The 46,106-nt window shown below is 28.6% G+C and carries 34 protein-coding genes, 1 tRNA gene and 1 rRNA gene; 23 read left to right on the top strand and 13 right to left on the bottom strand.

Going from position 1 to position 46,106, the window contains the following annotated elements; all coding sequences use genetic code 4:
• From rrf to mip, 11 genes are all read left to right on the top strand, one after another.
• Positions 1 to 97: ribosomal RNA gene (rrf, locus tag ACX1M8_RS02120) — 5S ribosomal RNA — on the top strand; the annotation flags it as partial.
• 119 nt (positions 98 to 216) lie between these two features.
• The gene (locus ACX1M8_RS02115) at positions 217 to 522 is read left to right on the top strand and encodes a thioredoxin family protein (protein ID WP_458807128.1); all 306 of its coding nucleotides are present in this window, start codon (positions 217 to 219) and stop codon (positions 520 to 522) included.
• A gap of 168 nt (positions 523 to 690) precedes the next feature.
• Complete coding sequence (locus ACX1M8_RS02110) at positions 691 to 4,476, top strand: putative immunoglobulin-blocking virulence protein (RefSeq protein WP_458836707.1); 3,786 nt, start codon at positions 691 to 693, stop codon at positions 4,474 to 4,476.
• Between the two features lie 8 nt (positions 4,477 to 4,484).
• Positions 4,485 to 5,933 carry an MSC_0624 family F1-like ATPase-associated membrane protein gene (locus ACX1M8_RS02105; RefSeq protein ID WP_458836706.1) on the top strand — a complete coding sequence of 483 codons (1,449 nt, stop codon included), beginning with the start codon at positions 4,485 to 4,487 and terminating at the stop codon, positions 5,931 to 5,933.
• Positions 5,911 to 6,459 carry an MSC_0623 family F1-like ATPase-associated protein gene (locus ACX1M8_RS02100; RefSeq protein WP_458807131.1) on the top strand — a complete coding sequence of 183 codons (549 nt, stop codon included), beginning with the start codon at positions 5,911 to 5,913 and terminating at the stop codon, positions 6,457 to 6,459. Before ACX1M8_RS02105 ends, ACX1M8_RS02100 begins: the two co-directional genes overlap by 23 nt.
• A complete protein-coding gene (locus ACX1M8_RS02095) occupies positions 6,440 to 7,360 on the top strand; it encodes an MSC_0622 family F1-like ATPase gamma subunit (RefSeq protein WP_458797768.1) in 921 nt (306 codons plus the stop codon). The genes ACX1M8_RS02100 and ACX1M8_RS02095 overlap by 20 nt, the downstream gene beginning before the upstream one ends.
• Positions 7,353 to 7,823 (top strand): MSC_0621 family F1-like ATPase epsilon subunit, encoded by a 471-nt coding sequence (locus ACX1M8_RS02090; protein WP_458836705.1) that lies wholly within the window; start codon positions 7,353 to 7,355, stop codon positions 7,821 to 7,823. Before ACX1M8_RS02095 ends, ACX1M8_RS02090 begins: the two co-directional genes overlap by 8 nt.
• The gene (locus tag ACX1M8_RS02085) at positions 7,811 to 9,913 is read left to right on the top strand and encodes an MSC_0620 family F1-like ATPase-associated subunit (RefSeq protein WP_458836704.1); all 2,103 of its coding nucleotides are present in this window, start codon (positions 7,811 to 7,813) and stop codon (positions 9,911 to 9,913) included. The genes ACX1M8_RS02090 and ACX1M8_RS02085 overlap by 13 nt, the downstream gene beginning before the upstream one ends.
• Positions 9,913 to 11,439: an MSC_0619 family F1-like ATPase alpha subunit gene (locus ACX1M8_RS02080; RefSeq protein ID WP_458807134.1), complete on the top strand. Its 1,527-nt coding sequence runs from the start codon at positions 9,913 to 9,915 to the stop codon at positions 11,437 to 11,439. Before ACX1M8_RS02085 ends, ACX1M8_RS02080 begins: the two co-directional genes overlap by 1 nt.
• Positions 11,439 to 12,806, top strand: coding sequence for an MSC_0618 family F1-like ATPase beta subunit (locus ACX1M8_RS02075; protein ID WP_458797773.1), 1,368 nt, complete (start codon positions 11,439 to 11,441; stop codon positions 12,804 to 12,806). The genes ACX1M8_RS02080 and ACX1M8_RS02075 overlap by 1 nt, the downstream gene beginning before the upstream one ends.
• Positions 12,796 to 14,991: an Ig-specific serine endopeptidase MIP gene (gene mip, locus ACX1M8_RS02070; RefSeq protein WP_458836703.1), complete on the top strand. Its 2,196-nt coding sequence runs from the start codon at positions 12,796 to 12,798 to the stop codon at positions 14,989 to 14,991. Before ACX1M8_RS02075 ends, mip begins: the two co-directional genes overlap by 11 nt.
• A gap of 552 nt (positions 14,992 to 15,543) precedes the next feature.
• Here mip and ACX1M8_RS02065 read toward each other — a convergent pair.
• The 3 genes from ACX1M8_RS02065 to ffh all read right to left on the bottom strand — a co-directional run bounded on the left by ACX1M8_RS02065 (position 15,544) and on the right by ffh (position 17,884).
• Positions 15,544 to 15,619 (bottom strand) — tRNA-Thr (locus ACX1M8_RS02065).
• A 48-nt stretch (positions 15,620 to 15,667) separates the two neighbouring features.
• Positions 15,668 to 16,513 carry an exonuclease domain-containing protein gene (locus ACX1M8_RS02060; protein WP_458834999.1) on the bottom strand — a complete coding sequence of 282 codons (846 nt, stop codon included), beginning with the start codon at positions 16,511 to 16,513 and terminating at the stop codon, positions 15,668 to 15,670.
• 12 nt (positions 16,514 to 16,525) lie between these two features.
• Positions 16,526 to 17,884: a signal recognition particle protein gene (gene ffh / locus ACX1M8_RS02055; RefSeq protein ID WP_458836702.1), complete on the bottom strand. Its 1,359-nt coding sequence runs from the start codon at positions 17,882 to 17,884 to the stop codon at positions 16,526 to 16,528.
• A gap of 65 nt (positions 17,885 to 17,949) precedes the next feature.
• Between ffh and ACX1M8_RS02050 the strand changes: the two genes are divergently transcribed.
• Both ACX1M8_RS02050 and ACX1M8_RS02045 read left to right on the top strand, forming a co-directional pair.
• Positions 17,950 to 18,888: an RluA family pseudouridine synthase gene (locus tag ACX1M8_RS02050; RefSeq protein ID WP_458836701.1), complete on the top strand. Its 939-nt coding sequence runs from the start codon at positions 17,950 to 17,952 to the stop codon at positions 18,886 to 18,888.
• Complete coding sequence (locus ACX1M8_RS02045; protein WP_458836700.1) at positions 18,881 to 19,921, top strand: hypothetical protein; 1,041 nt, start codon at positions 18,881 to 18,883, stop codon at positions 19,919 to 19,921. Before ACX1M8_RS02050 ends, ACX1M8_RS02045 begins: the two co-directional genes overlap by 8 nt.
• 80 nt (positions 19,922 to 20,001) lie before the next feature.
• Here the strand turns inward: ACX1M8_RS02045 and ACX1M8_RS02040 are convergent, their stop codons facing one another.
• Positions 20,002 to 22,476, bottom strand: a complete 2,475-nt coding sequence (locus ACX1M8_RS02040; RefSeq protein WP_458836699.1) for a coiled-coil domain-containing protein — start codon at positions 22,474 to 22,476, stop codon at positions 20,002 to 20,004.
• A 292-nt stretch (positions 22,477 to 22,768) separates the two neighbouring features.
• Here ACX1M8_RS02040 and ACX1M8_RS02035 point away from each other — a divergent pair, with 292 nt between their 5' ends.
• A complete protein-coding gene (locus ACX1M8_RS02035) occupies positions 22,769 to 23,500 on the top strand; it encodes a YgjP-like metallopeptidase domain-containing protein (RefSeq protein WP_458835502.1) in 732 nt (243 codons plus the stop codon).
• A 304-nt stretch (positions 23,501 to 23,804) separates the two neighbouring features.
• Here ACX1M8_RS02035 and ACX1M8_RS02030 read toward each other — a convergent pair whose 3' ends face one another.
• Positions 23,805 to 26,186 (bottom strand): phosphoketolase family protein, encoded by a 2,382-nt coding sequence (locus tag ACX1M8_RS02030; protein WP_458834847.1) that lies wholly within the window; start codon positions 26,184 to 26,186, stop codon positions 23,805 to 23,807.
• A gap of 343 nt (positions 26,187 to 26,529) precedes the next feature.
• On the opposite strand from ACX1M8_RS02030, the gene ACX1M8_RS02025 reads away from it, so the two are divergent.
• Positions 26,530 to 27,366 (top strand): HAD hydrolase family protein, encoded by an 837-nt coding sequence (locus tag ACX1M8_RS02025; protein ID WP_458807219.1) that lies wholly within the window; start codon positions 26,530 to 26,532, stop codon positions 27,364 to 27,366.
• Between the two features lie 223 nt (positions 27,367 to 27,589).
• The gene (locus ACX1M8_RS02020) at positions 27,590 to 28,009 is read left to right on the top strand and encodes a Dps family protein (RefSeq protein WP_458797781.1); all 420 of its coding nucleotides are present in this window, start codon (positions 27,590 to 27,592) and stop codon (positions 28,007 to 28,009) included.
• A 68-nt stretch (positions 28,010 to 28,077) separates the two neighbouring features.
• Here the strand turns inward: ACX1M8_RS02020 and ACX1M8_RS02015 are convergent, their stop codons facing one another.
• From ACX1M8_RS02015 to ACX1M8_RS02000, 4 genes are all read right to left on the bottom strand, one after another.
• Positions 28,078 to 28,602, bottom strand: a complete 525-nt coding sequence (locus ACX1M8_RS02015) for a hypothetical protein (RefSeq protein ID WP_458836698.1) — start codon at positions 28,600 to 28,602, stop codon at positions 28,078 to 28,080.
• Positions 28,603 to 28,787: 185 nt separating this feature from the next.
• Positions 28,788 to 29,480, bottom strand: coding sequence for a hypothetical protein (locus ACX1M8_RS02010; RefSeq protein ID WP_458836697.1), 693 nt, complete (start codon positions 29,478 to 29,480; stop codon positions 28,788 to 28,790).
• 141 nt (positions 29,481 to 29,621) lie between these two features.
• Entirely contained in the window at positions 29,622 to 30,281 is a 660-nt protein-coding gene (locus ACX1M8_RS02005; protein WP_458616467.1) for a DUF402 domain-containing protein, read from the bottom strand.
• Positions 30,282 to 30,323: 42 nt separating this feature from the next.
• Positions 30,324 to 32,519 (bottom strand): MYPU_1760 family metalloprotease, encoded by a 2,196-nt coding sequence (locus ACX1M8_RS02000; RefSeq protein WP_458836696.1) that lies wholly within the window; start codon positions 32,517 to 32,519, stop codon positions 30,324 to 30,326.
• 180 nt (positions 32,520 to 32,699) lie between these two features.
• Here ACX1M8_RS02000 and ACX1M8_RS01995 point away from each other — a divergent pair, with 180 nt between their 5' ends.
• Positions 32,700 to 32,915 carry an MAG6790 family protein gene (locus ACX1M8_RS01995; protein WP_458616464.1) on the top strand — a complete coding sequence of 72 codons (216 nt, stop codon included), beginning with the start codon at positions 32,700 to 32,702 and terminating at the stop codon, positions 32,913 to 32,915.
• Positions 32,916 to 33,051: 136 nt separating this feature from the next.
• Here the strand turns inward: ACX1M8_RS01995 and ACX1M8_RS01990 are convergent, their stop codons facing one another.
• Positions 33,052 to 34,959 (bottom strand): M13-type metalloendopeptidase, encoded by a 1,908-nt coding sequence (locus ACX1M8_RS01990; RefSeq protein WP_458836695.1) that lies wholly within the window; start codon positions 34,957 to 34,959, stop codon positions 33,052 to 33,054.
• Between the two features lie 1,470 nt (positions 34,960 to 36,429).
• On the opposite strand from ACX1M8_RS01990, the gene ACX1M8_RS01985 reads away from it, so the two are divergent.
• Both ACX1M8_RS01985 and eno read left to right on the top strand, forming a co-directional pair.
• A complete protein-coding gene (locus ACX1M8_RS01985) occupies positions 36,430 to 36,897 on the top strand; it encodes a hypothetical protein (RefSeq protein ID WP_458836694.1) in 468 nt (155 codons plus the stop codon).
• A 945-nt stretch (positions 36,898 to 37,842) separates the two neighbouring features.
• The gene (gene eno, locus ACX1M8_RS01980) at positions 37,843 to 39,204 is read left to right on the top strand and encodes a phosphopyruvate hydratase (protein WP_458616458.1); all 1,362 of its coding nucleotides are present in this window, start codon (positions 37,843 to 37,845) and stop codon (positions 39,202 to 39,204) included.
• Positions 39,205 to 39,326: 122 nt separating this feature from the next.
• Here the strand turns inward: eno and plsY are convergent, their stop codons facing one another.
• Positions 39,327 to 40,178 (bottom strand): glycerol-3-phosphate 1-O-acyltransferase PlsY, encoded by an 852-nt coding sequence (gene plsY, locus ACX1M8_RS01975; RefSeq protein WP_458834839.1) that lies wholly within the window; start codon positions 40,176 to 40,178, stop codon positions 39,327 to 39,329.
• A 63-nt stretch (positions 40,179 to 40,241) separates the two neighbouring features.
• On the opposite strand from plsY, the gene def reads away from it, so the two are divergent.
• Genes def through ACX1M8_RS01955 form a run of 4 tightly spaced genes read left to right on the top strand, consistent with a single transcriptional unit; the run spans position 40,242 to position 43,551 of the window.
• A complete protein-coding gene (def, locus tag ACX1M8_RS01970; protein WP_458616456.1) occupies positions 40,242 to 40,799 on the top strand; it encodes a peptide deformylase in 558 nt (185 codons plus the stop codon).
• Positions 40,799 to 42,085: a hypothetical protein gene (locus ACX1M8_RS01965; RefSeq protein WP_458836693.1), complete on the top strand. Its 1,287-nt coding sequence runs from the start codon at positions 40,799 to 40,801 to the stop codon at positions 42,083 to 42,085. Before def ends, ACX1M8_RS01965 begins: the two co-directional genes overlap by 1 nt.
• A 12-nt stretch (positions 42,086 to 42,097) precedes the next feature.
• On the top strand, positions 42,098 to 42,991 hold the full coding sequence (locus ACX1M8_RS01960) for an MSC_0882 family membrane protein (protein WP_458836692.1): 894 nt from the start codon (positions 42,098 to 42,100) through the stop codon (positions 42,989 to 42,991).
• Positions 42,991 to 43,551: a DJ-1/PfpI family protein gene (locus tag ACX1M8_RS01955; RefSeq protein WP_458836691.1), complete on the top strand. Its 561-nt coding sequence runs from the start codon at positions 42,991 to 42,993 to the stop codon at positions 43,549 to 43,551. Before ACX1M8_RS01960 ends, ACX1M8_RS01955 begins: the two co-directional genes overlap by 1 nt.
• A gap of 69 nt (positions 43,552 to 43,620) precedes the next feature.
• On the opposite strand, the gene ACX1M8_RS01950 is transcribed toward ACX1M8_RS01955, so the two are convergent.
• Positions 43,621 to 44,427, bottom strand: a complete 807-nt coding sequence (locus tag ACX1M8_RS01950) for a PQ-loop domain-containing transporter (protein WP_458836690.1) — start codon at positions 44,425 to 44,427, stop codon at positions 43,621 to 43,623.
• Positions 44,428 to 44,836: 409 nt separating this feature from the next.
• A complete protein-coding gene (locus ACX1M8_RS01945; RefSeq protein WP_458836689.1) occupies positions 44,837 to 45,823 on the bottom strand; it encodes a hypothetical protein in 987 nt (328 codons plus the stop codon).
• Positions 45,824 to 46,106: the final 283 nt, after the last annotated feature.

Here is a 46,106-nt window from a genome sequence, read left to right as displayed (position 1 = left end):
TATAGCAGAGGGGATCACCTGATACCATTCCGAACTCAGTAGTTAAGCCCTCTAGTGCCGACGATAGCAGAGATGTGAAAATAGGGAACCGCTGTTTTTTTATTCATTTTTTTAATTCTAAATACTAAAAAGTTACTTTTTAAGCCAAAAAATAGCTAAAAATTAACTTTTTAGTTTTTTTAATCTGTTGTATAATAATTACATAAAGGAGTACATATGTTACATGAATCAAATAAAAATCAAGTTAATGAAGTTCTAAACTCAAAACCTACATTAGTTTTAGAAGTATTTTATGCTTCTTGATGTGGACCATGTAAAATGTTTAAAAGTGTATTAGAAGAACTTACACAAAAAGATAATGTTGAAGTTTACAGAATTAATATCGATGAAAACAGAGACTATGCTTATGAAGCAAATGTTGCTTCAATCCCATATACACGTGTTTACAGAGATGGTGTATTAACACAAACTTTCCTAGGTTACAAACCTTACGGTGAGTTAAAAGAGATTTTAGGACTATAATTTCGGTAGCAATAGCTACCTTTTTTATACTCTTTAGTTCTATTTTTTAGGTTTATAAATTGTTACAATTACAATTACTTTTTTTTTTTTTTACAGAGTAATTTCTACTTAAAATATATAATATTAATATTAATTAATATTATAAGGAAATCAGATAGGCGACATATCATGATTAAAGCAAAAAGAAGAAAAATATTACAAGCTGGATTAATCTTAGGTGGTGGAGTAGTTTTAACTGCTTCAGCTTTTGCTATTACTCAAGGAATCATTAATAAACGTGGTAAAGAATATCAATATCACAATTCTGAAATTAGTAAACCTAATCTAACTAATGTAACTATTAAATTTGTTCCTTCTCAAGTAGCAGGAACTGATGCTAATACTGAAGGTGCTAAAAAGGATGAAAGCGATAAAAGTCAAGTTAAAACAACACTTGCTTTTACTAATTCAAAAACTAATGAAGTAATTAAGAAGATTGTTTTAATTACAACTTCTAATCAAGAGCTTCAACTTCAAATTCAAAACTTGATTCCTAATGGATATAACTTTGATCCACAAAAATATGGTCAAGGAAGTGACATCACTGCTGAATTAGGTAAGGAAAATGTTATTTATGTGGTTCCTGAAGTTAAATCACAAAAAGAAACAACTTTTGTCTTTTATACACAAGGTGAAGATGGAAGTCAAGAAAATGTTGGCGAAGTTATTAAACCTAATGATGAAATAACTTCAGATTTTGATTTGAATAGTATTCTTCCACAAGGTTATGAATTTATTTCAAGTCAAACACATTATTATATTATTGGTTACACTAACAGATATAACGTTAAGAAAATAGAAGTAAATGTAACATTCCACCTTAAATTTATGGATGGAGAAAAACAAATAGGTGATCTAGTACCTGTTAAAGCTCATAAAGGTGATGTTGTTAACATTATGCGCTATATTCCTGAAGGATATCAACTTGCTCCTAATGTTGAGCAAACTGTTACAGCTGATGATCAAACCTTCCAAATTAATGTAAGTGAAATTCCTAGAAAAGTAGTTACTACACTTAACTTTGTCGAAAACGTTAATGGTACAAATGATTTAATCAGTCAAGAAAAAGTAACTACAGATCAATTCGCCACAATTAATTATGCTGATTACCTTCCTAAAAATTATCAACTGGCTGCAGGCCAAGATAATTTAAAAATTATCTTAGGAGAAGTCAATACTATTAAAGTAGAAAGAATTAGAAAGATAATTACTACTACTATTAAATTTATTGATGCTAAATCCTGACTACCAATTGATGTAGATCCTTTAACTCTTCAAACTTATGATGATGAAAATATTGCTTTTGATAATGCTTGGATTCCAGAAGGATATAAATTAGTAAATCCTGAAGTTCAAATTACAGCAGGTCAAATTAATAATATTTCTGTAGAAAAAGTTATCCACAAGGTACGAGCTACAGTTGACTATAAATGAAATGGAAGAACAGTTTCAACCATTACCATTGATGGAGAAGAAGGTCAATCTGTAGATTTATCTTCAGACAAATATCTACCTGCTGGATTCCAACTAGCTAAAGATGGAAAGCAACAAGTTATCGTACAACTTGCAAATCAAACTTATGTAATAAATGTTATTAAGAAAACTGTAGTAACAACCTTTAAATTTGTCCTTAATAAAGTTCAAATAGGTAAAGTAATTAGTATTACTACTACACCTGATGAAACAATTTCAATTGAGCAACTTAAGCCATATGTTCCTGAAGGATATCAAATTGTTGCAAAGCCTTCTTATGGATTTAAATTAGGTGAAGAAAACACTATTGAAGTAAGCAAAATTATCAAGAAAATTACTACTACAATTGTTTTCAAGGAAAATGGAAATATCATAGGGCAACCACATACTTTTGAAACTATCGAAGGGCAACCTACACCTATTGATTGAAAACAATATCTTCCTAAAGGATATCATGTTGTATCAGAACCTATTATTATCAAAGGTAAAAGCAATGATATTCAAATAGCTAAAGATAAAATTCAATACACTTATAAACTTATCTTCAAGGAAGGCGAAAAAATCATTTCTCAAGTTGATGGAACATACTTTGAAGATAATGTTCCAAAAGTATCTTCATTCCTACCACAAGGATATAAACTTCTTAATCCACAAGAAAATAATGTAATTCCACAAAATGGTACAAAGGTATATCAAATTGTTCCACTTATTCCACCTAAACCACCAGTTGTTACTAAACCAGAATTAACACCTGAAGAAAAGAAACAAGTAAATGAAATCGTTGATCAAAGACAAGGTAAACCTGTTGATATCAATAATTTAGAAATACCTGATAAACCTGAAGATCTTCCTGAAGTTCCAAAAGGTAAAGTTCCTGCTGAAGTAGCTGCTCAATCAGCTAAAAACCTTAAAGATTACAGCAAACTTATTTCTTCAAATAAGGATTTAACAGCTAATGATTTAAAAGATATCTTTAGAGAAACATACGAAAAGAATCCTGATCTACTTGAAGTATTTGCTCAATACCTTAATGGTCAAATTTCTATGCCAGGTATGCCACCAATACCTAAAGATCAAATCAGACAAATAGTTAAAGCACAACTTGATGCTGCTCAAAGAATTATGCAACAAGAATTAGCTGCCGGAAGAGTACCTGTTTTTGAAGTTACTGGTAATACATTTGGTTATGATGTAACAATTAAATTCGACTATATGGATGATAAATATAATCCTGTAGTTCAAAGTATGATTAAAAACAATAAAGATAGAGTGCTTGCTAATGGTGGTAAATACAATAGACAACCAAATGCTATTTTAGATGGTGAATACATTGGATGAGATAAATATGATGTTTCTTCACAAGTAAGTGGTATTGTACCTGCAAAAGATCGGGATAAAGTTACATTTGATCCTAAGACAGGACAAAAAATTAAGAGCGATGATGGTCTTAGAGTTTATGAATATATTCCTAACGGTAAAGATGCAGTTGCTAATGATAAACCAAAACAAAAGATGCTTACTGTAGATGCTTCAAATAAACTTGGATATGAAAAATTCCTAAAAATTCTTAACGATAATAGAGATATTACAATGGTTAAGATAGATAGAATAGGCGCTAGTGATAAAAACGAATCTCTTAGAGATTTACTTTCAAGACTACCTGATAGCGTTAAAGTTGTTAACTTATTCTTCTATAGTAAAGACACAACTGCAATAGCTGGACTTGAAAACAAAAGACTTGACGAAGTAGGAATTTACACAGTAATGCCTAATATCGATAAACGTTCAGATAAAACAACTTGAGGAATAGATCCTGTTGGATTGAAGAACACTAAATATGCTTCATTCGAAGGTGGAACTATTGAATCTTGAGAATCAACAGCTCCTGGAAAAAGAGCTGCTTCAATCTACTTCAATACTATTAGACCTGCTAAACATGCAAGTTTTAAAGATATTCAAGATGGATTCAAAATTGCTTTAGATACTAAAGCCAACTGAAAAATATTTAATGGTATTCATGGAGCTGGTGGATGACCTGTAAATATTGATTTATCACTTAACAAAAACATTAAATCATTAAAAGATTTACCATTAAATCAAAGAGTATTCAAATCTCTTACACTTCATGCAGATAGTGATACATTCACCTTGCCTATAGGAGAAATCGTTTCGGGACAATTTGGTGCACTTGTTGTTGGTGGTCCTGAAAGATCTAAAATGTTTTTCGATAATCCAAACACACACATTTTACATTTAACAGGTACAGCTAGTGATATTGGTCAAAATTATGGATTACATTTATACGGATTGCTTGAAGCAGGTTCAAACTCTTTAGACACAATTGTCGTAGATAATTTAGAAGCAGAGCAACTAATCAAAAACTCTCAAGCATGAGGCAAATTTGGTTCTAAATTTAAACTTATAGTAAAGGATGCTAATTAGAGGTAATTATGAAAAATAAACTTAAACAGAACACAATATTCTTTTGATCCAACCTATTTAGTTACTTACTAATGGGCGCATTTCTATTAGTTATCCTATTTTCTTTATCATCAGTTTTAGGATGAAATCCCTCAAACACAGGTTTAAAAGAATCTAGTCCATTTCTTCCTATAGAAAAATTCTTAGATATCTCGCAGCCTAGCTATCAGGGCCGGAACTTTGTAATCATTTATAACTTTATAGTCTTACTTATTCCTCTAATTCTCGCACCTTATTGATTAGCAAGAAATGCAAGCAAACAGCCAATAAGCTATTTAAAATATTTACCTTGAACTATATGTTATATAGCTATTACAATCTCTTCATTTGCTTTATTGTACTTTAGACCTATAACAGAAGATACTAATATCACTATATTATTGCTACATTCAATTCCATTTATTATATTAATGCTCTTGAATCTAGCATACGATATCTACTATGCTTTCTACTGTAAAAAAGTCTACACAGGTATTCAAAAGTACATTATTAACTTAGTAATTTCTTCAGTAGCTAAAATAGCTATTCTAATTGCAGGAATTACACTTCTAGCTAATTTCTTAATTGGAAATACAGCTGAAACCTTATTTACAAATAAAAACAATCTGCGTGAAGGATTTAGAGTTCTATTCTATAATCAAAGCTCTTTTGGTGTATTAGTAATTATAAGCATAATAATTGCTTTCTTATTATACTGAACACCTAAAATAGCTAATTTATATGTTTTAGAACATAACTTAAGTCAAATCAAAACACTAGCTAAACAAACATTAAAATTTAATGTCTATGTCCTAATGTTATTTACATCTTGAATGTTTATAAATATCTTTATTATAAACATCAATGATGGGCCTTTAATGGATAGAAAACCTGCTCATATTTTATGAGCTACAACTTTAGTGGTATCACTTGGATTACTAACTCCTATTTATTTCCTCTTAAAATGAAAACCACTTGCACAATTGAATAAAACTACAAAAGGTTTTATTCTAATTATCATTTCAATTATTTATCTTGCTACATTATTAGTAATAAGAATGCTTAATGCAGATAAATTTAACAACTATATGGTTGTTTGAATCATAGTAATTTCATACTTTGGATTATTACTCACTTATAAACTTGCAGGTAATAATCTTTCATATATAACACGTTATACCTTATCAATAATTTTGGCTTCCTTAAGTATTGCTGTCTTCTTCGGTGTGCTAGGCACATTGCTAAATCAAGGAAATAACAATTTAACAGCCTCAATTCCATTTAAATTTACTTTAGTTGATATATTTATTATCATCCCGATTATAGCTTGCTTATTGCAAGTTATAATCCAACTAATTATTTGAGCTAAAGCAACTTATGTTGTTTACAAATACAACAAGAAACAAGGAGTAGAAAATGAAACTAAACTTGCTAAGTAATTTCAAAAATTCTAGAACACAAAAAATTCTTCTTAGACAGCAAGAAACATATCTAAAAGAAATTTATGCTACATATAATGAACTTAAAGCTTCAGAAAACTTTATCCCTTATCAAGTTTTCACTAATCAATTCTTGATTTTAAATAACATCAAAAAACAAGATTCATTATGAGAAGAACTTGTAAACGAACGCGATGAATATGTTAAACATAAAAATCAAATTGCTTATCGTGATTTCTATATTTCTTGAAGTATAAATCCTCGCTTTAGCTCAAATGTTTTAGTACCTATTATTTCTAAAACATTTGATTCAAACACACAGGCTTTATCTTGAAATACAGCTGAAAGCTCTGAAATAGAAGATATCTTAACTAAATATAATGATTACTTAGATTACTACCTTGTTGAGCAAGATGCTAGTGTCGAACTTATTCCTGGTATTATTATTAAATACAACTATGATTTAAAGGATTACAACTTATATTTCGATCCAGAATTGATAAAAGATGCATATCAAGAAGATTAAACAAAAAGCTGAATCACTAGATAAAATACTCACAATCGTTGAATCTCAAAAGAATATTAATTTGATTAATATTTTGAGATTATCACAACAAATTGGGATGTATTTCCAAAGAGCTAATCAATCTAAAGCATATATTGATTATCTCGCTAGTCAGTATTCAATAACTAATCCTTTAATTCAACCAGAAAATAATCATTACTTATCATTCTTAAACAAACTTATCCACAAGACAAATATTAATACTTACAAAACTATTTGAGTTTACATCACTGAAGAAGAAAAATACGAAACTAACTCATATCGTAAGTATGAAGACTTTTTACTAAGTAACATAGCTAAAAACGATTCATTTATAGCTATCGGACCTAGAGCAATTAAATTTGCTAAAGAAAACAATTTAGACATCATCTTTAATGCAGATAAAAACGAAGTTGCCTATCTTACTGATGTTTTACCTGATTTCCTAGAAGCTTATCTAGAAACTAATGAATTTTGCAAAATCAAATTTGTGCTTAACTCTTCTAAAACAAAACAACTTAGTTTAAATGTTATTCCTATTAGTGAATTAAATTTTGACTTAGACCTATATCGTAAAGAAGCTACATCATATTCACTAGAAGGTTTACATATTTATCCTGATATCAACTCATTTGTTAAGTCACAACTTAATTCATATCTCACTTATATGACTTTAGCCTTACTAAGTGAATCTAGCTTAATATACGAAAAGTACTCACTAGTAGCTATAAATCAAAAAATCAATGATCTTGAGAAAAAACAAAAACGTCTTGCACTAGAAGTTTTAAGAGCAAAACGTGAATTAGAAGTTGAACAAATCTCTATTCTTTCTAAGAAAAAAGATTTATTACATGAAGAATCTAATGGAGGTGATCATGAGTAAGATTAAATGCTCTTTTATCTCTGAAAATTCTTTACAAACTAAAGTGTATATTTCAGTTTTAGAACTCAACTTAAACTTACAAGATTATTGAACCACACTTAAGCCTAATTCTGTTGGTTCCTATACCAAAGCCTTTTTCAGAACTAAGGACATGGATGGTAAAGAAAAATACTATATCTTAAATAATGTTTTTATCAGCTATATAAACGAAGAAATCGTTATTACTTATAGAGGCCAATTTAGACAATATAATCAAATTAAAAATCCTAACGATTTCATTAAAGAAAATGAAATTAAACTTAAAGAACTTAGCGCACAAGCTGATTACTATAAAAGTTGTCAAGAACTTTCTGTAGACACTTTTAATAAAGTAATGATTTATAAATTACAAAATGAAATTTTTATTACTAAAGCAATTACTTTATTTAATCTAAATCCAGAGGAGAAGAAATGAGAAAACTAAAATGACTTATTCTAGGTTCAATTAGTGCTTCAGCTCTACCTCTTGCAATATTATCAGCTTCGCCTACTACAGAAAATAATTCAAATGATGTTCAAGGTAAAAACTTATCACCAGATTTTGATGAGTTTAGCAACCTTGAAAAAGAATTTGAAAAAGAACAATTAACAAAAATTATTGATCAAGCAATCAGTGATTATCATAATCAAGGTAATACATTACTTTCTAATACTGAAACTACAGATGCAAAAGACATTCTAAAAGGAATGTATCTTAAAAAAGTAGCTGTATTTCTAGAAGAAAATAAAGAAGCTATTTTAAAAGATCCTAGAGCTAATGGTTTCTTTGTGTTTTATCCACAAATAATTGCTAACTCTAAATCATTTAAAAGTATGGTAATGACTTTTGATGATCAAAGTTATCAACAAGTACTTATTAATTCATCTCAAGATTCAACTAATCCATATTTAAATCTTCCATTAGTTCCATCTCAAGTTTCTGATGTTAACGAGTACTCAAATGAAATTCTTACAAATACATTAACTAAAGAACAATTCAATTCAAAGCTTGATCAATACTTCAAGAGACTATCAGGTGAATTTGATGATATCTTTATAAATAATGATGATATCCCAACTTTTGCAGATACTCAAATTGATTATACTTCACAAGGGGATTTCAACTTATCCACACCTAAAAACTTTGATTCATGAAACGACTATATCAAATCAAAATATAGTTCTCGTTTCTTAACATTTGATTTAAGTCAAAACTCAAAAGAAGATGAAAATAAAGATAAACCACCTTCTCCAATCATCCCACCCCTTCCTCAAATCGAGGATCCTGCAGTTAAATCAAATGAAATAATGCATATTCCTTCACTTTCACCATATGTGACTGCAAATGCATTTGAAGAGTTCAATGCACTTACAACTCTTGAGAAGAAACAAGCATTTTTAACTAAATTTAACAAGAATGTTGAAAAGAACTCAGATATTTATTTCTACTTTAACAACAATATCAACACTAGATATAAATACAGTGTTACAGAATTGAAATTAGATTCTAATAGTAACTTTGTTGCTGATGTTAAGCTTCAAGATCAAGTTGATAAAAACAACATCCGTACCTATAGTTATGATGTTAAAAAATTAGATAACAAACAAATAACATTAGCTACTCAAGCAGCTAATGGATTAATTAGAAACATATTTACACAGCTATATACAGCTTTAGGTGTTAACTCTCAAATAGATTATCAACAACTTGTGGATCAAGAATTAGCTAATGTGCTATTCAATATGATTTCACAAGCTATGAAGAATAGTTATCAACCTGAATACACACAAGATTTAAATGCTCTTATTCAAGCTAAAGCATCTAATGTTACAACAATTAATGTTGAAGATAACTTAAAAACTTCTTTTGGTTCAGATATTAACTACTTTGTACTTTCATCTCTAAAGAACACAGTTATCAACAACACTTACTACTTTGCTTTACTGCCTGAAGCATACTTTAATACCTACAACTTACTTGTTGAAGGTATTAAAAACAAATTTGATTTAATTAAAGCTAATATTCAAGTATTAAACGAATACTATAAAGTTGATTACTTCGATATAAGCTGAATTAATCAAGGTTTAGATGTGCTTAATGATGATATTTCTTTCTTAAAAGGTCTTGCTATTAATAATTCATTCAACCTTTATTCACAATACATTGAATATACAGACTTAACTAATAGAATTAATAAAACCTTTAGAGACTTATACATAGTGCTGCACACTAAACCATTAAGCAACTCAAGTGAAGATAAAAAAGATATTAAGCAATTGCTAGATTCACTTTATGCAATGCCTCAAATACCTTACACACAACCAGCAGCTAACAAAAATCTACTTTATACTCTTGGAGCAATCTTCCTTACATTTGCAATCATTTTAATGTTAATAGGAGCTACACTTGGAGCTACTCACAAGAGATTTAAAATTAAGAATACTAAAGCAAAAACAATTTTAATGGGTTCTCTTGCTTCAATCTTCTTAATCATCGGAATCGTGCTATTATGCATCGGAATTGGAGGTCTATAATGACAAATAATAATCCTAAAATAACAGGTATATTTGACTATGTCGTAGAGATATCAGGTAAATATCCTTACTTCCAGAATCAAGTATTTACACTAACAAGTAATCCTGAAGTTAAATTAATCTTAATCTCAGCTACAGAAAGCAAAGCTTATTGCTTAGCAGAAGGAAAAATAGGCGATTTCTTAATAGGTGAAAGTGTTACACCTCACTCTGAAGAAAACTATATCCAAACTTCATTAGATTATTTTGGAAAAATCATCTCAATAGATGGAAAAATCCTATACCCTAGTGCTAAAAGTAATTCAGAATACCTAAAATATCAATCTTTAGCATTTAGTAAACCTAATTCACTTCTATCATATCAACCTTTAGTTGAACAACTTCAAACAGGTTATATGTCTATAGATCTGCTTATCCCTGTAGGAAAGGGACAAAGAGAATTAATTATAGGTGATAGAAAGACCGGAAAAACACATTTAACCTTAAATACAATCATTAATCAAAAAGGTCAAAATGTTAAATGTATTTATGTAGGTATAGGTAAACAACAATCTGATATAGCTTCAGTTTATAAAACTCTTAATGATAATGGTGCAATGGATTACACAATTATCATTAATGCACCTGCAGATCAACCTTATGCACAATATTTAGCACCTTATGTAGCTATGGCACACGCTGAAAACTTAGCTAATGAATATGATGTTTTAATAGTTTTTGATGATTTAACTTCTCATGCAAATATTTATCGTGAAATAGCGCTTCTTACAAATAAACCTGTAGGAAAAGAAGCTTTCCCTGGAGATATGTTCTTTGCTCACGCTAGATTACTTGAACGTAGTGGTAAATTTGTAGGTAAAAAATCTATTACAGCACTACCTATTTTACAAAGTGTTGAAAACGATATTACCTCACTTGTAGCTTCAAACGATATCTCAATTACTGATGGTCAAATAGTAATGAATACTGATTTATTTGCTCAAGGTAAATTACCTGCTATCGATATAGATCTTTCAGTTTCTCGTATTGGTGGAGCTGTACAAAAACCTTATATTGCTAAAGTTGCTGGTAAAATTGCGAAAATTTATAAAGCATACAAAAGACAAATTAAACTTGCATCACTTAAATATGATTTAAATGATGAAACTAGTGCATTACTTACAAATGGTTCTTTAGTTGAACAAATGTTTACACAAAAAGGAATTTCAGTATACAAAGGTACAACTATGTTCCTTACAGCTAAACTTATTTCTTGAGGTATTTTAAAAGATGTAACTAACATACCTTTAGCTTTAAAATACATCGAAGAATTATGTAAGCAAAACTCTATAGCAAACGATATCTTAAACCGTATGATTAATAATCAACCTTATGATGATACAATGGCTAAAGAATTCTTCGCATTTGCTTTAGCTCAATATGCAAGCTATAAAAATCTTGATTGAAAATTCAATATCCAACAAAAATTTATGGATATTGATACAAAAACACTTAAAAATATCGATGATGAATTAGGAGATAAATAATGGTTATAGGTAAAATTACAAAAATTTGAACTGATGTAGTTGAGCTTTCTTTTCCTAAGGAACAACTACCTAAAATAAACAATATTCTTGTATCAGCAAGTGGTAAAAATCACTTACTAGTTAAGAAAATTGTAAACGAAAACATTGTTTATGCTGTTATCATTGATTCTAATGAAATAATTGCAATCAATCAAGAATACACAGATACACAAAGTACTTTCCAAGTTCCTGTTGGTTCTAGTGCTAAAAACAACATTTTTGATGTAATGGGTAATTCTCTAAATAACCCTAATATTAAGCTAAAAACTGTTGAAATGGACTCAACAATCATTACTAATAATGACTTTAATTTTGAACCCCAAATCTTAGAAACAGGTATTAAAGCTATTGACTTCTTCATTCCTATTCTTAAAGGTTCTAAAATTGGTATTTTTGGTGGAGCTGGAGTTGGAAAAACAGTTCTTATGAAAGAAATTATCTTCAACCTTTCAAAAAGAGAACAAAACACTTCTTCTATTTTTATAGGGGCTGGTGAACGTTCTAGAGAAGGGGTTGAATTATATGATGATCTCACAAAGTCAGATTTAATGAAAAACTCTATGATGTTTATTTCTAAAATGAACGAGAGTGCTGGTGCTAGAATGAGTATTGTTCCTGTAGGGATTACAGCAGCTGAATACTTAAGAGATCACGAAAAAGAAAATGTTCTTCTTTTCATCGACAACATTTTCCGTTTCCTTCAAGCAGGAAATGAAATCGCAGCTTCTCTTGATAAAAAGCCTTCCTTAGGAGGATATCAAGCAACATTAAATACCGAAATTTCTTCAGTTGAAAATAGACTATTTTCAAATGAAAATGGTTCAATTACTTCATTCCAAACAGTATTCTTACCTATGGATGATTTATCAGATCCTTCAGCATTAGCTGTCTTTAATCACTTAAATGGTTCACTTGTACTTTCACGTGATGTAGTAGCTAAAAATATTTATCCTGCTTTCGATCCACTTGAATCTTCATCAGCAACAGTTGATATCAAGATAATAGGACAAAAGCACTATGATGCTATTATGGAAGTTAAAAAGATACTTCAAAGATACAAAGAACTTGAAGATGTTATCCTCATTTTAGGTATTGATGAATTAGATGATGATTCTAAAATCATTGTTAAGAAAGCTTTACAACTTCAAAACTTCTTCTCTCAATACTTCCATACCACAGAACACTTTACACAAATGCCCGGTGTATATGTTCCACTAGCTAAAACAATTGAATCAGTCGAAAGAATTATCAATGGAGAATTTCTAGATGTAAACCCTGAAAAATTCTCATTTATTGCTACTGTGGATGATATAAAATATGAAAATTAAGACAATAAAAAACACACTTTTACTACTAGGAGCAAGTGCTTTAAGTTTACTTTCAGTATCTTGTTTCCATTCTTATCCAGTGCGTCCTAGTGAACCACCTAAGGATCCTAATGATAAACCACCAGTAACCAATAATCCTAACCAAGGAGAAGAAAAACCAAAAGACCCTAATGAAGGTGGAGTTCCTATTGAACCACCTTCAGGTGGAAATCCTTTTGAACCTAATACTTCTATTCCTGACCCTACTAAACCAGCTGATGCAGATAGCGACATCTATAAACAAGCTTCATTATTAAAGAAATATTATATGGATGAAGCTGCCTATATAAATGCATTAATTAGATACTTATACACAAATGGTGAAACTGAAGCTTATAACGAAATCTATGAAACATATAACAGAAATCATGTTGATAAATTCAATCTTAATGCTGATAAGCTAAAACTTCCTGCATTCTTAGATTCATATGTTAAAAACTTTTCAGTTACAGATGATAACAATAATTTAGTACTTAATCCGTTAAAAATATTACAAAGAAGAAAATATTGAGCCGATAAAGATGGAGATCGTGGTACAGCAAGATATATACCTAACGAGCTATATAGAAAGATTTTAGGTGAAACTTATTCTATTATAGTTACTAGAAGTAATAAATACCTTAAACAAGCTAATTTAATTGATGGTAGAACTTCTCAAGGAACAGCATGAATTCTTGACTATGCAACTAATGATCAAAATCAAATTACTAAATTATACTTAGCAACTAACCTACACGTAGCAAGCAACATTACTACTGCTACTGATAATGGGGCCTTATATACAAATGTTATCCCAGATAGCACACTAAAGCAAAATGCTGATGCCCTTATTAGTGCAAATAAAGCTTTAGATAAATTAACACCTTCAGTTGCTAAATTAGAAAATGAATGAAAACAAATTAAAGAAAAATATGGAGAAAATTCTCAAGAATTTAAAGAAATAGATAAGAAATATGCAGAGGCTTTAATTCCATATGACAAAGCTCAGCAAGCTGTTAAAAAAGCAGAAAATAATATCACTGGAATAACTACAGGTATTAAACTTGCTCACTTTGATGCTTCTAGCACACCTATTGAAACAGAGTTAAAACAAACTAATAAAGACACCCATGTAAGCTACTTTAATATAGATCCTGATAAAGTCAAAATAGTTTATGCTGGTTCTAACTTTTTAGCAACTACTCCAAGTGAATATTTAAGTAGTAACTCACCTTATAGAAATCTTGAAGAAATGGCTGATTTTGCTGTTTTAGAAATAAGTTTTGATCCACAAAAACAAGATTATATATATCAAAGTCCTAATGAAAATGAAGAATTGAACGATGAAACAATTAATTCATTTGATGCTTATATGCTTTATCTAACTTCAGCATATCAAAACAATGATAATTCACGTCCAGCTAACTTTGATTTATTAACTAGATATGATCAATTATGAAATGATAAGTTAACTGTAGATAATAAACAAGTATCTAAAATTAAATACGATTTCCTTGCTCTAGGATTCCCTAACTCTGGTGATGATGATGATTTAAAAGCCTCACTTCCAACTGGAACTGATATAAAATCTTTATCATCTACATCATCTGTATGAGTAAATAAATCTAGATTTAGCAACGATAATAATTATGGTGGTGGTTTCTCTCAAAATGTTTCACTAAGAACATTTATTGATAAACCAGGACTAACTGATATATTAATATCTAACCCTATTATTAATGCAGGCGAAGAAAAAGGATTTGAAATTAAATATTTAAAAGAAAAGGATTCTTCTTACACAGGAAATTCATATATCAATTATGGTTTAGGTTATGTCCTACATAATTGACAACCAGCTACTGGTGGTTCAGGTTCTTCTGTGCGTGATATTGATGGAAATATCTTGGGTATTACATTTGCTGCTGCAGACGCTAAATTTAAATCTTTAGTATCACTAACTCAAGCATTAAGATCACCAGGTTACGACTATAAAGGTCAATATGGTAAATATAATCTAGAACAATATGACTTAATTTATGGTGGTGGTCCTAACCAAAGAACTTCATATCGTCAAGCATTACAAAAAATATATGGAGATAACTTTAGAACAAAACTATTTCCTAATGGTGTATCTAATATACCTGATGAATATAAATTTGATAAATAAAACTTTTAAAGCATTTTCATTTTTCGAGAATGCTTTTTTTAATTTCATTATTTATTTTCAATTACTAATACTTCATAAAGTTTTATATTTCTTTTCCAAATTGAGCACTTAAAAAATATGTTTAAGTCTAGCACATAGGAATATTAGAATTTATATCGCTTAAAATTACATAGAAAAAACTTAATTTTTATTATTTACTCTTGATAATTCTAACTATCTACTAGCTTCACATTTAATATTAAGACCATCAAAAACGAAAGCATTATAAGTATTAGCAATTCCAAGTTAGTAGTAGCAAAAATACATTTAAGCCTACATCATAGTGATATTAGATTTTTTATGTTCGAAATTACATAGAAAAATAGAAGTTTATATCCTTATGTTATGATGAATACTTAGTATTTATAATTACTAATTCCAAGTTAGAAACACCATAAATACTTTTATGCCTATATCATAGGAATATCTGAAATTCAACTTTTAAAATTACATAGAAAAATTTCAACCAATTAGTATTCAGAAGCAATAAAAAAATCCATTGCTGGATCTAATTGGTGCCGGCAACTGGACTCGAACCAGCGACCCCTTCCTTACCATGGAAGTGCTCTACCTGCTGAGCTATGTCGGCAAATCGTTAATAATATAATACCAAAATATTATTAACGTGTATAAATTATTATATGATTTCTAATTCTTTTAATAAGATAAGAAATTCTTCAAAAGAAACAATTCTTTTCCCTAATTCTTGAGCTTTTCTATATTTTGAAGTTGTTGAACTATTGCTACAAACTAATAAAAATGAAGTTGCATTTATCACTGAATTATTTACTATTCCACCATTAAGAGTTATTAATTCTTCAATGCTTTCTCTAGTATATTCAGATTCTCCTGTTATAGCTATATTAAATCCTTCTAATAGTTTTGAATTACTCTTTTTAGAGATTATTCTCTTATTTTCCTTTGTCCTAGGAATTGAATAATATCTTCTTCTGAAAGGATTATCATTTTCTTTTTCTAGAATTAGTCTTTTAAAGACTTCTTGAGTACATACTACATCTGCAAGTGCTCTATGATTATTTTCAGCTGAATATTCTATTTCATAATAATCACACAAATTGCCTAAAGTATTATGTGGTAGATCTAATCTTCTTCTTGCTAAATATAGTGTATCTATAATTTCATTTTCAATACTTCTATTTAGCTTTTTATTTGCATAATGGTTTAGAAATCTATAATCAAATGATTTAATATTATGTCCAACTAATGGATAATCAGCAATAAATTCTAGAAAGCTTTCTAAAACAATATCGATAGGTTTTTCACCCTTTAACATTTCATTAGTAATGTGAGTTTTTCTTTCAATAAAAGGTGGTATTTTACCTTCGATATTAACAAGTTTAGAAAACTCATCTACTATTTCACCATTTATAACTTTAATAGCTGCTATTTCTGTTATTTCATCGTTATCTAGATATAAACCTGTTGTCTCTATATCCAATACTATATATTCTTTTGGAAGCATATATCTAGGGGATTAGAATAATCCACCCATTCCTCCAAATCCACCGAATCCACCTGTTTTCTTAAAGTTTTGTGCAATTTGAGTCATCTTTTTACTCATTGCATCAAAATCATTTAGAAGCTTGTTGTATTCTTGTGCACTACGACCACTTCCTTTAAGGATTCTTTCTTTACGAGAAGCTTGTTTTAGTAGTTTAGGATTCTTTCTTTCTTGTTTAGTCATAGAAGACATAAGAATTTGGTATAACTGCATTTTTTCTTCAGCTTTATCAATTTCTGATTCATCAATTTTACCAGCAAGATTTCCTGGCAACATCTTAAGGATTTTAGAGAATTTTCCCATTTGCTTCATTTGCTTAATTTGTTCCATTAAGTCATCTAGAGTGAAATTACCAGAGAAAATTCTTTCCACCATATTTTTAGCTTTATCTTCATCGATAGCTTCAGAAGCTTGCTCAATAAGTGTCATAACATCACCCATTCCAAGAATTCTTTCAGCCATTCTATCAGGGTGGAATAATTCTAAATTAGATGTTTTTTCACCTGTACCAATAAATCTAATAGGAATATTTAAGACTTGTCTTAAACTAAGAGCTGCCCCACCACGAGCATCTGAATCAAGTTTTGTAATAATCACACCACTTAATTTAAGTTTTTCGTGAAATGCACTAGCTACATTGATAATATCTTGCCCACTAAGTGCATCTGCTACAAAGAAAATTTCATCTGGATGAGCAATCTTTTTAATGTTTGCTAATTCATCCATAAGTTTTTCATCAATCGCAAGTCTCCCTGCTGTATCGATAATGATTAAATCGTTTTTATTTTCGTTTGCGTAAGATAAAGCATTTTGCACGATTGTTTCAGTAGGAACATCCACACCTTGTTCGAAGTAATCAACTTGAATTCCTTTAGCAAGAGTAACAAGTTGATCCACAGCAGCAGGACGATAAATATCAGCTGCAACTACTAAAGGTTTTGAAATGTGTTTTTTCTTTCTTAAGTAGTAAGCTAATTTAGCTGTTGCAGTAGTTTTCCCTGACCCTTGTAATCCACACATCATTATGACATAAGGACGTTTGTCAATTTTGATTTCTTTTGCTTCTTTTCCAAGTACTTCTACTAACTCATCTCTAAAGATTTTAATCATTGTTTGAGATGGGTTTAATTTTCCTATGATTTTTCCTTCTTCTAAGGCTTTTTCTTTAACATTATTAACAAATTCTTTAACCACTTTTAAGTTAACGTCGGCTTCAAGTAAAGCCATCTTAACTTCACGTGTAACTTCTTGAATATCTTCTTCATTTAAAGTAGTTTTCTTAGCCATTTTTGCTAAGCTTTTTTGTATTCTTTTTTCTAAAAAATCTAACATAAAATTATTATACAACACATAAGTAAATAGCTAATAAATTTCAAAAAACTTATATAATTACATTTATGAAAGAAATAGAAGTAAAATATACCGAAAGACTAGATAAATATGTCTCAAATAACAGTGATATCTCACGTAATGATATCAAGCAATTAATTGAAGAACATTGTGTCTATGTTGATAATATTTTGGTCAATAAACCAAAGTTTACTGTCCGTGAAGGGCAAGTGATTAAAATTACTAGAGTAATTGATAAGGAAATCAAAATCGAACCTAAAGAAATGCCTTTAGAAATCTTATATGATGATGATTACTTATGTGTGTTAAACAAGCCTAGTGGTCTTACAGTTCACCCAGCACCAGGCCACTATGATGATACTTTAGTAAATGGTTTATTACACCACTTTAAAAACAACCTTTCTAATGAAAATGGGCTATTAAGACCTGGAATCGTTCATAGAATTGACAAAGATACAAGTGGTTTATTAATTGTTGCTAAAACAAATGAAGCGCATAACTTACTAGCTGAAATGTTTTCTACCCACAGTATTAAGCGTTCATACCTTGCTATCTGTGATGGAATTATTGAAAACACTAGATTAAAATTAGTACTTCCTATTGGACGTTCTACTAAAGATCGTTTAAAAATGGAAGTTACTAATCGAAATTCAAAACCTGCTGTTACATATGTAACTTTACTTAAAGGATTTTATTTAGATGGATTACCAAAATCACTTGTTAAGTGTGAACTTGAAACAGGTAGAACACACCAAATTAGAGTGCATATGGCTCACATTAAAAACCCAGTGTATGGAGATCCTGTTTACAATAAAGCAATTGATGGTAAAGGACAAAGACTACATGCTTATAAATTAACTTTTAAACACCCAATTACAGGTGAAGAAATGTTATTCTTTGCTAAACCACCTAAAGAATTTTTAGTAGCAGATTTTGATTTTGATAAATTCTTACAAGAAGAAGCTAACGGAGGTAAAGATGAATAATCACGCAGTATTTAATCCTAATGACTATCCTACAACTGAATCTTTTTACGAAAAATTTAAAGAAAAATTCAACTTATGAACTTGAATTTGAATTAGTGGATTAATTTTATGTCTTGCATTACTAATTGCTGATTTAGTACTCAAAATCGTGTTCCAATCTGATTTTGTTAATTACGGTTACTATCGTGAAGATGCTTGACCTAAAGATCATCCAACGGAAGCTGAAAAATCATATTTCTTAAGTATATTTTTCTATCGTATTTTCTGAATTGTTGTATTTATATTAGCTTTTGGGTACTTAATTTATTCTGTAATTACTTACAGAATAAATTCAAAAACTCAAAAAAGCTTTATTAATAATTCACAAACTATGTGATTTGTCGCATTATTTATTGCTATGTGAGAAGTTTTCCAATTAATCGAATATATGGTTAATAGTGAATTAAATAAATATGCAGGATTCGCAATCGCAGGATTCGTTTTAGAATTAGTGCTTTCAATCACATACTTAGTTGTTTACTTTGTTCCTACTGGACAAGTTAAGAAAATTCAAAAATTCAATATATTTGTTAACCAAAATATCCAATTTAAAGAATGACAAAAGAATTACCAAAAAATGTATAAAGATGGTAATGGTCCTTTAGATATTTTTGGTATCTTTAATCAAATTGTACCTGATACCAATTCAGCATCTTCTGATACTTCTGTTACTGAAGAAGATAACAATATGGCTCAAAGCTATCAAGAAGGTGAAAACGAAAACAAGAAAACATCTTCAGGAGCAAGTCAAGCTGCATATAGCGATCCACAAAAAGCAGCTGCTATGGAAAAACTACTTTCTAAGCCAAATAGTCAATTATTCCAAATGGCTGCTATCTTAAACATTTCTGGATATGAAGATATGTCTAAGGAAGAGCTTGCTTCATTAATTTATAATTACACAAAACAAGCTCAAGAAAGATATCAACAAGTTAAAAAACAAGAAGATATAGAAGAAGCTCAGGTTGTAGAAGATAACACTGATAAGAAATAGCTTAATTGCTATTTTTTATTTGCCTTTATTAAAAGCTAAACAAAAAACTAACACCCTAGTTAGGATATTAGTTATAAACTTTATTTTTCACTTATAGAAATTGAAAATGCTGAATTATCTCTTTGACTTCATTCTAGAGCTGATGCAAGGAATTTTAAAGCTTGATCTGAAATTTTTAATTTCTTATCTTTCATAATTTCTACTTGTTCTTTTTCATAAGGAGAAATAAAATGATTATTAGTCATAAAATCTAGAACAACATCGCTAGCGCCATTTTCTTTTGTAAATGTAATTTTACCTTTTATATTTATATTAAGTTTTTCTCTTATGCTATATGCAGGATCAGCTGATTCATTAGCTAATTTATCAACTGCATCCACAACAGTATCTAATTTTTTAAATACTTCTTCTTTGATTTTCTTATTTAATACGTCAAGTAAATGGTTTTCTATTTCTTCGTTAGAATTTTTTGTTTCTCCAATTTCAAATAAGAACTTTTCTCACTGTTTAGAATCAATTTCTGATCAATTAACAATTTTATCAGTGGTTAGAAAATCTGTGAAGAAATAATGCAATGAATCATTATAAACTTTATTTGCACCCATTGTAAATTCATTATATAGTTCTGGATATTCTGTTAGATTTATTTCAGCATCATGTGTAGGATTTTTAAATTCATATCCTACTCCAAATATTTTTATTATAGTTATATCATCTGTTGCTTTACGGTAATACTTGTATCTCCGAATGAATACATTTCGTATAGCTTCAATAAATGAATCTTTATCAACTATTTGATCTCTATCATATTGACTTGATATAATGTTTTTATATTTCTCATTTAATCATTTTCTGAATATGTCTTTTAATTGTGTGTTTCCCTTATATATATATTTCTCTAAATAAGGAATTCATTTTTCTGCCCCATCAGGCAATGTATTAGCTGTTTCTCTAATATCTTCAATTGTGATATTTGGTTCTCATAATAATTCGTCTAAACCATAAAGATTAAAAATATTACTCATTATTCCGTAATTTGTTCTTATTATATCTTTATAAGATTCAGATATAGCTTTTTCGACTTTTTCACTAAGATCATTTCTTCAGCGACCAAAATCTATTTGACTCTCAAAAGGATTTGTATAATTATTTTTTATTTCTTCGATTTTTTTAGATAAAGTGTCTTTGTATTGTTTTAAATTAGCTACAGCTTTTAAATAGAATTCATCGTATCCATTAACTATAGAATTTTGATAATTTACATAATCAGTGAATTTGCTTTCGAATTCTTCAGGATTAATATTCGTGAAATCAAAATCAACTACATGACTATATTCAGGCAATTTCTCTGTATTTTCTATAAGTTTAATTGGTTCGTAAAAGCTATACATTAAATACTGTTGCAATATAAGTAATGCAGCATCTGCTTCATTTATATTTGCTATATTTTCATTACTATGGTCTGAAAATCCTGCTAAGGAATTTATTATCAAGTTAATTGGCAATTTTTGTAATGTATTTATTACATCAGCAACTTTTGATTCGTTATTTTTATCCTTCAAGTAGTTTAAAACATTGAAAACTATTGAACTGATTTCAAATCCACGAGGACCACCATATTTATTTTCTCTATATCAACTTGTTAATGTATTATTTGTTTCTTTATCATTCTTAAAAGCATCAACCATATATTTTTGTATATCTGCTTTTTGATTTAATTTAATCCCCAAATTTAAGTTAAGTTCTAGCTTAGCATTTTTATCATCTGATTTATAAAAATCTGCTATTTTCTTTAGAAGAACATATTCTTTAGAACCATTTTCACTAGTATGTGAGTTATTACGTAATGATTTAATTTCGGCCTCTAATGATGCCTTATCTCTTTTAAGTTGCTCTAATGTTTCATTTGTATTACTTTGAAGTTGTTTCGTTAGTGATTCTACCTTTTTATTTAATTCATTAATTGAATTATTTTTTTCATTAAGTTGATTACTTAATTCATCTTTAGCTGTCTTTTGAGTTTTTAACTCTGCTTCTAATGCTTTCTTTTCTTTATCAAGTTTATCTAATGCATCTTTGTTAGATTTATCACCATCTTCTTTTTGTTTAGTTAATAATTCAATTTTTTGATTTAATTCATTAATAACATTTGTTTTTTCATTAAGTTGACTTGTTAATTGTTCTTTAGCATCTTTATGGTTTTTAACTTCTTTATTTAATTCATTAATTTGATTTTCTAATGTAGCTTTGTCTTTTAACAATTGCTTATTAAGTTGTTCTTTTTCATCATCTGTTATTTTATCTTGCAATTGTTTAGTTAGTAAATCAATCTTTCCATTTAATTCAGTTAATTTGGCTTCTTTTTCGTTCAATGTAGCTTCTAAACCATTTTTAGTTGCTAATAAATCGTCAGCATCTTTTTTATGCTTTTCAATTTCTTTATTTAATTCATCAATTTTACTTTTATCTTCACTGTTATTACTGCAGGCTACAACTGTCATTGGTAAAATTGTTGTAGCTCCTAATAACATCGGAAAATATCTTTTAAATTTCATTGTTTCTCCTTTATTTTGCTATATTTAAATTTTTTCAAAAAAAAAAAAAAAAAACAAGTGCCATATGAAAGAAAAAACTTCGTACAAAATTTAATCTTATATATCTATAAAATAGACTTATTTATTAAAGACGTGCTATATAGTTAAAATATGAAAGTAGTTACATAAATACTGAAAATGGGATATTCTGTATTTTTCAACCTGCAAAATTATCCACAATCATATGAATAAGATTATATAAAATGCTTGAATAAGTAATGAGCTATACTAAGCAATATAATATAATTCTTGTATGCAAGATAAAAACTTATACACTATTGAAACAATCGAAATAAATGAAATAACTTATACCTACTACATAAGATATGTTGATAATACATTTGCGAATTATTTTTTAGAAGATAATGAACTTTATATCATCATTAGTAAATCCCATCCTAAACTAAAAGAAATCATTAAAGAAGCAGTTCTGAATACAGAATTGCAAACTAAATATATGCTATCATCAGCTCGTAATACATTTTATTATCTAGGTAACAAATATGAATATAAGTATAAGTCTTTAGGGCTTATCATAATACGTAGAAGTGATAATAATGAATTATTAACTACCATCCAATGTGAAACAGGAAAAGAAAATAATCAACAATATATAATTCAAGTTATCTCAAAATACATTAAAGAAGCTTTTAGAGACTATATGCAAAAACTTACAAATGAAATATCATCAAAATTTCATTCTAGAACAATACCTGTATCTATAAAGAACAACGTTAAGACATATAATGGAGTTTATCTTTATCGTAAACTTAAAGAGGAAGAAGAAATTCGTTATAACTTCTTAACATATCCTTATCCTGTAGATGTATTAACCTATTTAGTTTCACATGAAGTTGTACACTCAACTAGTTATGGAAAAGATAAACATAATAAAACATTCTGAGGCGTTTTATCTTCTATTCAACCAGATATTAGCTTTTATAAGAATTCCAGAAATTGAGTAATAAAATTAAGAAATAAATAACTTTAATTTAATGTATATATCCAGATATTATTAGCACACTCAAATTAGAAAAGAGTGTGTTTTTCTATGTAATTTTTAGTGAGTAAAAATCAAAATCCCTATACCATAGGTATTTTAGATTTTAATATCTATGTAACTTGGAATTGAAATAATATAGAACGTAATAAACTTTTAAATAATGTTTAATGAAATTTAATTTTATTAAACGATATTTTCATCGCTATTATCTGTTCTATATAACATAAGCAAATAAAAATACCAGAGCTATATACTCTGATATTTTAAAGATTGATTGTTAAGACAATTATTTGTTAAGACCTTCTCATTTTCAGTATCTAACTTCGTCGATGTCAATTCCAACTTCTTTAATGTATTGGTTGTGGTAAGCAATTTTTTCGTCCATTAAAGCAACGAAATCTTGAGCTTTATCACCGTAAACTGCGTTAGCAGCTGTAATAGACATGTGGAATCTGTCCATTTCTGACATTAAACGAATGTCGAATGATGTTGTAATATCACCATTTTCTCTGTATCCGTGAACGAATAAGTTGTGGTTTTTACGTGAGAAGAAGATATCACGAATTAATCCTTCAAATCCGTGGAATGCGAATAGAACTGGTTTGTCTTTTGTAAAGATTGCATCAAATTCTTCATCGCTGTATCCACGTGGGTCAATACTTGGGTGACGTAATCTTAATAAGTCAACTACGTTAACAAATCTGATTTTCATTTCTGGGAAGTGTTTGTTTAAGATTGAGATTGTAGCTAAAGCTTCTAAGTTTGGTTCTGTACCTGATGCAACAACTACTAAGTCTGGTTCTTCACCTTCTTTAACTGTTGATGCTCATTCAATAACTTTAAGTCCTTTATCTACTAATTCTTGAGCTTCTTCTTTGTTGAAGAATTGATCTCTAGGTTGTTTTGAAGCAACGATAAGGTTAATTACATCTCTTTCTGTAAATGCTTTATCTAAAACAGCAAGTAATGAGTTTGTATCAGCTGGTAAGTATTCACGAATTAATTCTGGTTTCTTGTCAGCTAAGTGTCCTAAAATACCTGGATCTTGGTGTGTGTATCCGTTGTGGTCTTGTTGGAATGCTGTAGATGTAGCAATAACGTTAAGTGATGGGTAGTCTTTTCTTCATGAGATTTTTCTTGCTTTAGCAAGTCATTTCATGTGTTGTGTTAACATTGAGTCAACAACTCTTAAGAATGATTCGTATGATGCAAAGAATCCGTGACGTCCTGTAAGAACGTATCCTTCTAAGAATCCTTCTGCTTGGTGTTCTGAAAGTTGTGAGTCGATAACTCTTCCAACTGGTCCAACAGCTTCATCTAATTCAGCATCAACTCTTTCAAGTCATTGTCTGTTTGTTAATTTAAGTACTGCATATAATCTATTTGATTTTGTTTCATCTGGTCCAAATACACGGAAGTTATCTGGGTTTCTCTTAATAACATCAGCAAATCAGTTACCTGCATTAACCATATCTTGGTCTTTTATTTCACCTGGTTTATTAATTTCTAATCCAAATTCTTTTCAGTCTGGTAAGTTTAATGCTCTAGGGTTTACGCCACCATTTGTGATTGGTTGCATAGCCATTCTCATATCACCTTTTGGAGCGATATCAGCATATTCTTGTTTAAATTTACCATTTTCATCGAATAATTCTTCTGGTTTGTATGATTTTAATCATGCTTCTAATTCACCTATTAATTTTGGATTTTCAGATGTAACTGGAAGTGGAACTTGGTGTGATCTGAAGCTTCCTTCAAATGTTTCTCCATTAATTTTGTGTGGACAAGTTCATCCTTTAGGTGTACGAACTACAAGTGCTGGTCAAATTGGTCTTGTAGCAACTTCAGCTGGTAATTTTCTAGCTTCGTTTTGGATTTCTAAAATTCTTTCAACAGCTTTGTCAAAAGCATCAGCCATTAATTGGTGAATACCTTCTTGATCAAATACGTTTGCTTCAACAATAATAGCTTCTCATCCGTATCCTGCTAACATTGAAGTAATTTCTTCATCTGTTTTACGTGACATAATTGTTGGGTTTGAAATTTTTCCACCGTTAATGTGAATGATAGGTAATACAGCACCATCATTTACAGGGTTAATGAATGATGTTGAGAATCATCCTGCAGCAAGTGGACCTGTTTCAGCTTCACCATCACCGATAACAGCAGCAGCGATAATGTTAGGGTTATCTAAAATAGCTCCTGTTGCGTGTGAAAGTGAGTAACCTAATTCTCCCCCTTCGTGGATTGATCCAGGTGTTTCAGGAGCAGCGTGTGATGCTGTTCCACCAGGGAATGAGAATCTCTTACACATTTTCTTAATTCCAGCTTCATCTTGTGTGATTTCTGGGAATAATTCTGTGTAACTTCCATCTAAGTATGAGTTTGAAATCATAACTTGTCCACCGTGACCTGGTCCTTCGATGTAGAACATGTTTACACCATATTTGTTAATTACCCGGTTTAAGTGTGCGTAAATTAAGTTTTGACCTGGGATTGTTCCTCAGTGTCCGATAGGGTACATTTTAACGTCTTCAGCTTTTAATCCATCTTTCATTAATGGGTTATTTCTTAAGTAGATTTGAGCTACTGAAAGAAAGTTAGCTGCACGCCATCAAGCATGTACTTTATCTAAATATTGTTTTTCATCAAATAAAGTCTTTTTCATAAATATTCCTTTTAAATTTTTGATATTTAACACATTAAGTTTAATGTCCAAAAATTCCAACTCAATATGTAACCATATTTTACATTTTTTCCCAAAATAAGCTAGAGAAAAAATCTAGCTTATTTTAAAGCCGAAATCTGCTTTTTTTCTTTAATTTTCTAAATTTAATTTCTCTTTAAAAACTTTCTAATTTATGATGTTTTGAGCCTATTACTTTTAATTTCAGTGAAAAATGATAATTTACAATTAGTTCATTACTTGCCTATTTCCAAATCAAAAAATATTATAAGAATTAAATATTTCATTAGTATAATTAAAATACTTATTTTCAAGGAGAATATATATGAATAAACCAGAAATAATTTTTATCGATTTAGATGGAACAACGTTAGATACAAATGAAATCAAATTCTGACAAAGAACTGCTACTCCATATACAAAACAAGTTCTTAGTGAATTAAATAAAACTATTCCTGTAGTAGTATCTACTGGAAGAGGGGTTTCACCTAAAACAAGTAATCTTGTAAAAGACATTACAGGTGTTGAAACTTATATCGCATGAAATGGAGCAAAAACAGTTGAAAATGGTGTTATTGTAAATGAAGAAATCATGTCTAAAGATGTTGCTCAAGAATTATTTGATCAACTTTCAAAACACTTTTGTTTTGTAGTTTATAACTCAAACGCTAGAGAACAAGCTTATGTAAAAAATAGAGTATTTAGATGATTTATGGGTGGATTCGGAAGAAAAAGTGCTCACTCATACAAAGAATACCACAACGATTTTCCAGTTTATAAAGCACTTGTATGATCATTATCAGGTGCAAAAATGCGTAGATTAGCTGTTAAATGACAAAAACAATTCGAAGGTAAGCTTGAAGTTTCTCTTTCAGGTTCTAAAAATAATATATTAGAAATTACTAAAGCAAACTGTTCTAAAGGAGATGAAGAAGTACGTTACTGCTTATCAAAAGGAATTAATCCTGCTAACGCTATGCACATTGGTGATTCAATGAATGATGCTTCTACAAAAGGTCGTATTGGTACTTTAGTTGCTATGCAAAACTCAGTTGATGAACTTAAAGAAATTGCTGATGTGGTTACAGAACTTAGATGTGATCAAAGTGGTTTAGCACACTTCTTAGAACAATTTTTGCCAGAAAAAGTAGAAAATAAATAAGAAATATAGAAATCTGCTAATAGTTTAATTGAGCTTTTAAAATAATCCAATTTTTAAAGTTAAAATTATTTATTTTAAAAAATATAATAGTTAGGTGTTCCTAACTTTTTTTCTAAAAAAATTTATTTTTGCTTAAAAAATATCTAAAAAATAAACTTTTTTAAATTTCTATACTTGAATTTATATTTCAAAGTGTTACAATTTCTCTAGAAAAGAGGTTATTATGAATAACAAAAATGAATTAATTACTTTACAAGCTTCATTATTCTTATTACAAGCTAAAATTAAAAATTTTCACTGAAATTTAAAAGGTTCTGATTTTTTTGAAATCCATGAACAATTAGATAAATTATACGATGATACAACTGAACAACTTGATGCAGTTGCTGAAAAACTTTTAATGCTAGGATATAATGCTTTAGGTAGTTATCAAGAAGCATCTAAACACTCTTTAATTAAAGAAGTTGAAGCAAAAGATTTTGTTTCAAGTGAAGTATTTTCTTATGTTGTAGAAGACTTAAATACACTTCTTCAATACATTGGTAAAATGGATAACATTTCTTATAGAGTACAACCATTACTTGATGAAGTAGTTATCTACTTAGATACATGACACTGAAAATTTTTAAAATCATCTAAATAACATTTTAGGCAGCTATTTAGCTGCTTTTTACATAAAAAATTCTGCAATTGCTTGCAGAACGAAAATGATTATTTTTGAGAATTAAAATATTTTTTATAAAAGTCTTGATAGTAAGTTAATTGAATTAGTTTTCCATCAAAAGTACAGTAATCTAAAGGAAATAGTAAAAGTAGATATCTTCACCCATTATCTTTAGCATTAATATATCTTTTTGCATCTACATAAAATCCTGAATATTTGTTATCTTTATATACAGCATTTTTATTAGTTAAATAATCAGTTATTTTAAACATATAACCTCTGTATATATAACTTTTCTTATCATCTTCGAATGTAATTTGATGTTCTTCTGGGCTCTTATATATTTCTTTTTCAAGAGTATTATTTCCATCAAGAATATCATTTTCTATTTTTCAATTATTAAATTTAAACATAAGGGAAATATTAAAGGCAATAAAGAATAAACCACCACAACTGAAAGTAATATCGAAAATTTCAAATATAAAAGATAAGCTATTATTTTTTCATTCCGTAGCTATACCATTGCTTCATAAAATTTCCATAATTGCTACATATGTAATTCCAACAGCCATAATGAATAAATATCATAGGATACCAATAAAGAGCTTTTTATTTATGAATTTAAATATATTGCTATCAATTTTTATATTATGACTTATGAAATATTGTCGTGAGCTTTCTTTCAGAATATATAGAATTTTATTTTTAGTCATAAGCAAATAAATAAAATAAGCAATTGCACATAATACTCCAACCATTAGCATTCATCCTTTTTAAAATGTATTTTAGCAGCATAAAAATTCTTTAGCATTTCTGGGATAAGAATTGAATCAGTATCCTTTAATTTATAAGAATTACAAAACATTAGTGCTGTGTAATTTCACATAATATTCTTACTTTTTATAAATGGTGCTGAATTGACTTGTTTAGATCTACTAATCGTTTCTTTATCATAGTTTGCAACAAGAATAATTTTACAAATCTTATTATTCACAGCTAGTTGTTCTTTATCTTTTGCATCTAGGAACAAGTCATCAAAGTTATCTTTATCAAAATTTGAAGCATTCATCATTCTTAATTTTGTCAGTTTGTTTTGAAGAAAAATATTTTGAATAGCAAATGGTGCAAAAAGAATGCTCCCAATATTTGTTATAAGGCAAGAAACAAGAATCAAAGTTCTGTTAGAAATTGATAAATAGTTTAATTCGCCATAATTAGCTATCATTTTAATAAGCAATGAAGCTATTATCTCATCAGTAACAGTAACTACTCCTAAAACTATAATTCTAATCATAATTTGTTTATTTATTCACTTGAAGAAGCTAGGTTGTATGTATTTTTCTTGCTTAATCAATGATGGTAATATCTTATTAATTAAACTTGGAAAGACCTTTGTTTTCGTGAATCATAACCAATATATGATTAAACTAAATGTTATAACAAATAGCATACAATCCTACCTCCTTGACTAATAAATATTTACTCTTAATTTATTATAAAGGATAAATGTTATCGAATTGCTACAATAATGTTTTTTCATATTTTGTTCCATATTATAAAAAAGCATATAAAAAATCACTTTTAGGTTGCCCTAAAAATGACTCTTTCTTTTGTAACCTCTTGTTACTTGTCTAAACATTTCGCTTTCTTCTGAATATTGTTTATTTCCTAATCTCGTGTATCTTTCTACTGCTTTATCTGAGATTAACTTATCATTTCTTAAGATATCTAAATAGTAATTTATTATTTCGGGATTAAAGAAATATTGATATTCACTATACATTTTCATTACTTCAGTAAGTTCTTTAAATAAATAATTTTTAAGTTCCTCTGAGTACTTCATTTCTCTAGAATGAAGGGCGAATTCATCTCTATCAACAACTTGTAATTCTTTATCAGGATAACATTTAACATCTAAATCATAGTCTATAAATTTAATTGTATTATCTTCAAATATAGGTTTAGATGCCATATTTATATAATAATATGGTCCAGATTCTTTTAACAAGACAATAGCATTATACATTGCATCTTTAGGTAAAAATCAGATTGCATTTTCAGTATATCTTCAGCCATTTACATCTTTTTCATATTCAGCTACTTTAGTGTTTTTTAAGAATAGTACTATATGTCTTTTGTTGTGAAAAACTACTTTAGCAGAATTTCATTGGCGATATAAATAACCATTATGCTTATATCCTTGAACATTGATCATTGAACCAACTTTTAATTTACTAAAATCTCATTCCATTGTTATCCTCCTTTCGGTATATCTTAATTATAGCATTACATCTTACTTCCACTCAATTATCGTTTGATTATTCTTATTTCGTACTGTGTAATATGATTGATTATTTTCAGAACGATATGTTGTAACTCATCTTGATTCAGGAAGTGAAATTTGATGATCTTTTACAATTTCATTTTCTTCTACTAATCCATTTTTATTTAAGTCATCTCAAAAATAAATATAGCCTTTATTTCCAGGATTAATATATTCTTCAGTTATGTAACTTAAGTAGCCATTATTAGCATAAATTCTATTATCTAGTTGTTCTTGACGAAGTTTAGAATCTTCTTCATTTTGACTATTTATTCTAGCACCTGTATCAAATGTACTGTGACCAAAGAAATTAAAAGTATCTAAATAAATAATGTTTGTTTCAGCAACTAAACCACCATTTTTATCTAAAACGACTATACCACTGTGATTTTTGTCTTTAAGGTATCCACTAAATTTAATTTTTTTAATATTATTTGGATTCTTTTCAACTTGAGAATAAGTATTTCCTACTCATTTTCAACCTGAGTTATCATAATAAATTTGTGATATTTCACTTCCATATCCCATTGTTTTGAGGAAAACTCTATAAAAATCTTCTGAATTATTTTCTTGAATTTTTTCTAATTGTGACTTGTAAATAGGATCATTAGTTCGATAAGACTCTAGTGCAAAAGGTGAAGTAGGATACATTATAGAACTTGAGCCTCTTACTTCTTTTAGAACTCATTTTCCTTTAATAGGGTCTCAATATTTTATAGGGTTTGGATCTATTAAACCAAAATTATCATTTATATATCAACCACTTCTGTGTAAAGAATCAAAATTATTCATAAACACTTTACCATAGTCTTCAGCAACTGAACTAGGTCTTATTTCATATGATTGAGAAGTTTTATCATAGTGAAATTTCATATTTCCAAAGTATCCTGAAGAAAATTCTTCTCTTTTTTCTTGAGCAATAGCACCGGGATTTGGTTCATTTATGTTGTAGTAAGACTCAAAAGCATATTTTAGATATTCCCTTGGGACCAATTCAGTTAGTGAATAGTAATATCTTAAATCACCTGCACCTAAAGTGAATTTTTCATCAGGAGAATATCAAAATCCATCAGGTTTGCTTTCTAATTTTCTTAGTAGAGTACGGTTACTTGAAGGGAATAGTGTTCCATTATTAATTCCATTAGACAATTCTCATAGGTCTTTTGGAGAAAAATTAGAATATAAAGCGTCACTAGTATTTGTTGCTTTATAAGCACCTACTCAACGTTCTCTTAGTAATGCTAAAATTTCAGGTTTAATATAAGATTTTGCACTTACATCATAATTTAATAAGTTTTTAAAATTATTAGCAAAATACGCATTTCAATATTGTGTATCTGCACTTGAAAAAGCTTTATCTAATAAAGATGATTTATTAGATGTTTCAGGTTGATAATAATTTACCGGAAGTAATTCTTTAGAATTTGGATCAATAATGCTTCCGTTAGAAATCTTGTCTTGACTTATCAAGGCAATTTCAGCATAATTATTAGCTCAATGGTGCATGTATTCATGGAATAATGTTTGCATTATGGTTGCCACTCTATCATATAATGTAGCATCTGTTTCACACATGAATGCACCATTGATATAAATATTTTTAGTACTTGGAATATATAAACCATTAGCGCTAGCAGGAATAATTGTAAAATCATTAATATTAATAGCTTCTAAATCAAAGACTTCAGGTCCAAAAGTTACTTTACGTTTAAATTCATTAGCTAAATAAGCTAGTCCACCAGGTCCGAGTAAATATCTATTTTTGGTTTCGTCGTTTTTGTCAATATAGTAAGCAAAATCTCTAAATTTAATTTCAGTGTAAGGATCTACATATTCTACATAAGTTCCTTCATTATTTTGATACTGATTTAGACTAATTTCACCTAATTTATTGGCATTTTGTAAAGCTTTATCCTTACTCTCTTCGTCTAGCCCACTAAAGAATTGCATTTCTTTATCATTAAGTGGTATTAAAGAACTTACTTCTTTTTGCCATGTTGGAGCATTATACACAGGTTTAATAGTAATTGTTTCTTTATCATCACTTCCTAAATTTTCAACGTAATCTTTAATAGCAATATAGGCACAAGCTGCTATTGTGCCTATTCCCAATACTATTCCTGTTGTAAATAATGATCATCCTATAATCTTTGATTTCTTACTCATAATTTATATTCTAATACATTTTACTTTTTATACTAGTTTTATATTTTTATACTTAAAAATAGTTGTATTTATATTTTCCACATTATTTCCATAAATGTGGAAATTTTGTGGAAATTTATTCATTTTTATGTTGAGATACTAATTAGGATTATAATATAAATAGAAATAACGGAGGTATTTATGTATAAATACAAAGCAAGATTATTAAACAAAGATGAAGTAGTAGCACAAGCTAATACTATCGAAGAATTAGAAGGATTAATCAAAGGATTCCGTCGTGGACAAAAACACGGATTACACACAATGGGAAATGAAAAAATTGAAATTATTCGTGTTGAAAGAAATCATTTAGAAGGTAAAGAAGCTTCTAAAGAAGTACTATTAAAAATAGTTTAAAATCAATATAATATCATAAGTAATATGAGAGATCGCTATCTCTCATTTTTATTTTCATTCCTAGGACATAGTACTTTTAGTTCCTTTTTTTCAATTTGACAAAAATATAAAGAAAATACCCTGACGGGTATTATCATTATCAAATCTTAATTCTTTTTTCTGGAGCTAAATACATTTTATCTGTTTCTTTAATATCGTAAGCATCAGCAAAAAGATCTAAATTCATCATTAAGACATTTCCTCTTTCTTTTGCAGGTGAATGAACATCTGTTTCTAGAAGTCTTCTTGCATATCCTTCACCAGATTTTAATCTTCAAACTCTTACTCAGTTTTCGAAGAATTTCTTAGCATCAAAATCTTTTTCTTTTTGAGCAGCTTCTAATGCACAAGCAACTCCACCAATATCAGCTATATTTTCTGATACAGTTAATTTACCATTAACTTTTCCGTATGGTGTTACACGTGTGTCGTATAAATCGATAACAGCTTGAGTTTTTTCTGCAAATTTAGCTCTATCATGATCGGTTCATCAGTTTGCCATTGAACCATTTTCATCAAATTGTGATCCATTGTTATCAAATGCGTGAGAAATTTCGTGAGCTATAACTGCACCAATTCCACCAAAGTTAGCTGATGAAGATTGATTGATATCATAATATGGAGCTTGTAAAATAGCTGCTGGGAACACAATGTGGTTTCCAAATGGGTTAAAGTATGCATTAATTACGTCAGGTGACATACCTCAATATTTCGGATTTACATGTTCTAAATATTGAGACATTTCATATTTATACATAATTGAATCAAAGTTTAAGATGTTTTCATAAACATTTGATCCTTCTTCATATGTTTTAGTAATAAATTGTGAATAGTAAGGTTTTATTTCTTCAGGATACCCAACCATAACGCCTAATTTTGATAGTTTTAAAATAGCTTTGTCTTTTGTTTCTTGTGTTAATCAAGTATTTTCTTCAAGACGTTGTTTATAAACATCTATCATACTTGCAACCATGTGTTCAACATCTTTTTTAGCTTTTTCTCCAAAATATTCATGAGCATAATACATTCCAAGTGGCATTGAGAAGTATTTTGTAGCTGTGTCATAGGCATATAATTCTAATTCACGAGGCTTTGCAATTGAGTATAAAACATTTTTGAAGTGTGAAGCTTTAAGTCTAATTTCTTCACTCATAAAGTTAGCTGCACTTAATAAGTTTTTGATAAATAATAAAGCTCTGTAGGCTTCAAAGTTTGCTTCTGAATATATTTTGTCGATGTTTTCTACAAATCTTGGATTAGAGCAAGAAATTTCTTTAACTTCTTTATTTACTAATGATTCAGCAATTTTCTTAATATCAAAGCTTTTTACAGTTTCTTTATATCATTCAATATTTTTTAGATTATATAGTGAGGTGTAATCTGCTTTTTCTTCGTTTGAAAGTACAAATTCAACAAGGAAATTATCAAATTCTAAAGCTTGTTGTACAAGTTTATTTGCTTCATCAGCACTTTTACCATATGAAACTAATAAATCAAATGACATTTCTTTTCAAGCTGTAATTAATTTTTCTTTTTGAGTAGGGTTTCCATATGTTTCTTTAGATCCTAAAATTAGTCTTGGATCTTCTAATCATAAGATGTATTTCTTGTTATCAATAAAATCTTCGCCAATTCCAAGTGGTAATGGTAATGAAGAATATGAAGTATCAAATTCAGCATAATTATCTGCTAATTCTTTAAAGCTTTTGATCTCTAAAATTCTATCTAAATGCTTACGTGCAGGTTCTCAACCTAGTTGAGCTCTTTTTTCAGCATTAATTAACATTTGATAAAGTTTTACATATTCATGAATCATTTTGTCTGATGGTAGAGGCTTTTTACCACTTGCTCAATCTGCTGTAAGTCCTTTAAGTAATTTTTCAACTTTGATATCAAGTTCACCAAAGCAAGAAATTGATGCACGATCTGCAGGAATTTCTGTATCTCTTAACCATTCAAAATTAACATATTCATAAAAGTCATCTTGTAATCTTGGTTTGTTCATTTTTTTCTCCTTAAATATATCGTTTAAAATAGTATTTTAATTATACTTTACTTTTCAGTTAATATTACTACAGTTAAAAATCAATAATTTATTGTGAAATGAACAGTTAAATTACCACTTTCAGATTGAACAGTTGTTTTACCACTTTTAAATTTTTAAATTACCCTTCAAATTACTGCACATGGTGTTCTTTTAGCTTAACAAATGCATTTATTTCTAATGATTTATACATTTTTAATAAACGAATAAATTAATTATTAAAAACTAAATAATTGATTTTAAACTATAAAAACTAGCAAATAATGAACTTTTTATCTATTTATCGATTAGATATTAAGTTTTACAAAGAAATCAGGTTTAAATATATTTAAAAAATTCAAATTTAATGTTTTATTTAGATAAAATCTAACTTTTTTGTATTAAAAAATTACGTATTTTTTTAGAAAAAAGTGGTAATTTAACTGTTCAACTTACAAGTTAATATTACTACAGTTAAAAATCAATAATTTATTGATATTTAATACATTAATATTGAAGCTAGGGGTTAAACCCTTTAAATCATCATTTAAATTAAGAAGATAATATAATTAATAACTTATATAAATTAATGAAATATCGATCATTTTTAAATTCTAAAGCTTTGACTAGCTGCAATGATTTCTGTTTATTTATAATAGTCATATATTTTATGATGTAGCCAAAGATTTTTAAAGTTAAATCTTTTGAATCTGCACAATAGTAAAATCTATACATTTTAACATCTGAGATACCCAATTTATTCATCGACATATCTAGGTACACCCAAAATTCTTTTTTTTAATTGAAAATATTTTCTATTTGTTTTATAGTTTTAATTACTACTAAGTTATTTTTTAATTTATCAAGCAAATCGATTACATTGCTCAATTCTTTTATACTAAACTAACTACCTATAATGTTATTTAAATATTCATAAAAACTTATCATTCGACAAATTACTATATGGATTTTCTTATACACATGCATTTCATAATAGGCATTTAAAAGCATAGAATCTATCACTAGATTAGCATTCGGAAGGTTATTTAGAATTTTATTTAAATCCAAAATACAGTTTATTTATTTTATTGATACATTTGAAATAAAAAAGATTATTTCCGGAACAAAACAATCTATTTTGAGTAATAACATATCATGGGTTTATAATAAAAATACATATTTGTTTAGAAATGATACGATAAAATAATTATTTATATGTCGTTATTGCAATTCTAATACGACTAATGCACTAAATCCAATGATCTCAAAAAATACTGAGTTCAATAAAGAATTCATCGAAAAACTGAAACAATTTATCAATAATTTTTCAGAGTATGAAAAAAATACATTATTGATAAATTGTTTCTCTAAAATCCATAGTCATCCAATCTGGATATAATAACGATGATGATTATTGTGACGAAAGATATTAATAAATAAGGGAGACAAGATATGATATCTTATACTCATAATTTGAATCAAGAACAAAACAGCAATAACTCATACACTTTATATTCAAGTGCTGTGAATAACTTTTTTAGAATTTCAGAAGAAGATAGGCTTAAATTATTAAACAATTTAAGTATCTCTAGTGAAAAAATTGTCAATTTATTCCCTATTTGATTAAATTGAGTATTACTTATTCTAAAGATAAAATATGCACATGATTTAAATAAAGAACAAAGTTTTTCTACTTATAACGAAAATATCGAAAGAATCGATGCAATCTTGCTTAATTTAAACGACTTATTATTATTCCTAAAAGAAAATGAGATGTCATATGAAAAAAAGTTAGATTTACTTTCATCGCTAACTCAGATAAGAGATATATTTGCTACTGAAAGAGATAATTTAGTTTCAAAAGTGAATGATTTAATAATAAGAAATACCGAAAATGATGATTATGGATCGGGGTATTAAATGAAAAGAGAAAATGCTTGAATAATATTTAATTTTATTTTCATAAGCTTCGTATATATCGCAATAATTACCACGCAATTTGGTTTCATATTTTGAATTTGATTCCATAGTTGAGAAAATAAAAATCAAAACATAAGAAATATTATTTTTATTATTAACATCGTTTTTCTTCTTATCACTGAAATATTGTATTTTATGTATCGTATAAAGAGTGATATCAATACCCACATTAGGTTTTCTAAAAAATTTAGAAATCAAAAAATACATTTTTTAAATAATACATCGAATAAATTTATAGGATGAATATACAAATGAGTTTATTTTAAAAAACAAGATTCTTTTAGTGAAAATGATTTAAATATATCTTTATTAAACAAACATAAATTTAAACTTCAGATATACTTTTTCTTTTGGTTATCCATCAGTGTTTTATTGTTATTTCTAATAATGAATATTTCATTTACTATATGGTATTTCATCTCGAATCAAAATGCTCGAGGAATTATTTATGTAATTTGAGTAAGTCAGTTAGCTTCAACAGTGTTTATTAATAATTTTTGACGTTGTCGTGCTTATGCTTATTGCAAAAAATACAATTTAAAAGCTGATATGTTTGATGAAAAGAATCGTTTAATCAAATGGATTGTTAATAAATGTAGTAACTGGCCTTATTCACATTTTACAATGGTGTATGATGCTTTCAATTGAAAAGATGAATATAAATAATAGTAGATATGAAAATTATGCTTGAGTTTATTAATAGATTTTATTTTTAGATCACCTTTATAAATATCTATGAATATAATTCTAGCGAGTAAAATTTATTATTTGTTTTAGTTTTTTATAAAATACGCACTTTTATAATAATGCTATAATACTATTAATCTTTAAAAAGATTAATTATTTGCAAATAAAACAAAATCTTAAATAAATAAAGGAGACAAAATGTCAGCAATTACAAAAATTCATGCACGTGAAATTTTAGACTCACGTGGTAACCCAACTGTTGAAGTTGAAGTATTCACAGAATTTGGTGGATACGGAATCGCTAAAGTTCCATCAGGTGCTTCAACAGGTTCACGTGAAGCTCTAGAATTAAGAGATAAAGGATCAGAATTTGAAGGAAACTGATTCGGTGGTAAAGGTGTTATGTTAGCTGTTAACCACGTAAACAACGATATCGTTCCTCACATTTTAGGAATGGAAGTTACAGATCAACGTAAAATTGATATGAAAATGGTTGAATTAGATGGTACAGAAAACAAATCTAAATTTGGTGCTAACGCAATTTTAGGAGTTTCTCTTGCTGTTGCTAGAGCTGCTGCTAACGAATTACAAATTCCTCTATACAAATACTTAGGTGGATTCAACGCTCACGAATTACCAGTTCCTATGTTAAACGTTATTAACGGTGGAGAACACGCTTCTAACACAATCGACTTCCAAGAATTCATGATTATGCCAGTTGGTGCAAAATCATTTAGAGAAGCATTACAAATGGCTAACTTCGTATTCCACAACTTAGCTAAATTACTTAAGAAAAATGGACACGGAGTACAAGTAGGTGACGAAGGTGGATTTGCTCCTAACTTCAAATCACATGAAGAAGCTTTAGACTTTTTAGTTGAAGCTATTAAAGCTGCTGGATATACACCTGCTAAAGAAGGTGAAAAAGCTGTAGCTATTGCTATGGACTGTGCTTCATCAGAATTATATGCAGATGGTGTTTACACATTCAAAAAATTAAAAGCTGCTATCGAATCTAAACAACCTGGATTTGAACACTTAGAAGATGTTAAATTATCATACACATCAGACGAAATGGCTGAATACCTAAAATCACTTGTTGCTAAATATCCAATCATCTCAATCGAAGATGGATTTGCTGAAAGTGACTGAGCTGGATTCAAAAAATTCACAGCTGAAATGGGTGATAAATTACAAATCGTTGGAGATGACTTAACAGTTACAAACACAGCAATCTTAAAACGTGCTATTGAAGAAAAATCAATGAACTCAATCTTAATTAAGATTAACCAAATTGGTTCAATTACAGAAACATTTGACGCTATCCAAATGGCTCAAAAAGCAAACATGACTGCAGTTGTTTCACATAGATCAGGGGAAACAGAAGATACATCAATCGCTGATATCGCTGTAGCTATGAACTCAGGTCAAATTAAAACAGGTTCATTATCACGTACAGATAGAATTGCTAAATACAATCGTTTATTAGCTATTGAAGAAGAACTTGGTTCTGTTTCAGAATTCAAAGGAATCAAAGCATTCTACAATATTGTTAAATAATATTTAGATTAACTAAGGGTAACCTTAGTTTTTCTTATGCTTTAACATTCCTAAATTATAGTGTTATATACCTATATCATAGGCTTATCCATTGGATTTGCAAAAAGCAAAACAAAAATGCACTATTGTGCATCGCTTGTTTGTTTTTTAGATTTACTTCATTTTCTTTCTTCGCCTTTAATTAAGCGTTGAATGTTACTTCTATGTGTATATAAAATTAATCCAACAGCTCCTATATAAATAAATCCATTATAAATAGAATAGTAATTTATTACTGTATTTGCTATGTAATCAATAAATCCTTTTTGATCGTTAGCAATAACTTTTAAGTCTACGTGCTTGGTTCATTCTAATCAATTAAAGTTCGTAGCTCAAGCAATTATAGAATTAGACATTCAAGGTACAAATACAAATGGAATTATCAATACAGCTGCTGCCATACTTGCTAAAGATACATATTTTTTTCAAAATATTATTGTAAAGAAGATAACTGCAGCTATAGGTAAAAGTACTATGTTATAGCTAATAAGTAGCCCTATACTGCAAGCTACACCTTTACCACCTTTAAATTTAAAGAATACTGGGAAACAATGACCTAAAACAACCCCAATTCCTGCTAGCATCGGAACTGCAACAATAGCTTGATATTGTTTAAAAGCTTGTTGGCTTGCATCCGTAGCTGAATGCACTTGAGGAGCTGCATTAACTCAATAAGCTATTCCTGTTGCAATTCCTACAGTAGCAATTGTTTTGAAAACATCTATAAGCAAGATTAAAACACCAACTTTTACCCCAAAAACCCTTGAAGCGTTAGTAGCACCTGCATTTTGCGAGTGTTGCGACCTTACATCTTTGTTTAAGAACTTGCTAAATAAGATAGAAGTATTTAAAGAACCTATTAAATATCCCATTACTAAAAATGCAATATTTATAAGTACAGTACTTAAAACTAGTATATTGTAATTGCCTTGCATATCTACCTTTCTATAATTAATATATTAATTATAGTAATTTTTTATATATATTATAATTTAAATATGAATAAAAAATACGATATTAAAATAGTACAGTTACCTGATCCTGTGCTTAGAAAAAGATCACACGACGTACCAATTCCCCTTACAGAAGAGGATATTGATCTAGCAGAAAGAATGATATATCACATTGATGATTCACAAACTGAAGGAACACAATTCCGTCCAGGAGTTGGAGTTGCTGCAGTACAATACGGAATCTTAAAAAATGTTTTTTATGTCTTTGTGCAAGATGATAAAGGAAATGTTTTATTTAAAGATGTTTTATTTAATCCACGTGTAGTCGCAAAAAGTAATAAAAAAATCGCCCTAGAAGAAGGAGAGGGTTGTTTATCAGTTGATGAATCATGACCTAACCAAGAAGGTTTTGTTCATCGTTCAGATCGTGTCGTAGTAGATGCTTATAGTTACTACAACAAAAAATGATTACGTTATGAAGTATCAGGCTACATAGCTATTGTATTTCAACACGAATTAGATCATTTAGATGGTCACTTATTTATAGATAGAATCTCTAGAAAAGATCCTTGAAAAAAATTACCTAAGGCTCAATATCTATAATGCTTCAATATTTTAGTGAAGGGACCAGTGCCGACAGTGGTCCTTTATCAAGCATATCTAATGAATTAAGTCCTGTAGTAGAAGGAATGGCTTCAGTAGCTCCATACCTTCCTTACATAATCCTAGGACTATGTGCATTAGCATTCTTAATTGGATTTTGATTTAACTATAAATGATCTATCTTTAAAGTTGTAAGTATTATCCTAACAATGATTATTTGTGTTGTTTTATACAACACTACTCCTGAAATTGTTGCTAAAGTTGCCTCCGATGGTGAAAGCAAGGATACTGAAACCATAGCCAAGGCTGCAGTTCCTTTCTTTATCACTATATTAGCTATTCCAATCTATTGATCAATAAGAGGTCTATTCTTCTTCATTACATTTATTATTCAGTTATGCACTATTAAAAGACGTAAAAAGAAGAAAGAAGCAAGAAAAGCTAAAGGTAAACGTGGAAATAGAATTTGAACTAGATTTTTATTTGGTACTACTAATGCTGTTTTAACTTTACCTGGAACCTTATTAATGTCTAACGTAGTTACTACAGCAATGAATAATACATCTGCTGCTAATGCCACAAACGTTGGTGTAAAAATTATGACTGCTGGTAAAGGAGCATCAGTTTCAGGTATTGCTCTTGGAACAGTTGCTATAGCTGACTTGTTTAACACAGGATCTAGATTATTTGCAGCAATGCAAAATCCTGAATCTGAATGAACTAAAGAACAACTACACGAAATTGTAGAAGCTTTAAATAAATCAAGTGCTGTATTAAATAACACTGATTTCCAAAATATGGTTAAAGACATTGCTTGAAACTATGTTTCAAAAGAAAATTCAGATACTATATCTAAAGATTCTGGTTTAAACGATTACATAGAAAAATCAAAAGAAAAACTTGAAAAAGAAAATCCAAACTTTAATTCATTATCTAAAGAAGAGCAAAACAAAGAACTTACAAAATATATTGTAGATGAAATTAATAACGTTAAAGATTACAAGGACTTAGGGCTTTCTGATAAAGCTAAGGAATATTTAAATGTTGCAAAATACTTAGTTTCTTCATTAACGCCATCAGCTCAAGAAAACTTAACACATATTTCTGCTCAAATCTTTAACTTAATTCCAGTTGTAAAAGAATCAATTAATACTCAAGATGTTATGAAAGCTTTATTTGATAACTTATCTAAGTTTAAAATTGATTCTAATGGAAATCATAAGGAAGAACCACAACCTACAGAATCAAATTCAGAACCAAAAGAATTAGCCGGTAGCACAAATTAGTTAGGAGTGAATGTGAATATATCACCTAATAACAATGACTTAAACCAAGTCACAACTCAAGTGCCTCAAACTCTTGAGACAACAATGGAATCTAAATTAACACCAGATCCTCAAAAGACTATTGCTACTCCCGTTTATAATCTAATTAAACGTGAAAAACATATTACTATAATGCAATTTCTTTTCTGGTTTATATTATTCTTGATTTCTATAGCTGGGATATTAACGAATTACTTTCTCAATACTAGAATAGACAAAAACCAAGGTATTGCTTGGTATGTTCTAGTTGGTATCTTATTCTTAATTAGCCTAAGTTTATTTACTAAAGCTTTAACCAAAAATAAATCTTGAAGAAGAACTGAACAAATGTGTCGTGATAACTACAAAAATGGTAATTTAGCAGCTGTTACAGTTATCGCAGATTCATATCGTGGAATTCGTTTTAAATTACTTAGATTATCTTGAATATTTGCTTTCTTCATGACTTATTTCCTATTATTTAATGGGGTAATCTTATTACTTTTAAATCTATGAGATGGACATTGAATTGTTAAAGTTAACAATCCTACCATTAAATTTAACATGGATTTAGACTGGCTAAAAATTTTAAATAATGCTTTTGGTGATGTTTATGTTCTTCTTTATATTGACTTAGCTGTTATCATTGGTATTTCTATCTTATTTGTACTAATGATTATGTACGATCGCAAGCGTTATATGGAAGCTTCTACATTTCTTGGTGCTGATGCATCAACTATCAAAAACGCAGTTAATTTAGAACTTAAAAACGAAAATAAAGCTTGAATTAAAGCATACATTATTATCTTTATCATAGTTGTTTTACTACCTTTTGCATTATTATTCTATTTAATCTATAAAGGTGTAATTAAGAGAGGTAAAAAATAATGAAATTAAAATTATTAGTTATTACTGAAGATAAATTCAATGATATTGAATTAACTTCAACACTATCTGTTCTTAAAGCTGCTGATGTAATCGAAACAGTTACATTCTTTGCTCCGGAAATTGCTTCAGCTACAGGTCAATTCGGATTTGCTCACATTGATGATATCAAACACGAATTTAATATTAATGATTACAACGCAATCTTTATCCCAGGTGGTAGAGGTTGCCAAACACTAAGAAATAATCCCACTTCACTAGCAGTTGTTAAACAATTCTATGAAGCTAATAAATACATATTTGCTATCTGTGATGCACCTAATGTATTAATGGAAGCTAAAATCCTCCCACCTCACATACATTATTCATCATACCCATCAGAATGAAGTCTTCCAACTCGTGGAGCTAATCGTTCAGATGAACAAACAACATGTGATGGTAAGATTATTACAGGTAAAAATGCATTTGCAGCTCCTGAGTTAGGTCTTAGAATTATTCACGAATTATTCAGTGAAGAATTATCTCTTAAGACTTACATCAAAATCAATGGGGATCAATATTAGTCACTAGTAATAGTGACTTTTTTATATAAAAAATCACTATTGCTAGTGATTTAATATTACTGTATCAAACTAATTTGCTTTAGCTTGAAGTGAACGATTAACCCCTTTACTTAATAAATGCTTATCATAAAGAGTGAATCCAAGTTGGATACTAAATAATGTTAATGATACAATTTGTCAACATAATCCAGCGATTAATGAACCGTAGTTCTTGTCACCATATGCTTCTTTAGATAACCCTAATCCTCATCAAATAATTCATACAATGTTGTTGATTACATATAGAACGTACATTCAGTATGTAACACCTTGTCATTCATTTGTTTTAAATGAGTGGATTAATTGTGGAGTAAATGCTAATGTTGTGGCAGCTGGGAATATGAATCCCATAGCTGTAGATGCTTCTTTTGAAACTTTAAAATATGTTGTTCCATCAGCTTTATTATAGTCTACTATATAGAAAGCAATAAACACAGTTCCTATAATGTATGTAGCTAAAACTCCGATGTATCCTCACATTTTCTTAGTTGCACTAAATTCTTTTTTATGTTTATAAAGAAGAATAGTCATATATCCATTTACGAATAAACTTATTCCATCGGCAACAATAACATTTAACATATTTATTTTATTTGTTGCTCCTCAAATAACTCATAATAAGATACCAACATGGAAAATTCAGAAAGAAACGAAACTTACGTTTCCTGTTCTTTTTTCTTTGATAAGTTTAAATAATTGTGGAAGGCTTAACGAAATAATGAATACAACTGATAATCATAAGAAAACTTTATATGATATATCTATTCCCGCTGGTGCTACTGTGGTTGTTGCAGCATTTGTTATTCCTTCGCTAAATAATTTAACTATATTTTGCATACTGTTATATTTTAACTTATTTTATTTTTTCAATTAATTTATTTTTCACCTATTTCCTAGAGTTATAAGCCTTAAATATAAGGGTAAAGAGAAGAAGATTACCTCATGCCAACACTAGTAAAGAATCTTCAGAATTTAAACTTTCCATAAGGAAATTTCATTTCAAAAATCAATCTTTATTAAGAAAAGTTTTACTCTTCTTAATGGGCTTTGATAATATCATTTAACTTGCACTCAAACTAATTCACTAATTTGTACAAGTAATTTTTAACCATATTTTCTAAATATAGCTTGCTGGTAGTCTTAAAAGTCATTTCAGTTATACAAACTCAGAAATTATTTGAGGTTTTATTAATATATAAAAACCCATATCTAGGCTAAAGATATAGGTTTAAATATATTTAACTTATTATTTTTGATTATAGATAAGATCATTTTTAAAACGTAGCTTTGAATAAATCGATAACATTCAGCTCGAAGCAAAAGAAGTAAACATTATTAAGAAATAAAATCCAATTAATGGTTTTATTTCATCACTCAATGTTATGTTGTGATTTCAAATTAAGGCAAGCGAAATATGAGTTGTGTAGTAGAAATAACCTAAAGCCACCACACTAATAATTAATATAGAAATACCTACAAATAAATATTTGAAATGAATATTCATTCTATCCGTAATCTTGTTTTTAACCAATTTATGGTTTAGTGATAAATTAAGTAGATTAAATAGTGATGCACCTGCAAAAGTAGAAAATATTGCTATAGTCATTATAACTGCTTCATAAGAACTCATTTTTACATCTAAACTAAATATTCCAATCGTTGAAAGCATAACTAATGAAATTATTAATACAAGTAAATGGAAGAATATATAACTTGCTTTAATTTTTTTATTATCTAAAAGATTATTGGCATATTGTATTGTTCTATTACTACATAAGAAACAAATAAAGCTTGCTGAATACATTATTAGAAAAACATATGTTAGTACATCTGGGATATCAGGTTCATAAGATTTATCTGGATTCATAAAGTCGATTGAATATTCATACATAGGTACACTTATTTTGTACACACCACACACAGATATAATTACAGTAATGGTTATTATTCCTAAAAATGTTACTAATTTAAACAAATTGTTTGCATTAGTATCATTATTTCTTTCGAAATTTCATTTCCCTATTTCTTTAATTAATACATATGTACTAAATCCTGCAAATATTGGCATTAATAATGAAAGAAAGATTTCTACCCATAATAACATTTTATTTTTATAAATTGATTTAAATATATCATCATTCAAGAAAGTAAAAATTCAAATAAGTAATAAAGATACAAAAACAATTAAAACAGTTAGTGTACTTGATAATACAATTTTCTTATTTAATTTCATGTTCTTCACCTTCTTCGATTTCCTCGTTAATCTTTTGTTTTTCCTCTAAAGGAACTGCACTGAGAGTAACAAGAGGTGCAGACACTGACATCATTGCTAATATCAATGTTTTCCATTTGTTAAATTTTTTTATTTTTTCCTTTATGTAGTTGCCTACCTTCTAATTATAGTCTTATAAAAAATCCAAGCATTATTTATTTGCTATTCCACAATTATTTCCATATTTTAGATACTGTAAATAATTTTGTGTAAATTTAGAAAAGATAAGTAACTTGTATAACTT

This window comes from Mycoplasma tracheobuteonis, from assembly GCF_054456995.1.
Note: the sequence above shows the minus strand (reverse complement) of the source record. Positions and strands in the feature narration are given on the sequence as shown.